The organism is Legionella feeleii (assembly GCF_001467625.1).
Lineage (GTDB): Bacteria > Pseudomonadota > Gammaproteobacteria > Legionellales > Legionellaceae > Tatlockia > Tatlockia feeleii.
In genome coordinates this window covers 1-57671 of sequence record NZ_LNYB01000004.1, presented here as the reverse complement: position 1 = coordinate 57671, position 57671 = coordinate 1, and the positions used below count along the sequence as shown (strand labels likewise).

Here is a 57671-nt window from a genome sequence, read left to right as displayed (position 1 = left end):
AAAAAATTCTTGAAGAGGAACGCTATAGTAGCTGCTAAAACAATGACAAGAAAAAAATGCACGGCAAGTCTTCTCTGTGCTTGAAAAAATAAAAATAGACTGGTCACTATCAGTGCTGGGACAACTATATATTTGTTTCCTAAAATAGAAAGAAAAGTAGCAGCGAGAGTGAGGTCAGATGTTTTTATCGTCTCAACGGTGCGATGCACATACGTATTAAGAAAGAGATAGGGACCGTGCCACGCGACAATTGCGGTTAAGCAAAGAAATAAAAAAAGGCATATAATAATGCCCAACAGATAATAAGACTGTCGGTTCTGGGTATTGCGTATCACAGTAATCCTTAAAAGCCAATTTACATTTATAAATTACATTGTCTGTTAGAACAACTACAAAGATAACAGTAAAAGGTTATTATAAGCTTGTAAATCTTAATTTCTTTCGACTTCGAATTGGACTTCTTACATTACCTGCGTATTTTGTTTCGTGCAGGTGGAACGTTTCGAACGGAGGTTAGCACCGCAATGCAGCAATAGACCAGGATGCCGATTAGCGAATGCGAGCAACATTTAAAATGCAAATTTTAGCGAAGAGCATGCAGTGGATAAAAAATGAAATTAGAGGATGGTTCCTCTTGCTTGGCATTATCGTATTAATACCCTTTGCTGTTCTTTTCCTGCTTACTGAGAATTCCTATTGGTTAGAAATATCGGTCTTAACGATGTCAACGTTAATCGTTGAGGAAAAATTGCAGCTTACTGTCTTGGGTGTATTACTGCATGGGTTGGCAATAATGTTCTTATTTTATTTATTATTTTTTACCCAAGAGCTGCCTATACTTTTTATTTTAAGTAGCACTTTGTCAGCTACAGCGATCGTATGGATAGCCTGCAAAGGTGATAAGTTACGGACACTGGGGAATTGGACATTTATTCCAGCTATCATTCTCTCCATAGAACTCGCTTCTGAAATGAAACCAGTCTTTTCCTTATACAGTCTCACTCATTTAATTCCTTATTTAATAGTGGCCTTGATTCCCACTTTAGCCATTACCTTGTTTAATCAAATAAAATTTTATCAAGAGAGGAGAGGTTATCAATTTTTGCAACTCTCGTATTTATCTGATTTTGGCGCGAAAAAAAATAATGCCGAAAGCATGATCGCAATGGCTTTGGGTGTCGGCGTTTCAGCATTTTTAGTTCAATATATTCCGATGCAAAATGGTCAATGGATGATTTGGGGAGTTGCAAGTGTGATTACGGGAGAAATCAAAACAACGCCTCGTAAGTTCCACCAGCGTCTGACTGGTGTTTTAATTGGTGTTCCAGTAGGTATTCTACTTGGCCAATTTGTTGTTCCTTCTACGCCTTTTAACTTAACGCTTACTACGGTTGCACTGTTTTTAACGCTGGTAGCCTTTCGGCGTTATATTATCGCTTACACGCTACGTTGTGTCTTCGTTGCAACAGTGGTGATGTTGATTACGCACTCAAGAGCAATCGCTTTTGAACGCCTTTCTCACGTGATTATTGGTGGTTTGATAGGACTGGCGTGTGTAATGCTGTGCCATTTTTTAAATAGGACTTACGCAAAACTTCGATCGCTTCGTTAAAATTGCTTTTAATTCGGTCATTTAGTTAGGCTAAAGTCCCCCATTAAAATCAAATGTTACCTTGACCTTCGACGTTTTTCGTAAGTCCTTTGCTATTTAATTTTAAATAGTATTATCTTATTGCAGAAGCGTTTTAAATTTTTCTAGCTCAGTTATGACCTCATTACACTGCAAACCCTGGCAAATATAAGCACACGTTTTTTCCTGTGGCTTTTTTGTAGCAAGGGCTTGGGGAAGATTTAGCGCGTCATTGGGTATGGCAAAGGTATAAGGCTTACGTGGCCGAGCATATTCCCACCAAGATTTAATTTCATCTTGTTTGCCACGAATAATAACCATTTGCGGTGGGGTTAAATAATTGCTTAACCCTTGTAGTAAACTGCAGTGTTCTGCTGGAAACTGCATTAAAGCAGCCCAGGCGGCCTGCAACGTTTTTTCTGCGGCGGTTAAATAGCGTGGTTCACCTAATAAATGACCAAGAGTTAGCAACGCGCTAACGAGAATCCCATTTCCAGCAGGTATTGCTTCATCAGTCATTGTTTTGGGGCGATATAATAATTTTTCATGATTGTCGGCGGTAAAGAAGAATCCTCCAGCCACTGGATCAGAAAAATGTTCTAATACACTATCAGCCAGTTCGATAGCAAATAATAAATGTTCAGTACGCCAAGAGATGGTCAACGAAGTGAGTAGCGCATCAATTAAAAAAGCGTAATCATCCAAATAGGCTTGAAGATAAGCGTCACCATCTTTATAACTGGCTAGTAATTGTTGTTTAGAATAAAGTTTTTCTTTAATGAAGTGAATTGCCCGTTCAGCAGAGTTCAGGTAGTGCTGCTCGGCCAAATAATACCCGGCAAGTAACATACCTTTAATCATTAAGCTATTCCATGAAGTCAAAATTTTTTCATCACGAAAAGGTTTTGGTCGTTGATTACGTTTGGCGAGTAGTTTCTTTTTTGCTGTGGACAGCAGTTTTTTAGTATCTGCCATGGAGAGGCTTAACTGTTTACTGACTTTTTCTAAAGGCTGCGCCACATAGAAATGCCAATATTGTTCAAAATTAGGTGTTTGTTTTAAACCAAAATAATGACTCAGGACAGCATATTCTTTTTCAGTCAGTTCAGCCTGAATCTCTGTTTTGTCCCAACGATAAAACTTTCCTTCTTCCCCTTCAGAGTCTGCATCGAGACTGGAGTAATATCCTCCTTCGGAAGATTGCATTTCCTCAATTACCCACTCGGCGGTTTCAGCAGCAATGTCGTGGAAAAATGCCTCTGCGTAATGTTGGCCGGCAATGGAGTAGAGCGTTAATAATTGTCCATTATCGTAAAGCATTTTTTCAAAATGAGGGATGTTCCATTTTTCGTCAACCGAATAGCGATAAAAGCCCCCTGCTAATTGGTCATAGATACCACCTTTTGCAATATGCGCCAGAGTGGCTGAAGCAAGGGGTGAATGATGGTCTAGTAAATAATCAAGTTTAGGTGCTTGAGGAAATTTGGGAGCGACACCAAATCCACCGTGATTGGCATCATAACTTGCAGTCAGATTATACAGAGCGAGCTCTAAGGGACGATTGGTTAAAACGGAATTGGTCGGGCTATGGTATTGTTGCTGCAAGATTTTTTTTAATTGCTTTGCTTGTTCTTGGATATCCTGTTGTTGATTGTTATAGATCGCCGTAACGAAGTGCAAAATTTTTTTAAAGGCGGGTAATTGATAATGGTCTTCGCGAGGAAAATAAGTCCCACTGAAAAAAGGGGTAAGGTCAGATGCCAAAAAAATTGTCAGAGGCCAGCCACCGTGTTGTTGGCTTAAAAAATAATGGGCTGTTTGGTAAATTTTGTCCAAATCGGGTCGCTCTTCTTTATCTACCTTTATATTAATGAAGCTTTTATTCATCTCTAAGGCGGTTTCTTCGTCTTCAAAAGATTCATGGGCCATAACATGACACCAATGGCAGGCAGCATAACCTATAGAAAGCAGAATCGGCTTATTTTCTTCGCGTGCTTTATCAAAGGCTGCTTTTCCCCAAGGATACCAGTCTACAGGATTATGGGCATGTTGTTGTAGATAAGGGCTTTTTTCGTGAATCAGGTGATTTGCTTTTTGTTCCTTGACCATACTGAAATCCCGAATTAGGGTAAGGGTAAGCATGCCTGGGTAACAAGAAGATGTAAAGGCAGAATCCATTCTTGTCATGTTAGTTTTGATCTGTTTTCTAAAAGGTTTTGAACTTTGCCTGCTTGAGTTTTTAGGGCTTGTTATTCCGCGCATCGCTGCGCAGAATACAAGCCCTGAGAACCCTTGGCCCAACATGCTTCCATGACCAATACACTGTTGGGCGAAGCGCCAACCTGCCTAGAGTGTTTCTACCGTTTTTTTATGGTGTAACAACTTACTCTTGGTTAGTTTTGCCTGAGCTAATTTTTCTTGTTCTTTACTAATAATCTCAGCAGGTGCTTTGTCAGTAAATTTAGGATTACCAAGTTTACCTTCAGCAAGAGCTATATCTTTATCCAGTTTAGCAATTTCTTTTTCTAGACGAGATAATTCTGCTTGTTTGTCAATCAGGCCTGCCATAGGAATAAGTAACTCGAGCTCACCAACAACAGCAGAGGCTGAAACGGATACTGATTCATTCTTATCCATGCAATGGATATGAGTCAGTTTATTTAACGCAATTAATGTTCCATGATATTTTTTAATCCGCTCTTCTATTACCGGTGTTACATTTCTGAAATGTAAGGGAATTAATTTAGCAGGGGAAATAGTCATTTCACTGCGAATTGTACGGACAGATTGAATCACTGACTTTAACCAGGCTAATTCTTCTTCCACGCCAGGATTAATGAAATCCTTGTTCACCTGCGGATAGTGGCTTAGCATGATGGTTTCACCATTTTGGCTGGTAAGTTTGCTGGTACGTTGCCATATTTCTTCAGTGATGAACGGCATAATAGGGTGCAGGAGTTTTAAGATCTGATCAAGCACATGAATCAGAGTACGCCGAGTTCCTCGCTTCATCGCCGCCAAGGCATTATTGTCATAGAGCACGGGTTTTGATAATTCAAGATACCAATCACAATACTCATGCCAGACAAACTCATACAGCGTGTTTGTCAGTAAATCAAAACGGTAGGTTTCAAAATAATGATGGCACTGAGTAATAGTATGTTGCAGACGTGAAAGTATCCATTGATCAGCAGGGCTATACTGAAATGCTCCATCACCAAAATCGATCTGCTCCTCATCAGTATTAAGTAATACATAACGGGAAGCATTCCATAGCTTATTACAAAAATTTCTATAACCTTCAACTCGCCCCATATCGAAACGTACATTACGGCCGGTGGATGCTAATGAACAAAAGGTAAAACGAAGTGCATCAGTACCAAAAGCAGCAATGCCTTCTGGAAATTCTTTGCGGGTGGCTTTTGCTATTTTATCACGTACGGAAGGCAACATTAGATTGGAAGTCCGCTTTTCAATGAGTTTTTCGAGATCAATCCCATCAATAATATCAATAGGATCGAGGACATTCCCTTTGGATTTAGACATTTTTTGCCCTTCGCTATCGCGAATAAGGCCAGTAATGATGACTTCTTTGAAGGGTACTTTACCTGTAAATTTTAGGCCCATCATAATCATGCGGGCGACCCAAAAGAAAATAATATCAAAGCCAGTTACCAAGACTGACGTGGGGTAAAATTGTTCAAGCTCCGGCGTGCGTTCTGGCCAGCCCAAGGTAGAGAAAGGCCAAAGTGCAGAAGAAAACCAGGTATCAAGAACATCTTCATCTTGTTTTAAAGAGACGGATTCATCCAGGGAATATTTAAAGCGAACATCGTTTTCACTGTAGCCAACATAAACATGTCCATGGCTGTCATACCAGGCTGGAATACGATGTCCCCACCATAATTGTCTACTAATACACCAATCTTCAATATTTTCCATCCATTGAAAATACGTTTTAGACCAGTTCTCTGGAATGAAGCGGATTTCACCCTTTTCAACGGCTTCGATAGCTGGTTCAGCCAAAGGTTTAATTTTTACATACCATTGATCAGTTAAAAGCGGCTCAATGATAACATTCGATTTTTCGCCGCGAGGCACTTTTAATTTGTGTGGTTCAATTTTAACTAAGAGATCTGCTTTACCCAGGTCTTGAATAATGAGTTCACGAGCTACAAAGCGATCCATTCCCTGGTAAGGTAAGGGGGCGTTTTTATTGATGGTTGCTTTCTTCGTCAGGATGTTAATTGACGGCAAATTGTGGCGTTTACCAATTTCGTGATCATTAAAATCATGGGCTGGAGTAATTTTGACACAACCACTACCAAATTCCATATCGACATAGTCATCTGCAATAACAGGAATTGTTCTGTCACATAAAGGAAGTTGTAGCTGTTTGCCGATCAAATGTTGATAGCGGGGATCATCTGGATGAACGGCAACCGCTGTATCACCAAGCAAGGTTTCTGGTCGTGTTGTAGCGATAATAATCGATTCGTTTGAATCAACGACAGGGTAACGTATATGCCATAAACATCCATCTTCCTCTTCAGAAATAACCTCCAGATCTGAAACAGCTGTACCTAATTTCGGATCCCAATTTACCAGCCGGGTACCACGATAGATAAGCCCTTCATCGTATAATTGAACGAATACTTTTTGTACAGCAGCCGACAAGCCTTCATCCATGGTAAATCGTTCGCGCGACCAATCGACGGAAGAACCGATGCGACGCATCTGGCTGGTAATCTGATTTCCTGATTCTTCCTTCCAACGCCATACATGCCCTAGAAATTCCTCACGACCCATGTCTTTGCGGGATAATCCTTTGCTATCCAATTGGCGTTCCACAACGAGTTGCGTTGAAATTCCCGCATGATCAGTACCAGGTTGCCAAAGGGTTTTTGCGCCTTGCATACGTTTATACCGAATCAGGGCATCCATTAAAGTATGTTGAAAACCATGTCCCATATGTAAGCTGCCGGTTACATTCGGAGGAGGTAACATAATGCAATAAGCCTTTCCTTCGCCGCGCGGCTCAAAATAATGGTGGCTTTCCCATTTTTCATAGCATGCACGTTCTATCGCCTGGGGGGAGTAAGTCTTATCCATGATTTAACCTGTACTGGTGAAAATCGCGAATTCTAACATATTCAATGGCAATAAATCGATCGCTAAACGACCGATTATTCACCTTGGTATTGTCATTCTCATAACCCTAAACCTAGACTGGCTTATGAGAATCGCTTATTGCTGAAGGGGGAATTGTATTCTCATTATCGTAATCATGTCGGTGGTCAGCTGCAATATAAGTATACATAGTCGGTACAACAAAAAGAGTAAAGCAGGTACCAACGAGCAAACCTGTTGAAATCACCAGACCAATATCAAAACGACTGACAGCCCCAGCCCCTGCTGCGATTAATAGGGGGAGGACGCCAAAGACCATGGCTGCTGTTGTCATTAAGATTGGACGCAAACGAATGGCAGCCGCTTCCTCGACTGCGGCTCGACGATCAAGATTTTTTTCTCGTTGTAATTGATTAGCAAAGTCAACAATTAGAATGCCATGCTTACTGATCAAGCCAATTAAAGTAATTAATCCAACCTGTGTGTAAATATTAATACTTGCTGCTCCCAAATTAAGGGGGATCAATGCTCCACAAATGGACATCGGGACGCTGATTAGTACAATTAATGGGTCTCTGAAACTTTCATACTGGGCTGCAAGCACAAGGAAAATAACAATGATTGCCAGAAAAAAGGCAAAAATAAGCGCAGTACCTTCCTGAATAAATTGCCTTGATTGCCCGCCATAATCATAAGTAAACCCTTTAGGTAATAGCTTATCGGCTTGTTCTTTTAGAAAAGCCAAACCTTGTCCGAGCGTTGTACCTGGCATCATCACTGCCTGAATAGTAGCAGCGTTTAACTGTTGGAAGTGCGTTGCCGCATTAGGTTGTACTTTTTCTTTTGGCGTAACCACAGTCGATAAGGGTACCATGATGCCATTGGCTGAACGCACAAAAATTTGTCCTAATTGCTCGGAATTCAATCGATAACGTCTGTCTAATTGTGGAATTACCTGATAACTACGCCCTTGCAGATTGAAATAATTAACGTAATTGCCGGAAAGAGCAGTGGTTAAACTGCTACCGATCGCCTGCATATCTAATCCAAGATCAGAGGCTTTAGAGCGGTTAATTTGTAATTCAATTTCTGGTTGATTGAATTTAAGGCTGTTATCGATATAAATAAAAAGACCACTCTTGCGTGCCGCATCGATTAATTTATTGGATACTTCAAAGAGTGTTTGAAAATCATTGGTAGTCTTGATTACAAACTGAATAGGAGTACCACTACCGCCGCCAGGGAGAGGCGGGGGAATAACAGCAAATGATTTAAGACCAGCCACGCTGTCCAATTTTTCTTGTAAAGGCTGTTTTAACTGAAATTGGCTGCGTTTTCGTCGATCCCAGGCTTTAAGTACCATACCGGAAATAGGGGCACTCATATTAACTGTAAAATAATGTTCTGTTTCAGGAAAACTCTTATAGATCTCATCAAAAGGTTGAGTATAGGCTTCGAGGTAATTAATCGTCGCATATTGTGGTGCTGTTGATACGACAAAGAAGAATCCTTGATCTTCTTCTGGGGCCGTTTCTTCTGCGGTATGGCTATAGAGATAGGGCAGCATAATTAATACCACTGCAGCGAACAGCAAAATAATGATCCGCGTATCCAATAAGCTATGGAGAGCACGTTGATAACGGATTTTCAGGCGGTTAAATTTATCATCAAGAAAGTGAACAAAACGTCCGTTACTGATGTCTGCCGAGAGTATTTTAGAGCACATCATTGGGGTCAATGTTAATGCAATAATACCAGAGATAATTACGGAACTGGCCAAGGTGAATGCAAATTCCTTAAAGAGAGCACCTGTCAGTCCTCCCATAAATCCGATAGGGGCATACACCGCTGCCAAGGTAATGGTCATGGCAATTACAGGTGTTGCAATTTCACGAGCACCGATAATTGCAGCTTGGAAAGGCGTTTTTCCCTCTTCAATGTGTCGGTGTACGTTTTCAACAACTACAATGGCATCATCAACGACAAGACCAATTGCCAGAACGAAAGCAAGCAAAGTCAGTAAATTGATGGAGTAACCTAAAAATAACATGAAGGTACAGACACCAATCAATGACAAAGGTATTGTGACTACCGGAATAATAACTGAGCGTAAAGAACCTAAAAACAGGAAGATGACGATAATAACAATGATCGCGGCTTCAGCAATGGTTTGAATCACTTCTTCGATAGAGGCGCGAATAAAATCAGTGGCATCGTAGACAATAGTCCCTGATAAAGAAGGGGGAAATTCACGTTGAATAGAGGGCATTATCTTGCGTACATCGGTAATCACGGTCAGCGGGTTAGCGGTTGGTGTGGGTGTAATGGCGAGAAACACAGCCTTTTTACCATTAAACCGTACACTTGAATCATAGTTTTGTGAACCTAATTCTATCTTACCGATGTCACGCAGACGGATAATAGAGTTCTTGTTGCTTCTGACGATTAGTTGACTGAATTCTTCAGCATTATTTAAATCGGTTTTTGCAGTCATATTGATCGCAACATACTCACCTTTAGTATTTCCTGCTGCAGTCAGGAAATTATTACGAGCTAATACACTGGATACATCAGAGGGGGCTACATTCAAAGCAGCCATTTTGACTGGGTCGAGGAAAATCCGCATGGAGTAAGTCGCCCCACCCAAGATATCTGCTTTTGCCACGCCATCAACAGTTTGTAATTGTGGCTGTACAACACGGGTAGCGTAATCGGTAATTTGCTGCGGTGTCATATCAGGACTATCAAGGCTGATATACATCAATGGAGTCGAGGTATCGGAACTTTTAACAATAACCGGTTGTTGTGATTCAGGAGGCAATTGATTTAAGATTTGCTGCACCTTACTCATTACATCGGTAAAGGCAACCTGCGGATTAAAATTCAATTTAATCGTCAAGGTAATTGTACTTAAGCCCTGCGTGCTGGTTGAGGTCATGTAGTCGATCCCTTCCGCACTGGCAACAGCTGCTTCCAGAGGTGTCGTAATGAATCCGGCGATTAAAGCGGCATCAGCACCAGGATAAGCAGTAGTCACTGTGATAACCGTATTATCCATGCGCGGATATTGGCGAATTTGCATGGTTGAGATTGAATTCAGGCCAAACAAAAAGATCAATAAACTAATGACTGTGGCGAGAACCGGGCGTTTAATAAATATATCTGTAAAATTCATGCGTTATCCTGGAAAAACCTTCGTCGTTTTTGACGATATTGATCTCAGCCATGATTAAAATAATCATCGCCTGAAGGCAATCACTTGCCACTAAAAACTGTTATTGGCCTAAATTATCAGGGTCGCTGACATCATTCAGTTGTACACTATTATTAATGACCACAGGGGTACCATTTTGTAATTTCAATTCTCCTGAACTTACAACGAGTTGCCCCGCTTTTATTCCTTTTTTAATCACTGTGTAATTTCCTGCCTGTTCACCTGTAGTGACAAACACACGTTGGACTCGCAAAATATCCTTCCCTTCAGCATCTTTTTTACCGTCTTTATCTTTTTCGATCACAAAAACAGAGTTGCCATACAGACTGTAAGAAATTGCGGTAGAAGGTAAAACGATCATGTCAGGAATTAAGGGTTGTTCCACCGAAACAGAGGCAAACATACCCGGAATAAAGGTGAATTGGGTAATATGGTTTTTGGTGTTGAGCTCTGTGTTGCAATTGATAATTCTTTTTTCGCCAATTTTTTTGCCAAGCTTAATGAGCGTCGAATTCTCTGGATTGTCAGTTGCGGCAGCGGGGCAATTGGGCAGAGTAGCCTGTACCAGGATGTTATGAGTATTCGTATCGACCTTGGAGTTAATGGCGGTGATTTTTCCTTCAAAGATGGCATTAGGAAATTCTTCTACGCTAAATTGAATGCCTTGATTAATATGTAATCTCTTTAGCATCTGTTCAGGTAAATAAAATTCCAGGTAAAGGGGATCGAGTGATTGTAAGGTCACAATCGCGGTTTGCCCAGGTGTGATATATTGCCCTAAGTTAACTTGACGAATACCTAATAATCCTGAAAAAGGGGCGCTAATATGTTTTTGTCTTATTTGTGCTTCGGTTTTTTCGACATTGGCCTTTGATTGTTGCAAATTCGCTGTGGCTTCATCAACACTTGAACTGGGGGTTGCCCCTCGTCTAAATAAATCAGCTTGGCGTTTATAATTGAGTTCTCTTAGAGCCAGCTCTGCCAGATTAAATTTAAGTGTGGCCTGATCAACACTGTCATCAATATCAATCAGAGGTTTATCTTTCTCAAAATATTGGCCTGATTCAAAATGAATTTTCACCACGTTTCCAGATGCTTCAGAATTGACATCAACACCATTAATGGCGACAAAGTTTCCTACTGTTGCAATACGAGGTTCCCAGCTTTTTTGGATGGCTTTGACAGAGGATACACTGACGGCAGGAGGTTCATAGTTCGCAAAGAAGCGCTTAATCATAAAGCTTTTGAAGAGGTTAAACGCAATAATGCCTCCAAATACAACGATTAAAGCAATAATCATGATCTTCATGCGTTTTTTCATCTTCATTCCTCTGAACGGGCTAATGCTTAGGAACTTCCACTAAACCTCTACCTAATTTGGGGCTTAATATACCATAACTACTTGATAGATGAAGTAAGTAACTTCGTGATGTTTTGCAATTTTTCGATTACTGGGAATAGGGGCGAGCCTGGCTTGGCATAAATAATTGAATCGAAGCGCAATCAACAATTGCTAATTTGAACTGTCAAGAGATTGCCTGAAAATAGAGCAAATTATTTTTATCATGGTCACAAAAAAATCCTATTGACTAAAGACAACTCTTTGTTAACAATGGTCTCCACTCTATCTTAGAGTTAATTTGGAGTTCATGATGAAGCTTAAGTCACTGCTTTTTGTTAGTTGTTTAGGTTTGTTAACATCAGTTTATGCCGATAACAACCGGCATGTTCATCCACAGGCAAATGCCGATGCCGCAGAAGCCAAGTCCGTAATGAAAAGAGCCATGATGCCAGGCTATTGTGAAATAGAGGTAGTCAATGATGGCTATGACGATATACGTGTCTATGGCGTGTTCGACGATGGTACTTTACTGGAACCATTTAATATCTATCGTTATGAGCGTCCTCATTATATTAGTCTGCTGTATAGAGATGGGGATGGTGTAATGAGATGCCATGCTGGCATGCGTTTAGACATTAATACCTCTAGTGGATGGCGACTTGTTGCAAGAAGAGCTTATGTAGGTGAGACAGTTTATCCCTTCCGTTTTGGTAGAAAAGCCGAGGTGAAAGCACCACAGTAATTCCAAATTAATTTAAGTAGTAATTTATGAGCTGTAAAATACATAGAAGGCACGATTGTACAATCGTGCCTTTCTTTTTTTAAGTTGTTATACCTAAGAGGTCATTATGAAACGTTTGTTAGCGTTACTGCCTTTATTACCATCACTGGGTTCATGTACATTAGAAAATGACTATTATTACGATCGTTACTATGAGGCTCCTAGACCTTATTACCGCTACCATTCAACCCCATCGCCTTACCACCATTATCATCACCACGAAGACAGCGAGTCGCATTACCACGGGCATAGTTCGGCTATGCCTGAGTCAAGGGTACACGAACACCCTGACAATTATGGTAATGGCTATGTTTATGGCCACGATAGTGTAGAGGAAAGCCATATGCATGGTCATGACTAGTTCACTGTGCTGTGATATTCTTGGATAATTTCATTCCAAGAGAGCGGTATGTTAAGGATAATCAGAAAAATCCTGCTGATTTTTCCACTGCTGATTATGGTTGCTTGCTCTGCTACCCCAACGAGCGAAAGTACGGGACAATATCTTGATAGCGCAGCGGTAACTGCAAAGGTTAAAACGGAATTAGTTGATAAGTTAGGGACAAAAGGGTTTACGATTTCGGTCAGAACCTATAAGGGTGAAGTGCAATTGAGTGGTATTGTAAACAGCCCAATAATCAAGCAGCGCGCTGCTGCGATTGCAGCGAATGTTGATGGAGTCAGGCGAGTACGTAATTCTCTCTTGGTTGAATAACGAGAATTAATGGCTAAAGTAAGTATGAGCTACAAACCTGGCTGAGTAGCTATTATAATTATTTAATTATCGTCTAGATAGGGAATGTCTTTCCTACCTCCGTGCTTTAAGCAATTAGCCGAGGTCATGTGAAGTTACGTTTAATTACCGACAGGGTTAAGGATTGCTAATGTTTGATAAAAATTACACGATTGCAGGGTTTGATGATGCACTGTGGCAAGCAATTGAATCGGAGCGACAGCGCCAGGAAGATCATATCGAGCTTATTGCCTCGGAAAATTATGCCAGTCCACGGGTTCTGGAAGCACAGGGTTCAGTATTAACCAACAAATATGCTGAAGGCTATCCTGGTAAACGCTATTATGGTGGTTGCGAATATGTGGACATTGCAGAAAACCTCGCCATTAGCCGCGCCAAGCAATTGTTTGGTGCTGACTATGTAAATGTACAGCCGCATTCAGGTTCACAAGCCAATGCCGCAGTAATGATGGCGTTGCTTTCGCCTGGCGATGTTATTCTGGGGATGGCTTTACCGCATGGTGGGCATTTGACTCACGGCTCTAAAGTTAATTTTTCCGGAAAACTCTATGAAGCAATAGGCTATGGATTGGATCCTGAGACCGGTCTAATCAATTATGACGCCCTGGAAGAATTGGCAGTGACTCATCGTCCGAAAATGATTATTGCTGGTTTTTCTGCTTATTCTCAGGTGCTTGATTGGGCAAGGTTTCGGGCTATTGCTGATAAAGCAGGCGCTTATTTAATGGCTGATATGGCGCATGTCGCTGGTTTGGTCGCTGTTGGCCTTTATCCTTCGCCGCTGCCTTATGCGGATGTGGTTACGACCACAACTCATAAAACGTTGCGTGGACCGCGTGGTGGATTGATTCTGGCTCGTGCCAATGAAGAAATTGAAAAGAAATTAAATTCGTCAGTATTTCCTGGTATGCAGGGTGGTCCTTTAATGCATGTTATTGCAGCCAAAGCGGTGGCTTTTGCTGAAGCCCTGCAACCCGAATTTAAGGACTATCAACAACAAGTTTTATTGAATGCAAAAGTGATGGCTGAGGTTCTTAAAGGCCGAGGATATCCTATTGTTTCGGGCGGTACAGAAAATCATCTGTTACTGGTTGATTTGATCACTAAAAATATTACCGGCAAAGATGCTGATGCTGCCTTGGGACGGGCTAATATTACGGTCAATAAGAATTCTGTACCTAATGATCCGCGTTCGCCTTTTGTAACGAGTGGTCTTCGTTTAGGCACTCCAGCAATTACAACACGTGGATTTAAAGAAAAAGAGGTGAGTATTTTGAGTAATTGGATAGCAGACGTGCTTGATGATTTGAATAATGAAGCAATGATTGCGCGTGTAAAAATGCAAGTCTTGCAGTTGTGCCATGAATTTCCGGTATATCGTTAATTATGCATTGTCCATTTTGTCATGCAGAAGACACCAAGGTAGTGGATTCACGCCTGGTTGCAGAAGGGGCGCAAGTACGAAGGAGGCGACAATGTCTTCTTTGTCACGAACGTTTTACTACCTTTGAATCAGCCGAATTGATAATGCCCTCGATTATCAAACGAGATGGCCGGCGTGAGCCATTTAATATTAATAACTTGAAAGCTGGTATGTTGCGGGCTTTGGAGAAGAGGCCTGTAAGCGTTGATGCACTTGAAGAAGCGATCGTAACCATTATGCAGGAAATCCGCCGTAGTGGGGAGCGAGAAATCGATTCTCGTGAGGTGGGCGAATTGGTTATGAAGCAATTGTATCGTCTTGATCATGTTGCTTATGTGCGCTTTGCATCGGTTTATAAACGCTTTAAAGATGTTAGTGATTTCAGACAAACTATCGATCAAATGAAAGATGATAGAACTTCATGAGGTAATTGTGGAAAAACAATCAATTAGGGGCAAAAGACGTGCACGAAAACTTGCCCTGCAAGCGCTTTATCAGTGGTTAATGTCCAGCCATGAATTATTCGAAATAGAAGCACAATTTCGTGTTGCAAATAATATGGATAAAGTTGATAGTGAGTATTTCAACCGTTTACTTTATGGTGTTCCAGAGCAGGTGAAGCTCCTGGAAGAAAACCTGATGCCATTTTTGGATAGATCGATTGAGAGTTTAAATCCCATTGAATTAACTGTATTACGTTTAGGGGCCTTTGAGTTGTTGTTCTGCCCTGAGATTCCGTATCGTGTTGTACTGGATGAATCAATATCGCTGGCGAAAGAATTTGGTTCGCAGGACGGCCATCGTTATGTTAATGGCGTACTGAATAATCTGGCGCAACAAGTGAGAAAAATCGAGATCAGCCTTCACAATGAATGAATTTTCATTAATCGATGTTTTTTTTAAAAATCCCGCCAGCACTCGCGCCGATGTCGTATTGGGTATCGGTGATGATGCTGCTTGCCTGAATGTACCTCCTGCACATCAATTGTTAGTGAGCACAGATACTTTAGTGGCTGATGTTCATTTTTTGAGTAGCTGGGATGCGTATGACATTGCCTATAAAGCAGTCATGGTTAATATCAGTGATATAGCTGCAATGGCAGCCAAGCCTTGCTGGATAAGTTTGGCACTTACTATTCCGGAGCTTAATCCTGTTTGGTTGCAGCGTTTTTCCCAAGGATTGCACGCCTCCTTAAAGCAATTTGATATTGCTTTAATTGGTGGTGATACAACGCGGGGTCCTTTAAGCTTAACACTGACTATTCATGGTTTGGTGCCGACTGGAAAAGCGGTTAGGCGCTCTGGTGCTCAACCAGGGGATCACATCTATGTGAGTGGTGAATTAGGTGCTGCTGCTCTTGCAGTGGCATTTTTGCAGCGAAATGATCTTCCTGAATCTGATAAGCGTGACTTGATGTTAAAACTCCAACATCCTCAGCCACGTGTTGATCTGGCCGATATTTTGCAACACAGCGCTTCGGCAGCAATCGATATTTCCGACGGTTTAAGTGCTGATCTTAATCATATTTGTGTTGCTAGTGGAGTTGGGGCTTGCTTATCGTTATCTGCTATTCCTGTTCATTCTTTGGTCCAGGAATATCAAGGGGAAAATGCAGTTAATTTTGCTCTCACTGGAGGGGATGATTATGAGTTATGCTTTACCGTTGCACCACAAAAAGAAGAGCAGTTACTAGCTTTGCTTGCCAAGGCGGGGTTGCGCTGTTATCAAATTGGAGTAATAGAAGAAAAAAATGGTCTGCGTGCCAGGACAGAAGAGGGTGATGTGCTGTCTCTTACACCAAGTGGTTATAGCCATTTTTAAAAGGTATAAACCGGGTTTATTCAAGCAAACTTGATTAAGGAGTGCGAATGAATACAGTAAAATTGTCCAATAAGGTATGGCGGGATCCCACTTATTTTATTGCTTTTGGTTTTGGTAGTGGGTTGATGCCGGTTGCTCCGGGAACTTGGGGTACCCTTGCTGCTATACCTGTTTATTTGTTGCTCGCTGGACAGCCACTCATCATTTATTTGCTAATGACTATTCTCGCCTTTTTATTAGGTGTTTGGGTTAGTGATAAAGTCTCACAAGAAATGGGAGTCCACGACTATTCTGGTATTGTATGGGATGAAATAGTAGGGTATTTGCTTACCATGACAATGGCCCCCGTAGGATGGGGGTGGATGATCATCGGTTTTTTCTTATTCCGTATTTTTGATATCTGGAAACCACAACCGATTCGTAGCATTGATAAACAGGTTCATGGTGGTATAGGAATTATGTTAGATGATGTGTTGGCGGCTATTCCCGCCTGGTTGTTAATGCAATTGCTTGCTTGGGGATTTGCAAAATGAATGAAAACCATAAGGAATTAATCAGTATGGGGTTGACTGTTGGTATAGTGCTGCTCGCCCTATTTATCATTCATCACTTTATTCCGTCTATGATTTGGGCAGCTATTATTGTCATTGCGACTTATCCTTTATATCGCCGTTGGCGAGAATTTTTTGCTAATCATGATAACCTGGCTGCTTTGCTGTTTACTCTGATTTTGAGCTTGATATTTGTATTACCTCTAAGTTGGCTAGTCAGTATTTTGGTGAAAGAATTACAAATATTTATTAATTACTTACAGCTTATAAATCGCGAAGGAGGGCAGGCTCCGGAATTTATAAAACAAGTGCCCATTATAGGTAATGAGCTTGTAACTTACTGGGATGCTAATATTAGCAAACCAGGCAATGTAAGATCGTTCTTATCCAATCTTCATTTGCCATTAATGTCCGCGAGTTATTATATTAAGCAGGTAGGAGTCAATCTTGCTCATCGTGGCTTCCAGCTAGGTTTTACACTCTTAACCTTATTTTTCTTTTATCGCGATGGCGATAAATTATTTCAACAAATCAATCATATTGGTGAATTTTGTTTGGGATCCCGTTGGTTTCGCTATGCTGACCGTTTACCCTCAGCGTTAAGAGCGACAGTCAATGGCACGATTGTGGTAGGTTTAGGGGTTGGTGTGTTAATGGGTTTTTGTTATTTTCTGGTTGATTTTCCTGCGCCAACCCTAACTGGTTTTATAACCGCATTTGCTGCGATGATCCCCTTTGTTGTTCCCTTTGTGTTTGTCGTTGTTGCTTTGATTTTATTATCCTACGGCAGCATGATAGGCGCTATTATTGTCTTGGTATGGGGAACCATCGTGATGTTTGTTGCCGATCATTTTATAAAGCCCGTTTTAATAGGTGGTGCGATCCAACTCCCTTTTCTTGCTGTTTTGTTTGGTATTTTAGGCGGTGTCGAAACGTTGGGATTGCTTGGTTTATTTGTTGGGCCAATTATAATGGTGCTGTTTGTGACGCTTTGGGAAGAGCCGCAAGGCTTTGTAAAGTTGGTAATAAATGAGTAAAAATTGAACAATATATTGAAAAAATAATCAATGTATGGCATGATAAAAACTCGGATTGAGGACTTGTAATTTAATTATTTGACCCAATTTGTTCTGCCGTGAAGTTTTTGAAATGACCCGAAGTCATGAAGTTAGGGGATATTTATGAATAAAAATTGGCCAACAAAAGAGAAAGATATCTATACTGCTCAGCGTATCATGGAGGAGTATGCGAACGAGCAAAATAGTGATTCATTGGGGTTATTCGAATTAGTCGTCAATCAGGAAGAAAAGCGTATGGATTTTCGTTTATCCTCTTGGGTTTTAACGCTGGCAGAGCATTTCAAATCACTCTACGGAGCCAGCCAAGGTGATTTTGTGACTCGCCAAGTGATTAGTCATTGCATCACTAAAGGTGAAACCTTACATTAATCACTACCGTATTTGACTTGTTAAGTGTTCACGGAGCGTGCCATTCTTTGCGAACAGGATAAAGCGCAGTCGTCATTGCGAACAAAGTGATGCAATCCAGTTCAAATCTCAATGTAGTATCTGGACTGCTTCGCAAAGCCCCTGTAAAGACGAAATATCTCCATACCGTGAACGCTTATTTGCATTGTTACATTTGATTGCAAGCAGTCTTTTTTAACCACAAGGCAATAGTTCAATTAAAAATGAGCAATGTATTTCTGATAGTTCAGTTTAAATTCATCACTGTTTTGGTATTGAAGTAACGCTTTATTAAGTACCTGTAATAAATCAGTTTCTCCACGGTTAACAGCAATACCCAAACCAAAACCATAAATAAAAGGTTCGCCGACCACGGTGAGAGACCCTGAAGATTGTGATTGCCAGTATAAGGCTGTAGGCTCATCCATGAGAGCAAAATCTATATCCCCCTCTTCCAAAGCTTCTATCATAGAGTCCAAGCGGTCAAATTTAACTGTCTTTACATTGGCGATCCCCAAGGTTTTTACTACTTCTGGGAAAATGGTTCCCTCTGAAACGCCTACAGTTTGGTCAGTCAACAATTGCAGGCGAAAAGTTTGGCCAACCCATTTTTTAGGGCCTAAGAAGCGCGCATAACTTAATAAATAGGGAAGGGAGAAATTAACTCGTGATGCTCGTTCCGCTCTAATAATAATTGCACTTACTCCAACATCAGCTCTTCTCGTTTCTATGGTGGCAAAAATGTCCTCAAAGGGCACTGGTACAAATTGGCAGGTACGTTCCATAATGCGACAAAGGCTTTGCATCATTGCTATGTCAAAGCCATAAAGTTGATTATTAGCACTTTCCATAACGAAAGGAGGGGCAAACGTATCAACTGCGACTCTAAGGGGTTCGCCTTGGGCATGAAGAGGTGAACTAATACCGATTATCAGGGCTAAAACAAGGCCAATTATTTTCATCAGTTTAATCAGATTACTAATTTATAGTATTTATAGAGTATAGCCTGCCAGCTGATTTTTATATAGGCTTCTTGCCAAACTCTACTGTGACGGGAAATTGCTTCCTTGATAAAGGCTTGAATCCGCATGCCCTTTCGAGTGTCCACTCCGGTTCTGCGTTTCCTCGCGCTTTCTTCGCCACAGCGGTTTGAAAAATGGTTTAAGGGATAGTTTGAATTTCTTTTTTCCTTGATGATTAAGCAACATTTCAAGCAACTTGTATTTTTATCAATTATTCTCCCAAGCTAACCGATGGTAGAAATCATCGCGTATTTGTTTTTTATTTCCAGCTTGGATAGTCTTGGATATTCTTTTTATTATTAACATGTCAAATGCAGCCAGTGGACGAACTTCCAATTCTTTTACAGTCAAGGAATTCCTTTTATCTAAAACATTTTGCAGCCCTTAAACATCCGGTGGCTGAGGCACTGCAAGTGCTTTTGTTGGTCAGTGATTATGCTTGCCGACAGGTAGACATTTTAAAGCAATTGCTGCAACAAGATGATTGCCAACAGCCTTTAACCCGTGAAGATTATTTTATGCAGGTGAATCAACTGAGCGGACAATCATTTATTCTTTTTGCTCGTGCTTTACGCCAATTTCGCCATAGTCATTTTTTGCGTTTGCTACTGCGTGAAATAGCAGGTTTAGCTAATACGGAAGAAACGATGCTGTCCTGGTCTGATTGCGCTGATGCAATTATTAGGCATGGTGTTGCTTTTTGCCAGCAGGAATTGGCAGCGCGCTATGGAGAGCCTTGTGACGAGACTGGCCTTCCAACCCAACTTGATGTACTTGCTATGGGCAAACTTGGCGGCCGGGAGCTTAACTATTCCTCAGATATTGATCTGATTTTTGCTTTTTCTGCTGCTGGTTATACCAATGGCCAGGAGCAATTGAGTAATGAGCAATATTATACGAAGGTAGTACAGCGGTTTATACAGCTCTTACAAAATGTGACTGCTGATGGCTTTGTTTTTCGGGTCGATTTACGTTTACGCCCTAACGGGGAGAGTGGGGCTTTGGTGAGTAGTCTTGCAGCTATGGAAACTTATTACCAGGAACAGGGGCGTGATTGGGAACGGTATGCAATGGTTAAAGCTCGTCTGATTAGTATAAATCCTGATGAGCAATCACGCTGGATTCACCGTTTGATAACCCCCTTTGTTTATAGACGCTATGTGGATTTTAGTGTCATTGAGTCTTTACGCAGTATGAAAGCAATGATCGAACGGGAAGTGCAATTAAATCCTGCTCTAAACGATATCAAACGCGGTTTTGGGGGGATTCGCGAAGTAGAGTTCATTATTCAAAATATCCAGTTAATTCGTGGTGGTAGATTGCCCCATTTACAGCAACAAGGTGCTATGGCCGCCCTTGATGCTTTAAAACAAGAGGGATTATTGGCTCGTACAGCGGCCTTAAAACAAGCTTATCTCTTTTTAAGAAAGTTGGAAAACTGCCTGCAAAGTCAAAATGACCAACAAACCCATTCTTTGCCTGTTGATGCAGTAAAACAAGCGCAAATTGCGTTAGCGATGGGATACAGTAATTGGGATGATTTGTTGACAAGGTTGCATCAATACCAACGAATCATCAGTGCAGCTTTTCATGCAGTACTGCATAAGGTAGATACGGATGAAGATCAACATCGCCTTCTAGCTAACCAGTTAACCAGTTTGTGGCAGGGACATATTGAAAATTCAATGGCTATTAATTTGTTAGCAAGTCTTGGTTTTCAACACGCTGAACGCTGTTATCAAATGATCCATGCCTTTAGGCATGCACCACGTTGTAGACGCTTAACTCAAGCGGCAAGAATGCGGCTTGATCGTTTCATGGTTTTGTTGCTAAGTGAATTAACCGAGGTTGGTGAAACAGATACCGTTTTACTGCAGGTTTTGCACTTATTGGAGAATATTGTTGGCCGTAGTGCATATCTCGCTTTGTTAACTGAAAATCCACAGGTACTAAAAGAATTATTGTATTGGTTTGCCAATAGCCCTTTTATTACCTCTTTATTGGTTGGTCAGCCATTTTTACTTGAAGTACTCTTGGATCCAGAACAGACCTGGCATCCTCCATCACGAAAGCAATTACAGCAGACATTGAGAAATCAGTTAGCACACTGTGGTGATAATGAATTACAGGAAGAAGTTCTACGCCAGTTTAAATTGGTTAATTGGCTAGCTGCGGCGCGTGCCGAAATGGACGGCCGCTATGACGCGGTACGTACCGGTCGTTTTCTAGCAGATGTTGCCGAGGTAATTGTTGTTGAGGTTTTAACAATTGCTTGCCAGCAGTTAAGCAGCCGTTACCCACAAATCAGGCAGGTTAAATCCCGTTTTGCCATTATTGCTTATGGCAAATTAGGTAGTCGAGAAATGAATTACAATTCCGATTTGGATTTGGTTTTTATTCATGCTGCTTATCCTGAAGAAGAGAGTTTGGTGACTCGTTTGACTCAGAAGATTTTGCATATGCTAACAACACGCTCACAAGCAGGTATTTTGTATGAAGTTGATACTCGTTTGCGTCCCTCCGGAGCAGCAGGACTGTTGGTTAGTCCTATTGAAGCGTTTGTCGATTATCAATGTACTCAAGCCTGGACTTGGGAACATCAGGCCTTATTACGGGCTCGGGTATTGTCAGGCAATCAACATATACGTTCGGTATTTAAGCAGCTAAAGATTGATGTATTATTTTTGCCGAGAGTTAAACAAACTATTCGGGATGACGTATTGGCAATGCGTGCAAAAATTCAGAAACATGTTGATGCTGATGAAATTAAGCATGCGGCTGGTGGTCTGCTTGATCTGGAATTTTTAGTGCAGTTTTTAGTACTGACCAATCCTGCTTCAAGTTTGGTACAATATACTCATACTCTAAGTTGGCTAAGAACATTATTTAAGGAAGGTAAATTAAATAAAACACAATTTGGCCAATTAAAGCGAGCATATAAATATTACCATCATTTGCTGCATCAACATGTCCTTCAACCTGGATTAGTAGGTAATAAATCTTATCAGACGGAAGTATCAGCGCTTAGCCAACAATTTTATCTGTAAACGTTATTAGCCGCCGCAGGAGGATTGAAAAAATGATCATCTCCCTTAAGCGCTTCCCGGGATTTTTTATCAATTAATTTAACAATACCTCACCACGTGCCTCTATATTAATATTTCATTAAGCATTGTTGAGTATAATTGTTGACCTAATCGACTAAATGGTAACACAATGACCAATCAAGCCTCTGACAATACAAATAAAAGCACTAGCTATAGCCAATGTGCTTATAACATGACAACTACTGTCGCCGCTATTGCTGGCCCCGCTCTAATTGCGTATTTTGCAGCGCCTTATTTAGCTTTAGCAACCAGAGCAATTTTCCCCGCTGCTTATGCGTTAGTCATTGGGCCGCCTAGCACTATTGGGTATTACTCTACTTACATACCTGCTCGCGAATACGCTTGTACAATGGTATATAATAACTCGCATATTATTGTAGGGACTGCCTCTGCAACTGTACAAGCAGCAAAAAAAGTTGTAAGCAGCATCGCCAATTGCAGTGCGGGATTTTTCGCTTCGTCTAAGTCAGATTCTTCTACCCAAGAACCCTCCATTCAGCACGATATAGAAACTGGTGAATTAAGAGTTTAGATCAATAAGTGTGACCTGGTTGCTTGCAACCAGGGTTACGACATATAGCGCTGGATACTCACATCAATAAAATCAATTTTATCTTTTTATCTAATGATGGTTCACTAACTTCATTAGGCTCTTTATTATCATGTGCCATCATAGCTTTACCCGTTTAAGGTTATTATTACAGCTGCTTTTACTTAAAGGTGACTTTCTCAATTATTGCAGGTTTATTTTTAGGACTGTTATCCGAGGATGCAATAAAAAGGGTTTGATTATCTTGCCCACCAAGGGCACAATCAAATGGGTGAAAACGGGTTTTTATAACCGTTAAGCAATTTCTATTGGAATCAATGCATAGCACCTCCTTTTTTCCTGGCGATGCAATCCATACAGCATTCAGTTTTTCATCAAAGCAAATTCCATCAGGATAATGGCGGTTTAAATTCTCTGGTACGCTATGCTCATCGAAGCTCACTTCAAAACCTAGATTATCGAATTTGATCCATGGCCTTTGATTTATCAAAGTATTATCTTTGTGAATATCAAAAATGGATACAGTAGCTGAAAATGTTTCTGCTACTATCAAATGTTTACCATCCGGCGTTATCAAAATACCATTCGGATAGCCAATATTGGACGCTGCTATTTTAATATCACGTTCTTTTGTGATCATTAGAATATTTGATTTAACTGGTTTTACTTTGTGTTGTGGATAAAAACCTGAGGCACTCACATAAATGATATCATTTTGAGAAACAGTAAAATCATGGCAATAACCTGGCGTGGCTATCTCAAGTGATTTAAAAATAGATAAAAAATTATCTTTATATTGCAACAACTCTCTCTTTTTCAGCGAGGTTATTAACAGACTATTATCCGATAACCAACCTAATCCGGCAGGAGAAGCAACAGAAATTTTTGTGATTAATTGACCTGTTGCAGAAAAACAATATACGGTATTGCCCCCTAAATCACAGAACCATAAATTATTATTATGCCATCTTAAACCTTCAGTAAATTGAAAACCATCGAGAAAAATTTCTGTATTAAATATGTCCATGTTATATCCTAAACAGATTTTACCTGTGAATTAGCCGCGTAAAAAATTGATAATCCACTGGGCGATCAATTCATCATCTGCATCTTGCTGCAATGACTTAAGTCCTTGTTCATAGCATTCCTTGCCTAGAATGCGCTCACGATCTTCGATTAAGGCTTGAGAATAAGCTTTGGTAAATTCCGGATGGCCTTGTATGGTGAAGAGGTTATCGCCAAACTGCAGCATATAAAACGGACAGAAGTCACTGCCGGCAAGTATTTGCGCGTTTAGGGGTAAGGTTACAACCTGATCTTGATGACTGACTAGTAGCTTGAAATTATCACGTTGAGGAATCATCCAGGGTTTTTGTTGGGTCATTTTGTTTTGTGACATACCTACACCCCAGCTCTTCGGGGATTTAATCACTTCTCCACCCAAGACTTTGGCAATGAGCTGATGACCAAAGCAAATGCCAATCACTTTCTTTGCGGCGTTGTTTAATTGCAGTACGAAATCCTCAAGTACTCTTATCCAGGGAAGATCATCGTTGACGCCGTGGCGACTGCCTGTAATCAAGTAAGCATCACAAGTATCAATAGTAATTGGTAATTCACCCTGTCGCACATCGTAAACGACAAACTCCAGGGAAGGATCTGCTTTTTTTAGCAATCTGGCAAACATATCTGGATATCGTCCATGTACTGGAGCAAATTTTTCTTGAACCTCATCACATTGTAATAATCCAAGATTCATGATGGCTCCGGCAGGTAAGCTATTTCCCCGACAATGGCTGCATGCAGAATAGTCTGATACTGCGATACATTGAAGGGAATAGGATTGCTACCGGCTGCGGCATCCTCTGTGGCCATTGCCGCAATTCGTGTTACTTGCGAATCATTAATACCTATTTCAGCTAAAGAATGTTCAATACCCAACTCATGGCGTAATTTTAACACCCAGTCAAAAAAGCCATCAAAGCCTTCACTTATCTGCAGATAAGCCGCGAGGCGTGATATTCTATGCTCTATAGCAGGTCTGTTAGCCTGTAATACATAAGGCATCAGAATAGCATTCAAACGTCCATGATGGGCATCGTAAATAGCCCCTAAGGGATGCGCCAATGCGTGCATTGCACCTAAACCACGTTGAAAAGCAGTAGCGCCCATTGCTGAGGCGACAAGCATCTGCGTACGCGCTTCCAAGTCCCTACCATTTTTAACAGCACGAGGTAAATACTCTTTTACAAGCCGAATACCTTCCATAGCGATTCCTTCTGCCATGGGGTGATAATAGTTAGAACATAAGGCTTCTAAAGAGTGTGACAATGCGTCCATACCAGTAGCTGCGGTGAGCTGTGGTGGTAACTCAATGGTAAGTTCTGGATCCAGAATGACTATTTCAGGTAACATTTTGGGATGAAAGATAATTTTTTTGGTATGTCGCTCACTATCAGTAATAACTGACGCACGTCCTACTTCAGAGCCGGTACCTGCAGTGGTTGGTATGGCAACCACTGGTGCCATACCTGCGATATTGATTCGCTTCCAATTATCGCCGATGTCTTCAAACTCCCAGAGCGGGCGTTCTTGACCTACCATTAAGGCAATTGCCTTGCCTGCATCAAGCCCGGAGCCACCACCAAACGCAATCACACCATCATGTTTGCCAGCATGGTAAGCGTTTACCCCTGCCATGACATTTTCACCGCTCGGATTTGCTTTGATTTGACTGAATACCGCTACGCGCAGATGAGCTTCCCGGCAATGTTGTAATAAATTGGCGACCATAGGCAACCGGGCTAGACCTGGATCGGTTACTAACAAAGGCGCTTTCATGCCTAGTGTGTTACATGCCTGGGCAAGTTCGTTCACTCGTCCGGCTCCTACTCGCACCTGGGTAGGATAGTTCCAGTTAGCCGTCAATGATGGCATGCTCATAGTGCAAACTCCTTTAGCTTACAGTTTTTATATGAAAAGATTTTGGACGGGTGAGTGACTCATAGCCAAGCACAGATAACGTGCAGCCCCGACCAGAATTTTTTACACCAGTCCATGCTAATGCTGGATCAAGATAGTCACAGCGATTAATAAAAAAAGTGCCTGTATGCAATTGCTCGCCAATGGCTGTACCCGCAGGGATATCTTTAGTGCAAACAGTAGCAGTCAAACCATAGTCACTGTCATTCATCAAGGCAACGGCCTCAGCATCACTATTGACTGCCATGATACCTACTACTGGCCCAAAAGATTCTTCCGACATCACCCGCATTTGGTGATTAACCTGAGTTAAAATCTGGGGAGCCATATAAGCGGAACCAGACTTATCCATTGGAAAATCTTGTCTATCAATATGCGCTACAGCACCTTGTGCAACTGCTTCTTTAATTTGAGCGCGCACAAAATCAGCACGGGCAGCGGATACCAAGGGGCCAAGTGTGGTTTCAGGATCATTGGGTCGCCCAAGTTTATATTTTTTAACCAGATCTACGGCTTTCTTAACAAAAAGATCATAGACATGTTGATGCACGTAAATACGCTCTATACCACAGCAGGATTGACCTGAGTTAAAAAAAGCGCCATCAATTAGGGTTGCAACGGCTTGATCAATATCGGCGTCTGCACGTACATAGGCAGGATCTTTACCACCGAGTTCAAGACCAATATTCAGAAAACGTCCAACAGCAGCTTTTTCAATCATTTTCCCGCCGGCAACAGAACCAGTAAATGCAACATAATTAATGGTTGGAGATTGAATGAGTTTTTCTGTGTCTGTATGAGTGAGATGTAAGTACTGGAAAACCCCATCGGGCATACCAGCTTGAACAAATGCTTCCGCTAAACGCTCTGCTACTAGAGGCGTTTGTGCAGAATGTTTCAGCAACACAACATTGCCCGCCATAATGGCTGGAATGATGACGTTCACTGCGGTGAGAAAGGGATAATTCCATGGCGCGATTATTAACACGGCTCCCAGGGGTTCACGTTTGATATAACGGATAAAATCTGGTTTTTCAGGTAATTCAATGGTTGCCAATGCTTTATCGGCATTATTGATCATATAAAGTGCGCGTTCTTCAAAACCGGTTATTTCGCCTGCGGCATAACGAATAGGGCGTCCCATTTGCCAGCAAATCTCTTCGGCAATCGCTGCCTTGTTAGCCACAAGGATTTCAACAGCGGCCAGACAAAGTTTTGCTCTGTTTGCTAACGAAGTAGTACGCCAAGTACTTTTTGCTGCCTCAGCTTTTACCAGAGCTTGGTGGATAATTTCTTGACTGGCAAACTGACGTTCTACATACAGCGAGTTATCAATAGGAGAATACGTTTTTAATGTGTCCTTCATCTTAAAATTCCTTCAGAATCTAGCAGGTTTGACATTTCGCCAGCTTAAGTGCCACGGTTTAGTAGAAATGTCCTAAATAATTTCGAAGTAACGATCCAATTCCCAATCAGTAATATGTCGGCGAAATTCCCGCTCCTCCCATTCGCGTGAGGCTGCGAAATGCTCAACAAATCCCTCACCAAACAGAGAGTAGGCCGCTGCTGAATTTTTCAGGCGTTGTGCTGCTTCCCACAAGGTTGAAGGTAAAGCCAATTCCTTGTTATGAGATTGAGTGTAGGAGTTGCCTCGAATTTCCTCTTCTGGCTCCCACTCATGCTCAATCCCATATAAACCCGAGCCCAATGCCGCAGCGAGGGCAAGATAAGGATTCGCATCGGCAGAACCCAAGCGGTATTCGATTCGTTGTGATTTGTCACTACCTGGAATCAAACGCAAGGCAGTAGTACGATTTTCTACTCCCCAGGTGGCATCAGTGGGAGCCCAAAATCCAGGAATCAGACGAGTATAGCTGTTCACAGTGGGTGAAAACATGGCTAACAATTCGGGCATCAATTTTTGCTGCCCGGCCAGGAAGTGGCGCTGGATCTTACTCATATTATATTTCGTTGAGGGATCATAAAAAGCGGAAGACGAGTTGTTTTTGTTTCGCAACGACATATGAATATGGCCACTTTGCCCTGGGTAATTGGGCGACCATTTAGCCATAAAAGTTGCCATCATATTATTGCGCTGTGCCAATACTTTCATAAAGGTTTTAAACAGCGCTGCTTTGTCGCCAGCAGCATCAGCTTTATCTACTGCTATCGCTGCTTCAAGGACTCCGGGACCTGTTTCTGTGTGGAGAGCTTCAATAGGGAAATCCATAATTTCACCCATATTGAGGATTTGATGATACAACTCCGCATGGACACTATTGCGAATTACTGAATAACCGAAGAAATCGGGGGTCATTGGTTTTAAGTTACGGTACCCTTTGGCTCGTATACTGTCTGGCGTCTCATCAAACATGAAAAATTCATATTCCAAAGCAGCATAGGCATCAAAGCCCATCATCTCTGCTTTTTGAATGACGCGACGTAACACACCCCGGGGGCATAATTCCGCGGCCGCACCGTCAAACTCAGCCATAAATAATAATTGATTGTCTTCAAAGACAAGCTCACGACAACTCTGAGGTAAAATACGAACTAATGCATCTGGATAGCCAGTATGCCAGCCGGTATATTTAACGTTATCAAAAAGCTTGTCTTTGGAATCCCAGCCCAGAATTACATCGCAAAAAGAAAATCCATGTTCTAAGGCCGAGAAAAATTTGCTCCGGCTCATGTACTTGCCAAGCATGACCCCGTCCATATCAATAAGTCCGATTTTTACGTGAGTGAGGTTACGTTCTTCAACGATGCCTTTTGCATCTTCCACTGTTCTAACATCCCTTGGATTTAACATCGTATGTCCTTATTTTTAAGTGAGCAGCCAAGCATTAGACCTCTTTCCAAAATCTACTATGATAGGGAAAAATTCTGTCCGGAAACTACAATAGAGATAATAATTATTTCGAGGTGAGCGAGCGCTATCTATCAAGAGTAGCATGTAAATCATGGAAAAGGATAGCGGAAGGAATTGAATTTACCTTTGCCAAGTAAACGACTTGGCGAAGGTAAAAATTAATAGGCTTTTCGGAAGCTCGCTACAGAACAATCCAAGACACGTGGCCGCAGAACTGGGGTGTTCATGCAGGTGCATCAGGATTCGGTCACGGTAGGCGAAGTCTAGTGACTGGTAGTATCAAAGTCACCATAGAGATCGTAATCATCACTGTCAGTCACTCTAATGTCTGCTAACTCACCGACACGAACATTATCACTCAGTGGCAAAAAGACTAGACCATCTATTTCCGGTGCATCACTTTTACTGCGCGCAATAATTTGTTCTTCGTTAATTTCGTCAATTAAAACAGTTTGGCGTGAACCAATTTTGGCAGCCAGCTTGGCGCGACTGATTTCAGCCTGCACTTGCATAAAACGGTGATATCGTTCTTCTTTGATATTTTCAGGAACCGGGTCTGCCAATTCATTGGCTTTAGCCCCTTCAACTGGTGAATATTGAAAACAACCAACACGATCCAGCTCGGCTTCTTGCAAAAAGTCGAGCAACTCTTCAAATTCGTCTTCAGTTTCACCGGGGAAGCCAACAATAAACGTGGAGCGCAAAGTAATGTCAGGACAAATTTCGCGCCATTGGGCAATACGCGCCAAGGTGTTTTCACTACTGGCTGGGCGTTTCATCGCCTTTAACACACGTGAGCTGGCATGTTGCAGCGGAATATCCAGATAAGGGAGAATTAATCGGTCACGCATTAATGGGATGATCTCATCGACATGTGGATAGGGATAAACATAATGCAGACGAACCCAAATACCTAGCTCGCCGAGTTGCTCACATAAATCATAAAAGCGAGTACTTATTGTTTTACCTTGCCATTCAACGGGTTGATAACGAGTATCAACACCATAGGCGCTGGTATCTTGCGAAATAACCAATAATTCCTGTACACCTGCATCTTTTAAACGTTTTGCTTCACTTAGTATTTGTGGCAGGGGATAACTTTGTAATTTACCGCGCATGGTGGGAATGATGCAAAAGGTACATTTTTGATTGCAACCTTCTGAAATTTTTAAATAGGCATAATGGCGCGGTGTTAATTTAATGCCTTGAGGTGGTACTAATTGAGTGAAGGGATCTATGGGCGGCGGTAAATGCCGATGTACAGCACGGACGACTTCCTCATAAGCATGTGCACCACTGATATGTAATACATCAGGACATGCTTCACGAATAATATCTGCTTTGGCACCGAGGCAACCTGTTACAATAACACGTCCATTTTCGGCCATGGCTTCTTTAATGGTGTCCAAAGATTCTTTGACTGCTGCATCAATAAAGCCACAGGTATTGATTACCACGACACCGGCATCCTGATAACTGGACACCAAATCATAGCCCTGAGCACGCAGTTGAGTAATGATTCGCTCTGAATCCACCAGTGCTTTAGGACAACCCAAACTGACAAAGCCCACTCTATGGTTCATAATTTTCTATCTGTAAAAAAAGTGGGCGAATTATACCGTTTTCAGGGTAAGGTTGTCTAATATCTCGCTGAGATTCATCATTTTTAGCATACCAAGTCCATTTATCTGCTATCTGCCATTCGATACGCCAAGTGCTATGCAGATATTAAACTATATTGAGCTTCTTTCAATTAAATGCTCCCCATGTCACTATCGATACAGAACATCAACAGAATCAGCAACGCCTTTCCAAAATGGCTACCATACAGTGTGAGGTTTATCTCCAGGGTTGTATCAATGCTCTGGCTAAAATTCTTGACTTTTAATTTTACATACAAGTTTTTGGGGCATAGTAACTACTCGCTATCAGAACTTATCTCACCCCGGCCAAGTTGATTGATTTTTAATCCTTATAAGAAATACCCGGAATATAAAGATAAGGAGGTACTGTAAGCTTTTGGCCATGACAGCTTGGTTTTAGAGTAACACTGTTAACGAGAAACCATCTAGTACGATGGCGATAACCTAGCTCGTGAGATGGCCTAAGCTTGAAACACGGTTTTAATAGTTCCATTGGACCTAAAACCCAGCGATGTGGGCCGGCCTCAATCCAGGCAGCAGCTTCTTGTTTCTGCTTTGAACGGCTCATGTGATAGGCAAAATGCCAGATAGGCTGATGAGCAAATAATAGATGCTGCTCTTTAAAACCAAGAATTAGAAGAGGCTCTTTATAAGGGACACGTTCAGCCGTTTTATTCATGATAGCTGCCGGAGTTCGTAAATTGTTTAGCTGCGGATAAAGCAAGAGGGAGTAACACAACCAACAAAGGGTTAGCCCAAGCAATATTCGTAATAATGGAGCCTGGCGCAATAAAAAATTAATGAATAGCAAACCGATGCCTAAAAGAAAGAAAGAGAGGCTCAGTGTTGTACTCAACTCTGCAGTGAGAATAGCCGGTTTGTTACCGGTGAATAACATACATGCAGCGGCAAACACAATCAGCGTCATCAGCCAATTCAAACCTCGCAGCAATCGGGATGGCCAAGTATAACTGACCAGCTCCATTAACCAGGGAGATGCCAACAAAGCGAATGCGGGGGTGGCTGGCGTTAAGTAAACTGCCCGTTTACCAGGAGAAATTGAGAAAAACAAAATAACCAGTAATACATAACCTAATAATAAGAAAACACGCCGATCACCCTGCTTAAGAGCAATTTTCCAACACCTAACCAGCCATGGTAAAAAAAGAGATAAGGGCAACCAAAATAGCGGTATGACTTGGATTAGATAATACCAAGCAGGTTTGATATGAGTCCATGAGTGAGTATAGCGACCCGCTGTCTGATGAAGCAGAATATCAGTGCGATAAGCTTCCAGAAGAGGAGATGAGCTGTGTTGTGTGCTCCAAATCATTGGTATCAACCAAAGACTGATAGTGGCTAGCATGACTAGAGGACCTGCCACAGTTTTTGCAATAGAGAAAAATCTTGCTTGACGGATTACATCAAAATGAGTCCATAGCGCCGGGAGTAAGATGAAAACTGCAAGAATACCAACTCCTTTCGTAATAATTCCAAGACCTGCCGTAAACCAACCAAAATAGTACCAACGCCAACCACCACTTAAGAGCAAAAAACGTAAAAACCCATAAATGCCGAGAGTAACAAACAGAGTGACTAGTGCATCGATCTGTGCGGTTTTAGCTTGGAGTGTAAATTGTACCGTAAAGAGCAACATGAGTGCTGCAAGAAAACCGATTTCCCTATTCCATAATCGACAACCCAGATCCCATGTCAGAATCAATGTCAATAAACTCGCCAACAGCGAAGGCAGCAAAAAAGCTATTTTAAGAGAGTGAGTCAATAAGTATAGGACAACGATTCCCCACATAAAAAGTGGTGGTTTATCAGCATAGAGTTCTCCTCCACGCATAGGAATGAGCCAATGCCCACTCTCTAGCATTTGTTTAGCGATCAAAACAAAACGTGGCTCATCGGCAGGCCAGGGATCACGCAAACCAAGGCCTGCGCCAAGTATCACCAAGGCTAAGAGTATTAGTAGCCAATACCTATTAGTAAAGGTAAGTAGTTGGCGATCGACCAGCATAGAATCACTATCTAATAAAATTATCGATACCGAATCTTACATGATGAAAATCGATAATCAATCTTTTGGGGGGGCTGCACCGCGAGGCAGTGGCGGAGAATGGCCTAATCATAAAACCAAAGTGCGCTCTGGTTTAGACAAGCCAGCTCGTTCGAAGGGGTAGTGAGTTAGGGCTTGAATTTGTATTCAACGATCAAATTCAAGCTCTGATAGGTGTTCTTTTATCCAGCTAGCGACGTATTCCTTTGGGCAGACTTAGCATGCTGTATAGCGCAGGTTGTTTCTTCCTCTGGGGGTGCTGAATAAAAAAATGTACTCGGTGAAGAAGATTGGTTGATTGATTCGAGCTCTACCGAAAATTCCTCCCTTTTCTGTGGGATGACTTCTTGGGATAAATATCCCAAGAAACCGCCCAGTTTTGCTAGGTTTTTACGTAAATAGGCACGACTTGTTTGATCTTTATTTTCCTTGTACATGGCGTAGTAAAAGGCCAGGACATCATTTGCTGACGACTCCTCCCGCGACTTGGGTTTAGAGCTGTCAGAACGAGATAAACGCCATCGTTCATAAGCTGCTTTACCATATTGCTCATGATTTAAAAATTTATTACCCAAGCAATTCCATTCAAATGTGTTTCGGGGATGTAAGCGAAATCCACAATGGTAATGAAATAGCAAGGATTCATAACCTATATCTACTTTGATGTTTCCATTGGTTTGAAATCGTTTGGAAAAACTTAATCTGAATACTAATTCATGGAGGGCAGTTCCAACATTTCTGCATTCCCCATCGGGAGATTTATTATGCAATTGATTGATAATAATATATTTTTTATAAGTCGGTGCTCCTAGGCGCTCTTCAGAAATGTTGACATAACCAAGCTGTTTCCCGTCGCTGTCGATGATTTTATAGGTATGCTGATACCCATCTTCATTGACAACAGAAAATTTTAGAGGATTACCTTCCTTATCGAATAGTTGGGTAGTTAATTTCATCTAATTGTCTCCTGGGAACATGCAGTAATTGGCTAGAAAAGGCATTTATTTTAAGCATTTTAATTATTTGTTGGTCATAATTACAGCGAAAATTAGGAAAGTACGGAGTCCAAAAAGGAATAGATGCATTGAATAAACAGATAGATTTAGTTGCAATAAGAACTAATTATCAGACTGATATCTCCAGAATTTTGGCATGCAGAGACAGCAAAGAGTGACACCTGCAACGCATAAAAAACCACCAGAGACTATAGCAGTGGTAATACCAGCGGCGGAGGCAATAACACCTGCTCTGGTATCCCCTAGTCTGGGGCCGCTTAAATAACTGATCATTTCAATACCCGCTAAACGTCCGCGATAGTCGTGCGGGATCGAATGGTTCCACAGAATACTTCTAAAAATCCCGCTGATTGCGTCAAAAGCACCAGAAAGTGCCAAAAAGACGAAGGCCCAGAACAGCGAGGTCGATAAGCCAAAGCCTACCATGGTGAGACCCCAAAAGGCCGCTGCAATCGCTATGGCTTTACCATCTTGTTTAACTTTAGCTGTCCACCCGCTGACAAAAGAAATCGACAGGGAACCAACAGCAGGTGCTGCATACAGCAAACCCAAGGTTTGTGCACCGCCCAGGGATTGCGCAATTGCTGGGAATAGTGCATTAGGCATTGCAAAAACCATCGCTATAAAATCTACACAGTAACTTCCCAAGAGCTCCTGTCGTTTCCAGGCGAATTGAACCCCTTCTTTTATGGCGGCTAAAGCGGATGTGGAGTTTGCAGCAATCGGTTTGGGTGGATTTTGCATGAGGAATAAACTGGTAATCGAGATAGCAAAAGTGAGTAAGTCAATACAGTAAGTTACCACGACTCCCAAGTGGGCAATAATAAAGCCAGCTATTGCAGGTCCGACAATCATACAAAAACTGTATTTAAAGCTTACTAACACGCCTAAAGCTTTATAATCCCCCGGCAGGACTAATTGCTGGCTCATGCTCTCTAATGCAGGACGATGTAATCCCGTAATAGCAGACATCAATGAAGAAATAACAAAAATGCCAGTGAGACTGGGTTGCGCAATATAAGCATTAAGGGCCAAGAGAGCGCAGCCAATAACAAGACATGCTTCACTAATTATCACCAAGCTGCGGCGATTGTATTTATCCGCAAATACACCACCAAGCAGTGCAGTAATTAATAAAGGAATCAATTGAACCAGACTTAATAATCCTACCATCAGCGATGAGCGGGTTAGTTGATAAATTTGATAAGGTAAGGTGATAGTTGTAATCATTGTTCCGATAAATGATACAAATTGCCCGACATAAAGTAGGGCATAGTTACGGTTTTTTTTAAGAAGTGAAATATCAATAAAAAGGTTCAAAATGAACACCTTGCGCAAGTAGGATTTTCGAGTTTTCCTGCAGTGTAGTAAAAATATATTGGTGTTTTATCTTCGAACGTAAACTGCCGTTCATCACCATTTTGTTAAAAAATAAGCGAGTAGATAGGGTAATTACGCGAAAGGGATAAAGTTGTATTTTATATGAAATACAAAATATATAAATAATTATTTGTCTCTGTGGGGTTAACACCCTACGCCAGACATAAGGGCAGCGGGTACTAGCTGATCTTTTTCTAACGTATAGGTTTTGTTGGGTACCACACTAACCCAGTTAGTCAGCAAATCAGGTTCTCCTACACCTTTTGACCACACTAATATTCTGAAGTGGCTTGCGTTTTTAGGGAGATCTAACTCGCTCTTTCCTGTTTGTGAAATAATTTGTAATGAATCTGAGTTCAGTTTTAGGCCATAGATTAGAGCTTTATTCTCTTTTTGCATCTCTTTAGCAGTGGTTGCCCATTGAACAGCTATCCTTGATTTTTGATCCTTTAGGGGAAAAGTTGTTTTATTGTCGAAAACAATAGTTGCAGCAAACCCTACTGAAGTAACGATTAGCGAGAGAAAACATGTCATGATTTTTTTCATCGTATCACCTGATAATAGTTATAGAACTGTTATTCCTTCCTGAGTCTGACATGGGGCATTTTTATCTATTTGAGGTGTCTTTAGTGGAAAACTTCCTTCAGAGCAAAGTGTGGGCGTTTTGCCAATTCCTTTAAATAGTTCTTTAGGAATATGCACGGTTACATTCTTAATAACGTTGACTGCCTCAACAATTTCGAAATTACCAACCATGCTGAGGAACTGGTAACTCTCCTGCGGGGAGAAGCCTTGAGTGCGTACTAAAAACTCAATAGCATTTTTAGACGCCAGTTGCATGGCTTCCAAAAGATCTTCATTTAAGCCAACAATCATCCATTCAGAAGAATTTTCGATAATAGGCCAAGTAAATAAACTACTTCCGTTTCGTTTGGTTTTATCAAAAACCCCCTCAGCTTTAAGGTCTTTTCTTACAATAAACTGCAGCGTGATCCCTTCATAGGATGTTTCCAGGGCTGTTACATCAATTTCACCATTGCTTTGCATCGCATGCGAATCCCCAGTCCAAACCAAGGCCCCTTTGTGAAATACAGGTAGATAAAGGATAGAGCCTACTCGTAGACTGGGTGCATCCAAATTTCCACCAAAAGGTCCAGGGGGGACGGAGTTAAATTGCCCAGATACGGGTTGTCCCATCTGGGTTTGTAAATTGACAGGCCAGCCGTCTGGCCAGTCAAGCGGAGGGGCTACTGCTATTATTCCCGGGAATGGCTTGAGGTGTAAACACACTCCTTTAGTAAATTCGGTGGTATTATTCTTTTTGTCATATTTAAAGTATTTAATCCTTGGTTTGGTAAACTCCGATAAAATCCCTTGCGTTGGACTTAAGAAGTTATAGCCGAAGTCATTCAATTTAATATCGAGAATGCGAATCTCTAATACATCGCCTGGCTCTGCCCCTTCGACGTAAACAGGGCCGGTCAAGGTATGCATACCACGTCTTTTCTGAATATCATGTTTGACATAAAATTTTGCTACATCAGCAGGTGTTGTTTTATTGAAGACCATTTCATGGAGGCAACTATTCCATGTTTCCAACGAGACTGCATCACCTGAGCGAACTTTTATGACAGGAGGTTTATCGAGTGAAAAAAGACCTAGTGTTGTTGTTTCGGAGGTTGCCGGAACGCGGTATGTTTCACCCATCAGTGAGGAAACGTATAAGGTGCTGAGGATAAATGAGAAAATTTGGAATTTTTTTAGCATTTCTAGTCCTATTAAAAATAGCTAATATCGACTATGTTTATATGCATGTCTGTAAAAAGCAAGTAAATTTTATTATCGGATTTAATGCAGAAATACATCATCCAAAGAAATAAATACGGTGTTATTAATAAACTGGTTTCTTATCAGGAATAAAAATTGGAACTTACTATAAAAAAAATCATCTATCTTTTAGCCCTTACCATTTTATTTTTATCTCTGTTACATGCTTGTGATCTCCATGCCGATTCACCCAAGGCTCCAGCGATAAGTTCACCATCCCTCTCAAACACAATAACTGAAACATCAGCTATTAGCTCAAACCCGGCTGCCGTTAATGTCACTACTGGCTCAGGAATTCTTCAGCAGTTGATACAGCAAAAATTAGGTATAAAGGATAATCATGGTATCGAAATAAAAGGCGCATGGTTCGGGGATACAAATCGATTATTTACGGGAGGGATCCCTGCTGCGAAGAAATCTACGTCGAATAGCGTAGGGTTAGTTGATTTGACCATTGATATGGAGCGATTTAATGGGTGGAAAGGTGGATTATTTAGTGCTCAATTTCTTCAGCAGAATGCGCAAAACACGAATGGGCCGGCTGGCATTACGCAAGGATATAATTCCTTGCCTGATGTTCCGCCTTACAACCGCTCTGAACTTTATGCCCTTTGGTATAGACAGGGTCTTTTCGATGACACCCTTTTCATTCGCCTAGGAAAGACTATCACTACCTTGGATTTTAATAACGTGATAAAACCCGTTCAGCTCGAGCGTGGTGTACCTAATATTCCGGCTGTCACCAGTTTAATTTATACCCCGGTTTTTATTAATCCCGCAGTCGATGGAATCATGCCTGGTTATACCAATTCGGCCTATGGCATATCGGCAACTTATACTCCAGTCAAGGAGTGGTACCTTTCTTATGGCGTTTTTGATGGTAATTTAGCCAGTGGAAAACAAACAGGACTCACAGGGCCGACTTTCAATGGCAATTATTTTCAGGTGGGAGAAACAGGAAGTGCCTGGCTCTTGGGAAGAAAGCCGGGTACTTTAGGGCTCGGATTATGGCATCAAACAGGCCTTATTCGCGAGAACAACCTCACTGAAACGGGGGCAACAGGGGTTTATTTATTTGGTTCCCAACGCCTATGGTATCGCCATCCCGGATACGACATCAGTGGTATCTCAGCGTTTTATCAATATGGCATTAATAACTCGAAAGTATTATCGATGAAGCAATCAGTCGGAGCAGGCTTAACGGCATTTGGCCTTGTTGCTAACCGGAGTTCAGATTCAATGGGTGTAGGGTTCTCGCTGGCTTGGTTGAATCAACGAACGACAAATCGCAAGAGGGAGGTGATGTTTCAATGGTATTACCAAGCCAAGTTAATCACGAACGTCTATTTGGAGCCTGCAATTTCCTATATTCCTAACCCGGGACAAAGCAAAAATTTAAATCCTGCCACAGCAGGAACATTACGGGCGATCGTCTTATTCTAAACAGGCCACTTGTTAAATGGAAAACCAGGTTGATTGATATCAAATGATCCAGCGTTCAGAAGGCCAGAGCTTCCTGTAGTTGTTGTAAAAATTTATTTGCCGATGCTTCACCCACGAGACGTAAATTTTCCTGCTCATCACCATTTTTGTTAAGGAATAAAAAAGTAGGTGGTGCAACGACATTAAATAGGTTAAGAAGTGCCTTATCGTGTTTGTTATTTGCAGTGATATCTACTTTCAATATGACAAAATCTTTCAGGGCCTTTTCCACACGGGGATCTTTAAAAATAGTAGCTTCCATCAGCTTGCAAGAGGAGCACCAATCAGCATAGAAATCAATCATAACTGGTTTACCTCGCGCTTTGGTGATCGCTTGTTGAGCTTCGTCAACTGTCTTAATCACTTCATGCGAACTGCCCAGATGTTTCCCTTCTGCAGCGGCGGTGACTCGCAAGCCAGTTAAAGGTTGCAGCGGATTAGAGCCACCCATGCTTGCTCCTACCAGTACCAGCAAACCATAAACCAGTAACAGAATGCCTAATCCCTGGCCAAATTTAGCTTGCTTGGAATGAGCAGGACTCAGTGCACCACAATAAATCCCTGAAAAAACTAATAAACTTGCCCATAAAGCCATCACCAGGGGAGAGGGAAGAATACGTCCTAATAAATAGATAGCAACAGCAAGCAGCAAAACACCAAAAAACGTTTTGACAGTATTCATCCAATGACCTGCTTTAGGAAGCCATTTGCCGGCTGACATACCGATTAACAAAAGTGGTGTTCCCATTCCTAGCCCGAGGAAAAACAAGGCTATGCTGCCTAAAATAATATTTCCGGTATTAGCGATATAACTTAAGGCGCCGATAAGTGGGGCAGTAACACAAGGTGAGAGGATTAAAGTCGATAAACACCCCATTGCCGCTGCACCAAGGTAATTTCCTCCACCCTGACGTTGACTGGCACCAGCTAGTTTTGCCTGCCAGGAAACCGGTAAGCGCAATTCGTAGTAACCAAACATAGATAGGGCGAGCAAGATAAAAATCAGGCTAAAAAGACTGATTATCCATGGTGATTGCATGGCAATTTGGAGATTAGCACCTAATAAAGCGACGACAGCTCCGACAATAGCGTAAGTGACGGACATACTGAGTACATAGCTCAAAGAAAGAAAAAAAGCTTTGCGAGTAGAGATAGTCGCACCATGACCGACAATAATCCCTGATAGTACGGGTACCATCGGTAAGACACAGGGAGTGAATGATAAAAGGAGACCAAAGCCAAAAAAGCTTAGTATGACCATCATCCAGTTATGGTTGGTGAAGACCGCTTCGATGTCGTTAGTTGGTTGCTGCAATGTTTGTGCTTGTTCTTCAACCGCTTGTGTTTCCATATCTACTTGGCTAAGTGCCAGATTTGTATCGATTGTTAATTTGATCTGACGTGTCTCTGGTGGGTAGCAGAAACCATCATCTGAACAACCCTGGAAATATAAATTTACCAGCGTTTCTCCAGGTTGCTCACCTAGAACCGGTACTGGTAATGACAGTTGCCGACGGTATATATCATAAGTACGACCACGCTTATCGGTCTTTTTTAATGTTTCGGGAAAGCGAAGGGTGCCTAGATGAATATTAGAGCCAGGTTGCTCAGTTAATTTAATACGATCACTATAAAGAAAATAGCCTGGCTTAATTTGCCAATTAAGCGTGAAAGTATTCGGGTCAATTTTTTTGGCCTGTACTTGAAAAACGTCAGCGGCAGGAAGAGGGCTAGCATAATTGATAAAAGAAGCAAAAATAAGTGCCGCGAATGAGAGCCATTTTTTCATAATATGCTTTTGAAAACCTGTAAAATTGTAGAACATTGTAGTCCCAAGATTAAAAAAACCAAAATTTTTTAAATTTTCCCCCTTGAAAATAATCTTTTTGTCTCCATATGGCTGACATCAGCGTTATGTAATATTTAGTATGTGGCGCTAAAAACTCAGAGCTTCCTCTGAAAATTATAGGTGATTAACCAATCAGGAGAAAACAAGTATGAAAATTCGTCCGTTACACGATCGTGTTGTTGTTCGTCGTATGGAAGAAGAACGTACCACAGCTGGTGGTATCGTGATTCCAGATAGTGCTACTGAAAAACCAATGCGAGGGGAAATTATCGCTGTTGGCGCAGGTAAAGTGCTGGATAACGGTGATGTTCGTGCTTTGGCCGTCAAAGTAGGTGATGTAGTCCTGTTTGGCAAGTACTCTGGTACTGAAGTCAAAGTAGCTGGACAAGAACTCGTTGTGATGCGTGAAGACGACATCATGGGTGTGATTGAGAAGTAATCTAACAAGATTAAGGAGATTGTGATAATGGCTAAAGAATTACGTTTTGGTGACGATGCTCGTCAAAAAATGCTTGCTGGTGTAAATGCATTAGCTGATGCAGTAAAAGCAACTATGGGTCCAAGCGGACGTAATGTTGTTTTAGAAAAGTCTTTTGGTGCTCCTACTGTAACAAAAGACGGTGTATCTGTTGCGAAAGAAATCGATTTTGAAGATCGTTTCAAAAACATGGGTGCACAAATGGTTAAAGAAGTTGCTGCTAAAACTTCTGACACAGCCGGTGATGGTACAACGACTGCAACTGTACTTGCTCGTGCGATTCTGGTGGAAGGTCATAAAGCAGTTGCTGCTGGCATGAATCCTATGGATCTGAAGCGTGGTATTGATAAAGCAGTAACAGCAGTAACCAAGCAATTGCAATCAATGTCTAAGCCTTGCAAAGATGGCAAAGCGATTGCACAAGTAGGTACTATTTCTGCTAACTCTGATCAAGCCATCGGTTCTATCATTGCTGAAGCAATGGAAAAAGTAGGTAAAGAAGGCGTGATTACTGTCGAAGATGGTAACAGCCTGGAAAATGAATTATCTGTGGTTGAAGGTATGCAATTTGACCGCGGTTATATTTCTCCGTACTTCATCAACAACCAGCAAAACATGAGTGCTGAGCTTGAACACCCATTCATTCTATTGGTTGACAAGAAAATCTCTAGTATTCGTGATATGTTGTCTGTATTGGAAGCTGTTGCTAAATCTGGCCGTCCTTTACTGATTATCGCTGAAGATGTTGAAGGTGAAGCGTTGGCTACACTGGTTGTTAACAACATGCGCGGCATCGTTAAAGTATGTGCTGTTAAAGCACCTGGTTTCGGTGATCGTCGTAAGGCAATGTTGCAAGATATCGCTATTTTGACTAATGGCCAAGTGATTTCTGAAGAAATTGGCAAGAGCCTTGAAGGTGCTACATTAGAAGATTTAGGTACTGCAAAACGTATCGTTATTACCAAAGAAAACACCACAATTATTGACGGTGAAGGTAAAGAATCTGACATTAATTCACGTATTACTCAAATCCGTGCGCAAATGGAAGAAACTTCTTCTGACTACGACCGTGAGAAATTACAAGAGCGTGTTGCCAAATTAGCTGGCGGTGTTGCCGTTATCAAAGTGGGCGCAGCGACTGAAATTGAAATGAAAGAGAAAAAAGCGCGTGTTGAAGATGCTCTTCATGCTACTCGTGCTGCAGTTGAAGAAGGTATCGTTGCCGGTGGTGGTGTTGCCCTGATTCGTGCACAAAAAGCATTGGATGGTTTGAAAGGCGAAAATGCTGATCAAGACATGGGTATCAACATTCTGCGCCGTGCGATTGAATCTCCTTTACGTCAAATCGTAGCGAATGCTGGTTATGAGTCTTCTGTTATCGTTAACAAAGTAGCTGAAAACAAAGATAACTTTGGTTTCAACGCAGCGACTGGTCAATACGGTGACATGGTTGAGATGGGTATCCTTGATCCAACTAAAGTAACTCGTACTGCATTACAAAACGCAGCTTCTGTTGCTAGCTTAATGCTGACCACTGAGTGCATGGTTGCTGACTTGCCTAAGAAAGATGAAGGTATGGCTGGTGCCGGTGATATGGGCGGTATGGGCGGTATGGGCGGCATGGGCATGATGTAAGCCTTTCCCCCAATTTAAAAACCCGCCAATTGGCGGGTTTTTTATTGCAGGAAAGAATTTGCAACTCAAAAAATGGATTTGCAAATTAAGAATGATATCCCTCGGGAAGAGACATCGCGGCTTCATCCAGTCTCTTTTGTTTTTCATAATGTTTAGGTTTTGGGTAGTCCCATCCTTCATAAGCCATTGGAACTTCAGTATTAAATCGTTGGAAGTCATTTTTTTGAAAGTCTAGCCTTGAGCGTAATACCATCCGATCCTGTGAAATAATTACTCTACTTTTGTCATTATTAGCTTTCGCTAAGACATCACATTTTAAAACAAATTCGTTCTCTGGGACTTTTATTAAATCTTTAATCATTTGATAGACTTGAATTGTATGGTTGCAACCATCTACATCGAATATTGAAAAACTTTCTTCTGCCCAGGAATCACAAATAACGGTATTCGGATTCCATGCTCTTGGATCTGAGCTAAGTGTTGAATCCAGGCGACCGATGACTACGAAAAAATGGTCCGTAACCGGATTATTAAATAATTCAATGGATGGGCGTTGCTCTACAGGAAGCCTGGAAAATTTTTTGTATAAATAAATGTAAGCAACACAGGCTTTCTCACAACAATTTCCCACGCCATATTTTTCTGCCAATACGGCAATTTCATTAATCCACTCCAGGGAATACATTTCGTAAGCGATCTCTATTTCACGCATTTGATTCATTTTTTTAAATGCTTCCTGCGAGCTGGGCAGATCATAATCTTGTTCAGGGATTTGATTAGTCGAGGTTTTAATTTTGGATAGGGTGTAATCGATCGCTTTTTGTGAATAATAACCTTGCAAAGCGCTGTTGTTTGAGAAAAATTTCATACTAATTTTGAGACTCTAAAATCTGAGAGGTGTTTTTCTATCTATTTTATTACTTCTAAATTAATTAAATCTTAAGGATGCCTTTGTTCTATTAGTGGATTGTAATTTTATGTAGGTAGAGCTTCTCGATCTCATTGACTGTACTCTAGCTCTAGCTTAGTATCGCTAACCTGTTGTCCACTAGAGGATGTCGTTGACTCCTCAAAATTGAGAGTAGAAAAAATGAAAAAAATAATAAAATGCCTGGCAGGCATAATGATAATGATCCCTTTCGTTTCATTTGCGACTGTAATCCCTTTTAACAAATCAGATTGTGCCGCTTTAGCAATGCCTAAAACAGTGATCCTGGTACATGCTTCCTGGTGTTCACATTGTAGAAGTTTCATGCCTACTTACCAAAAAGTTTCTGATCTTAAAAAATATAGCGATTGGACTTTTTATGCGCTTGAAAATGATAAATTTGAAAAGGTTTGTGGTACTTCAATTCAGGGTGTTCCTGCAACATTTAAAAATAATATGAGAAGTGTTTTGTTAGGGAACAAATCTCAAGCAATGTTAGAAAATTTTTTGAATAACTAATATCGCTATTCGAATGACGCGTATAAAGCTAAGAGAGCCCAAAAAATTGTTCACAGATAACTTCTCATCCTTGGGTTTCCGCGCATAAAGTTTGAACGATTCTGTCAAATTCGCTGCAGACCGATGGTAAGCAAAACCAAGATCTGCAGCTTGTTATTGAAAACACTGATAACAAACTAGTTTCGTCTAGCGTAAATTCCAATAGAAAATATTACCAGGCTCATTCCTAAACACTGCATCTTTGTTAATTGCTCTCCTAATAGTAACCAGGCCAAAATTACCGTAGCGAGTGGCATGATCGCTGTAGAAAGAGAAGCTAAGAGCCCATCAACGCGTTGGGAGCCAAAAGACCAAAAGACATAAAACAAGCCTGAACTTAAACCCAGACACAATAAAATGACCCAATCCCAGCTGGTGAGCTGTGCAGGACTCCAGGGAAAAAAGAAAAGCAGAGGAAATAAGATCAGAGCATTAAGACCATTCAGAAAGGCTGAAATTAAAAATACGGGTAAACGGTTTGAATGCAGTTTACATAAAATATAGTAAGTAGCTTCAGGTAAAAGGGAAAGCAAAATAATAGCGTCACCAAAAAACGAATGATTTAAGCCAACTCCTTTGAATTTATTGCTGGCAATAATTACAAGCCCTAAGGTAGCAAAGAGTATGCAGAGACTTGTCTTAGCAGATATTTTTTCGCCAAGTATCAGCCAGGACATTAGCGCAATCGTCGCAGGAAGCGCGCTGGTAATAATACCTGCCATATTAGCATCTGTGTAATGCAATCCCAGTAACATAAGACAGTTAAACAAAACGCCAGCAGAGAGTGCTTGCGCTAAAATAAAAAGCCAATCCCTTTTCTTTAGTGTTGAAAAATGGTGTTTTATAGTAAATCGCCTGGCAGGCGTTAACCAATGTAAAGGCAAGAGAATAAAGGCTGCTAAGGAGAATCGCAGTGTTAGCATAAATAAAATGGGTATTGATGAAACCAAATATTTTGATGAAACAATATTCAGTCCTACCATGGTTTGAGCTAGAACAAGGTAGAAGAGACCCTGGAAATAATCATTATTTTTTGCCATAAAGAACCCCTTTTTAACAGCCTCCTGGTGCAGTACCAAGAATGAAATGGGAGTTTAGCAAGTTAATCAAATCCATGTATTATTCTAAGCACGCATAGTTTTTGCAGTCAGCATCATTTCACGCCACTGGGAAGGCGTCATATCAAACGTTTGGCTAAAGCGACGGCTAAACGCCGGTAAATTTTCATAACCAATCTCATAGGCAATAGCCTCAATTGACAGATGTTCGCTCACAAGGAGTTGTTGTGCTTTTAACATTCTTTTATGGCGCCAATACTCTGCAAGCCCCTGGCCTGTGCTACGTTTAAAACGCCGTTGCAGTTGGCTGCTACTTAAGTTGCATAATTGTGACAGTTTGTTGATATCAATGGGCATGGCAAGATGTTGTTCGATCCAGGATTTGGCTTTTGACACATAAGGATCCTCAATACTCGCAACAGTTTGGCCCAGCAATTTAAATAATAAATTCTCAACCAGATAATCAAAAAAAGCATCATGCTCTTCTAGCATTAGATAACTTTGAGCAAAAGAGAGAAATTTTTTAGTTGTTGGTGTCAGACTAAGAAAAGAAGATATCAGTGTGGCATGCGACAGTAGAGTGGGCGTTTTTATATCAACCACTAAAAAAAGATTCTCCTTACTGGCAGCAAAACAATGTTCTTCATAAGGTGCAATAAAAGCGGCTGTATTAGCACTGACCATTCCTGTGCGACAACCCGTCTGAAGTTCTAAGGTACCACTAATAGGCAATACAAGCTGAGCAAAATCATGGCTGTGGTTTGCAATTTCAGTTTGATAAGAACGCAGAGAAAGGTAAGAGGATAGGGTTTGAGAAGAGGCCATGATTAAATCCCAGATATATTTACAACTTGCTATGAATAGGTACTATTGTGGTACAACTATACTATGCAATGACAAGTAAAGCACATGGTTGTTGGTGCTGATCTTCCGTGTGGAGCGTATTCCATGATGAAATTGATCCTGGTTTTGGCAAGTATACTTGGCTTGTCTTCGGTAATGCTTGGTGCGCTGGAAAGCCATGTATTTGGTGCGATGTTAACCTTAAAAAATGCTCAACGTTTCGGTATCGCCCTCCATTGTCAGCAATTATATAGTATTTTATTGGTTGCACTCAGTTTGTATGGTTTGCAGCGCAACCCTCCCAAATTATTACATCTTGTTTGCGTTATTTTCCTCTTAGGTGTTTTCATATTTAGTGGTAGTCTTTACGCATTGATTTTTCTTGCCAAACCTATTTTTCGCTATGGGACTCCTTGTGGCGGGGCATTGCTCATGTTAGGTTGGATCCTGCTCTTATTATTTAGTATGTTTTATAAACCGCAAAATGGACGATAAAGAGGAAAGAGTCTGGCCCAAAAAGTCAATAAACTATACATGCAGCAAGATTAAAAAGGATAACCCGTCTCAGTGAAATTAATCTCGACACCAATACGTAAAAATAGGGCTTCAGTAAGCTGTGAAAATAGGGCCTGTTTATAAATAACTCCTTTCTTCTTAATAAACCACAATATCCTGGCTCGGTATACTGCCTTCTACTGTGTTCACAGGAATGAATCTATATCCTACTCCGGTAAGTAGCTTTTGGCTCGTCTATAGTGTTTTCCCAGCTACACCCAGTTAATATTACAGAAAATAGGGTAATAGAAAATGCTGTATAGATTAGTTTTTTCATGATGACTCCTTAACAAACATTTTTATTTATTACCTGACCCATAAAATATAGTACAGATTTGAATTCCGCCCCTAATTAAGAGGTTGACAGCCTGATTTGTATTAAAAAACAGGTGGTCAGTGCTTTGCAGGTTTTTTATCACTCGATTTGAGCAATCTGGATGTTGTAGGCGAAAAACAAACTTCATGCTGATAGGATCTAATCAACACGGGGCTTTTCTTATTTTTGTTGGTTTAGCCAGTCTTTAATACTTTGTTGAGTAGTTTCTATGACCTCAAGTAAATGATGATATAAGGTATTGAAGTTTGTTGTATCGCCTGCTTTTTGATTAATCTGCAGATATTGACAGGCGTATTGGAGTCTGGCTGTGCCGCAATAGATAGCGCTACTTCTCATTCTAAGTATGGTGTCTCCCAGAGATTCCCAGGCACTTGCTTCATACGCCTGCTGAATTTTGATTTTTTCCAGGGGGAGCTCACTCATCATTAACTCGAGTGATTCTTTTAATAGCTCAATACTACCTAAATTATTAATTCCTTGATTACTATCAAGTAGGGAAAATTGCTCTAAAGCAAGAAATATTTCCTTAGAGAACTTGTCTTTTGTTTCGATGACTTTTGACTGCTGATTTTCCTTTGTTGTAGTAACTAATTCGGAAAGAATACCAGTTAGAATCGTTGGGGTCATAGGCTTGGTAAATACCTGACTCATGCCAGCTTCTATGCATTCATAAGCTGAGCTTGCTAAACAGTGAGCCGTTAAGCCTACAATAGGGGTTGCTTTTTGATTATTATCTTTTTCCCAGTCACGAATATAGATAGCTAATTCAATTCCCGACATACCTGGTAAACCAATATCTGTAATGATTAAATCGAATTTAGATTTTTTGATAAGATCGAAGCCATTTTCTGCATTCATCGTGGAAGTAAATTCGCATCCTGCCTGTTTTAGAAGTGTTTCAAGTAATCTTAATGCGATAGCATTATCTTCGACGAGTAAGACATGGGGAAAATGCTGCGATGTTGTCTTATCATCAGTTTCCTGCTTAATTATAAATCCTTTCGCATTACGTTGGCTCATATAGTCCTGTCTAATGAAATTTATACTTGGCTTATTGTCTTATTTAGGCTGGGGATGTTCAATGTTTCTGGAAAAATTAAGCTGAATGGAATGCGATCAGCGTAAGAACGCAGTTTAGTACCCCAGTGGCTACTAATACGCTACTCTGCTCGAAAGTACCTAGCATGATAGATATTATTCCAATCACTGAACCCAGAATGCACATCTACTATTTCCCAAAAATATCTATTATTGCACTTTTTGATTAACGAATTATTAAGGGCGAAATTATCGATGTAAAAATATCATTATTTTTCATAGAGAAAAATTTACTAAAGGAGGGCCATTGTACTGATAACACCCTTTGAAATTTTTTGAGGAGTTTAGGCATGTTGGATCAAGTTATTTATTGAAATATTAGAGCGTAGTAAGGTAGGAATTATCTGGCCCGTACTATCACAAGCAAGTTTTTTCTTAATATTTTCGAAGTGTTTATCGACAGTGCGTTTTGATATTTCTAGAATATCAGCAATACGATTGGCATTAAAACCAAAATAATAGAGATAAATAATTTCTTTTTCTTTTAATGTTATATTTTTTGCCGACAAGAAGTTAAAGGGCAGCTTATTTAAATCGAACACAGTGCCTTTTACCATTTCGTGAATTTTAGATGCCTGTTCTTTTTTTCCTAAAATTATTTCCTTTAAATTTAAAGAGCCTGGTGGTTGGCGCGATTCCGCCAGTGAATTCATCTTAATGATAAAATCTTTCGGTAAAGTCAGTGTGTTTCCATTAATTAACCGTCTGCAACGCTCTGCAAGATCCTGAGAAACTATTTTTAAAGTATCTATATTGTTAAGGATAAAGTTATTTGAGTGAGCTACATCGGAACGCGTCGCAAATGTATAAATTTCTGTGAAGGTTTTATGATCATGAACAATATCAAAAAAATAAGTATACTTTTGATCAACTAAAGTTTCTTTAATTGAAACTGGTAACACCTTGTCCTTTTCAATATCTGAACTATAAAAATCATGCAGGGGCGCAGTAATATGATTGATAATCTGAGTAGTCCATAAATCATTCTTAATAAAAACATCCAGAAGTGAGTTATCTGACATCAACTGCAAGCATCGTCCACTCAGATCGAAGTAAAAATAGCCCCAGCTATAAATCAGGGTATTTTCAAAAATAGACTGGTAACGACTTTCTAAGTAAGGTGTATACATTTTCATGTTACTAAAAGCTTTCATAACGTCATTTCCAAGACAAGACTCTTTAAAAGCCTATTATTTAGTACAGTGTAGTTTATTTTTAATATAGACAAAGTGAAGTTTACTAGAACTTAAAAATTCAAATTAAAAATATTTCTTCTAGAAAATAGAGAACATAATGGACTGCCAAAGAAATATTAAAAGCCGCTTGACCCTATTGTTGCTATATACCTTATCTTTTGATTGGAGGAGGTAATACGATGACTCAATGGTTCGTAAAAGACTTAAGCAAATTAACCGGTGTCTCGGTGCAAACACTGCATCACTATGACCGTATAGGGTTACTCAAGCCTTCATTACGACTTGTTAATGGGTATCGTGTTTACTCCGAAAAGGATTTATTGAAATTACAACAGATTATTGCTTTGAAGTTTTTCGGTTTTGAGTTATCACAAATCAAAACCTTACTCTCTGAAGAATGTGAAGCGCTCCCGCATTTTAACAGTCAAGCACAAGTGTTGGAGCAGAAAGCAGCTGCTTTACTTGAGGGGGCTAAAACCCTGAGAAGCATTATTGATTCTGTTGATGACGATCAATCCATTCCTTGGGAAACCATTATTCAATTTATTGAGGTATACAGAATGACAGAACATCTTGAACATAGTTGGGTTAAAGAAATATTCACCCCTGATGAACTCAAGCAGTATGTAGAGTTTGAAAAAGAAATGAAAGCCAATCAGCAAAAAATTGTTTTTGAAAAACGTTGGCAACAATTGGCAGAGGAGTTGAAAACTAACCTCAAAAACGATCCTTATTCAAAAGAAGGTATTCGCTTAGGAAAAAAATATATGGACTGGGTGAATGGAATCTATGGCAAAAAATACGCCCATCTTAGGACCAAAAAGTGGGAGAAAGGGTTTGGAGAAGGAAAAGGTCTTGAAGAGATTGGATTAACCCCAGAGCTTATATCGTGGATAGAAAAAGCCACCGATGCCTATTGGCGAGATCGAATTTATGGGTTTCTTAACAAAATCGGCATAATTCCTTCTTCTACTGCATTAACACTTTGGAATGAAATACTCGATGACATGTACGGCGAAGAAGAGGCTCGCAAAATTACAATTTACGAAATGGCATTAAAAGATGATAGGGTAAGCCAAAAGGCAAAAGAATGGCTTAGAAGTCTTTTAAATACAAAGTAAAATCTAAAATAGTCGGATCAATTTTTTCTGATCCGACTACAAAATCAATCGAGTCTAATCGATTTTTGACGCTTTTGATTTGCCTGATTGTTGGGTTCTCTAACGATCAGACTTGCATATTAACCTTCGAGAGAAGGGGATGGAAAGGAAGAAGACTCATAATCGGCTTTCGTTTCATCTGCTAGTGTTGTTTCGTGATCTATCGTGCCAGTAGCTACACTGTCCTTAGAAAAGAAATCGAAATATTGGCCTGTTCTGGCACGCTTGTAATCTGGTAGTAGGCTACCTTTGGTTGTTTGCCGACTGGTCATTGTTTTTCTTTTACTTAATTCTTCCACTCCTACATTTAACTTGTCTTCTTCAGGAACGCGGCGAGAATTACATAAAAAAGGAAACAATTCTGCGATGGAAGGTAAAATACGCGACTCGGCTCTGGTGTTATTAGTTGTCAAGTCAGACGGTGTCTCAGAGGATTGCTCAAGGGATGCTGTTCTCTGTGGCGGTGAAAATTGCCATATATCGACAACATCCGGTGGTTGTGCCGCTGTATTTTCGGATGTGGTTGGCTCCTCATCTACTGCAGTAAGTGGTACTAACGCATCTTCCTCCAAATCGGTTTCTTCACCCTCTAACTCAGACTCGCTGTCTGTTTCTACTGGACTGGGTTGAGGAGTAACTATGCTGCGCTCATCCCCCTCTTGCCTTTCGATAGTTTGTTGCATTGTTTTACTTGAGCTGGTTTGCGGTATTTCAGCGAAGGTATTTATGATTTGCTGCGCCAATTCTAAGGTTTGAGTATAGAGTTGCTCCGTTTCGCTTAAGTGGCTGCTTCCTCCTGACGCCCTTGTTTCTTCGAGCGCCCTTAATCCTTTCCTGGCTTTGGTAATTAATCTTTCGGCATTTAAGCGTAGATTTCTATTGAGCTCTTCCAGTACTGAGGGTGAAACCAAGTTTTGAGAAAAATAAACGGTCATAATTTTGGGTGCTTTTTTTCTGCCGGCCGAAGCAAGGTAAGAGTACTTATTTAATCCATCAATGATACTTGTCAAATTGGTTGACTTCTGTTCAATGTTATCTCCATAGGTGAGAAGAAAAGGTATTTGCCGTGCTTGTAATTGCCTAATCGAAGTAGAAAGATCATTAACGCTTATCTTTTGGAGATAAAATTTAGCATCATCGTGTTCATGAGGAGGTGTCAGAAAGCAAATATCACCAGGGTTTGTTTGATGAAGAGTCTCATGCATATCCATTTGCTGAAATTCAATATTTCCTTTATCGATTAATTTCTTGCTGTGATGAAGTAATTTTAATGTGGTCTCGAGTTTTGTGCTTCTTTCTTGTAATAAGTAGGCGCGGCGTATTTGAGTCCCTGCAAATTCTACATTAACAAAAGAATTATTTTGAATGAAAAGAAGTAACGAATAATCTTTCGGTAAGGGTTGTTCATTGTATTCAACAATCATTTGGTTAAAAATAGTATTGCGCTGACTTGCTGGGCTGTTATGACAACGTGAATGATGTTCTCGGTAGGATTTTTCTATATCTTCCCAACGATTTTCTTTAATGTAATTTAATAAATTGATTAATTCCCCATTGATGTCACTGGCAATGTATTTTTTTTCTGGATATTTTTGGGCTAAATAGAACGTTAGCGCACAGCTTCCACAAGTCACATCTTTAACGACACTAGCTTGAGCAAACTCAGGCGAGCGCTCAATGATCTTTTCTATGCTCTCTAAATAATTTAACGAATTACCAAAATAGCGAAAAGCTCGGGGGGATGTCATAAATGTCTTCTTTGGCTCTTTTCTTTGTACGTTACCTTGTCGCTCACGGCGCCAGACAGCAAAATTTCCACGGAATGATTCGGAATGCGTATAAGCTTCAAAAGCTTGGGGGTTGTCTATTAAACTCGGTTGGCTTTTAACGTGATGAGCCAATTTTGCCTGGCTTCTTTCAGATAATGGATGCGCTGTGATTTGAAATACATGTGGAGGTATTCCTAAAGCAAGACTTTCGGCCATTAATAATTTGCAATGCTCTTCTTTAATTAAGGTAAAATTAGCTATTTTGAATACCGGAAAAGCTACCTTTCCTTTAACATAAGTACCTTTTAATCTTTCCCAGGCTAATCGGTAGGCCAAAGTTTTTTGATAGGGTCTCAGTTTGTCTCCAGTACCAGAAAATTCGTGTACAAGATAACCTGGCAACCATGAAACTCGATGCCAAACTCTTTCTAATTCGATAGGCCCCCGAGTACTTTTGCGTGCATGCCCCGTTATTTTTTTTAGTGCGGTTAGATCATTAGGACTTAAAGTGGTAAATTGCCTATCGAGAGAATCAGATTTAGATCGTTTTCTCAGTATTGGTAATAATTCTGAACGTAGCTCATTGCTTTTTTGTGGCGTAAGAGGGACCTGGATGTATTTTTGCCAACTGGAAGATGTCCGCTGATCATGAGTTGGTGTTTCTCTCGGTGCATAATAAAGTTCATTGTGTTCAGTGAAAATATAGAGATCTTTCGATTCACCGGGCAAATTTTGCAAATCGGTTTCACCTTTAAATGTGTTCATCAAGATAAATAAACAGCTTTTTGAGATTATTTTCTCTTTTCTTAACGCTGTTTTACTTTTTGGGGAGGGAGAAAATTTCTCACGCATATCAGATCCTGGCAAATTAAAAAATGGAAATGATTTTCACATCATGCTAAATGGCGGGTCAAAAGAAAAAAATTACGGGGGGAGATTCCAGAATGGAATGGCTAAAGATCGATAGGGAAGAAGTCGGTAATAGGCTGTAATTAGGTAATCGGGTAAAAAATAGTGTTACCTATAAAAAAGATTAAATTGTTAATGCAGGTTTCGGCAACGATTATTTTGGTTTGTTTGATTTACTCTGTGATCTTGACGAAGCCTTGTTGAACGAGCTGTATTGTTCTTGCCATAGCATCAGTAGTAACTTTGATATTGGGAAGTAGATTAGCATTTCCCCAGTTGTGTGCTTTCGCTGTGGCGCCACACAATTCAATTTGTACACCGCTCTTTATCAGCTGGGCTACAAGCGCTTTGTAGGGGTTACCTGCCACGATGTTTCGATCAGTATTATAAGCGTTGTCATTCAACGTTACATGTCCTGCATTGGTGTGAAAGACTGCGATTACTTGTGATTTGGCACCCCAATCAGAGATGTCATTCTTGATAAGCTGAATATGAAAAAGCGATGCAGGCAGATCACCTTCAAACGATAAGGAGCCAATGCTGAATACTGCTTTTACTTCTGCAAGTTTTACCGGTATCTCAATCTGAAGTGATTTTTCTGAATTAGACATGTTGGATTCCTTTCAAGAGCCGCATTAGTATATATCCATTGATTTTGTTATCTACCCCGGCGAGTTCAATAGAGGCGTTTTATGCCTATAATGCGCATCACAGTATAGATTAGGCATTTTGTTTGTGCAAATATAATTCAATTTAAGTCAAGCTGGTTTTCACCTGACTGCTATTATTTTTATCGCTATAATCATAGTTAATTGGCTCCATCTAAGGTTTACTTTTGTTCGTTCCAACGAGTTATAGAGAAGCAAATAATGGCTACTGATCCTGTGCACGGAAATGAAAATTTGAATAAAGAAATTATTCAATGGGGTTATAACTATCTTGCATCGCACCGCTATAGATTAAAAAGCATTCAGCCAGAGAATGTACAACATACACCTTGGTCTTATGTGGTCCGCTTTATAACATCGGATGGCTATATTTATTTGAAGCATACACCACCACTGCTTGCCTTAGAGCCTGTCATCACCAATATGTTGCATGATCAATTCCATGCCTCCGTTCCGGAAGTGATTGCAGTCAATGCAGAATTAAATTGCTTTTTAATGAAAGATGCAGGCAGGCCATTGCGAGAAGTTTTGAAAAAGCAATTCGACCCCATATTGCTTTGTAGGGCTATTGAACAATTTACGTTTATCCAGTTGGCTGTTGCTTCTAATGTCGATAATTTTCTTGATATTGGCGTCCCCGACTGGCGATTAGATAAATTACCAGTCTTATACCAGCAATTACTTTCGCAAAAAGACCTATTGATGGAGGATGGATTATCAGAAATAGAAAGGAATGAATTAGAGAGTCTCCTTCCAACGATCTTTAATTTATGCAAAAAATTATCCGATGTTTCTATCAAACAAACGCTTGTGCAGTGTGATTTTCATGACAATAACATCCTTATAAGTGATATATCACAAATTATTACCTTTATTGATTTGGGTGAAATAGTCATTTCTCATCCGTTTTTTTCCTTAGTCGGCTGTTTGCGACAAGCAACGTTCCATCACGCGTTGACAAAGGAAGATGATGCCTATTTACAGCTTGTGGATGTTTGTCTAAAAAATTATCTGGCTTTTGAGTCTAAAAGCCATTTATTCGATGCTTTTGTTATAGCGCAGCTCTTGTGGTTTGTTTATGAGGCATTAGCTCAATACAGACTGAGAATAGCCTGTGATGAAGCGAGATTTTTGTCATTTCAAAGACATGGGAAACTCAGCGGTCGATTGAAAGAATTGCTGGCCGCATGTCGGGCAAGTGACTAGGAATCAATGGCGATGCTTTCGCTTCCATTGATTCCGAGTGGCTTATCACCAGCTTAGTTACTAGGAACCGAATGCTGCACGGGCTGCTTCCTCACCCAGTTGTATTGAATTTAATGCCAATTGAATCTGATTACTATCAATCAGATTACTATCTACAAGGGTATCCAAAACGAGCCCCACAACATATTTATAGAGTTCGCTATCCGAATCTCTTCCACCCTCTCTTTGCGATTTTAAAAGGATGTATTGCTTTAAGTCAGACTTGGTATGCTGTTTTTGAAGAGTAGGGGAGATTGCGCGGCCCAAGACAGGCAATAGATGGGCAGCCATTGTCATCATGACAACGAGCAAACAATACCAACGGTTATCTAAATCTTGAGCATAATTAACGGTTGTTCTTAACATGCCTGCGGTATCATCATGCAATGATGATAAAACAAGCGAAGCCATATAAAGCAAAAGTATATTGCCAAAATAAACCTTGACGGAATTCTTCGCTATTTTCCCAGTCTCAGCGGCAATTAAATCTGCACCACTCCTAATCAATGGCTCAAGCAATTCTAAAATTTTCGCCGAAGCATGTTTAATAAATTCTTCTTCGGCTATGCCTAAGGCAAAATTTGAAATACTATCAGCGATGCTGCTTTTAGACGCTTCTTCAGACAAAAAACTCAAGCCGTATTGGACCACAGAGGACACCACAGTGTGACTTATTGAATGGACATAATAAGATTTCACTGCGCTACGCACTGATCGTTGTATAGTAAAACGAAAGGCTGCTGAAACGAGTGGTTTGGCAATCACTTGTATTGGGAGTTCGACGCCTTTAGCAAATAGTTTTAAACCTTGATTGACTGGTGGAACATTTCGTTCAATCGCATCGATAACGGCTTTCCCTGAAGCAACATTCGCTACCTGCTTCATAGTGCCTGTAAGCGTAGTACTTTGCTGAGCCCCTTTATAGCCCTCTCTTGCTGTCTCTAAGCCAGCATTAATGTATTTTGCTCTCACAATAAAACCCTTAAAAAAATCGGGAATGCTAACATACTGCTCTTTGTATGAAAAGTATAAATTTTTACCAATCCGACATATAAAGAGGCTTTTGGGTCTATTTTAACCTGTCACATTATTAAAAAGACATCTCTATTTTATCGTTACAATTCAATCTTTTTTGCAAAAAATTAAACCACTATGTTTGAGCATGAGGTGTTATGATGGCTTCTAGTATTGGGTTGATGACAGAATCAAATTTCCCAACTACGGGGGAGTTTGTGTGGCACTCGCGCCAGGACACTTAACACAGATCCTAATATGCTTTCCAATACCACAACAAACCATTCCATTAATGAAATAAATTCTTCATTGCATGGAAAGCTTGATTAGTGCAAGGATTAAGGGCAATATCCGCCTCCTTGAATAAAATGACAATCCGGGTAGTAAAAATTCTTGATAAATCATCGATATAGTAAAAAGGATTAGACATGCCAAAAAGAAAAATGGAGGAGATGGTTCCCCCAAGCGGAGGCAATCAACAAACAACTGATAATTATTTTATCGGCTTACCTGATGATCTACTTTCACTTATTTTGTTTCATCTTGCTTCGGATAGAGCTAAAGAAAATGAGAAGAGGGAGCAAAATAAAAAAGGTGAGGGAAACTCCCTAAGCAGGTTGGCATTGGTTTCACATCGATTTCACCCCATAACCAGAAATTTTCATTATACGCTCAAACTAATCGATTTCATCATCGCAGTGAAACGAAAAGAGATTCAAGCATTGTTAGGCAACCATCCGGGCTTGGCTGCGGAAATTGTTCCTATAACGGGTGGTGCAGGGCAGACATTTAACTGTTCTCCCTTCCAATATGCACTCTGGATTTTGGATATGGCCAGCTGCAATCTTATGCTGGATTCCCTTCCTGCGAGTTCGGAAGGCGAAGCAATCAGACAAAAACTGTATGCACAGGCTCAATTAGTTAAAGATTATGGATTGGAATATGAGGTAAAAGGGAAACGCTATAGAGAAAAACATCTTAATTTTGAATTAATTGCAGCTGCAGTTAATTTGTTGCTCGCTAATCATCAGGACTGGAGTAGGGAAGAATTAGAACATTACTGGGATAACATAGCGGGGCAGGCTCAACTACTTGTTCCCTTGCATATGTCGTTAACCTTAAGAGCCGGTTTTGCCCATGACAGGTTCTCATCTCGGACTGCTGATGCAATTGGGGTTGGTAATTTCATTGCTTCCATACAACCTTTAGTGAAAGACTATTCTCTCGGTTTATGTAAAGCACTCGATGCCGCAGAAAAACGCAATGATAAGGCTCGCTACCAGGAGTTAAAAGATATAGCAGCAGCCGATATATCTGCCCTCTGGGCTTTTGAAATGGCCAGGTCAAAATTTAACCTGCCTGAGCTTTTGGGCAGGTTAGCGCCACAGGGCAGTGTCAAAGCTCAAAGTGCGCCTTGAGGGGGATCTAACCCAAACGATAACCTTATGAAAAGCGAATTGCTCAGAACGATTTCAGACGTGTAAATTACTGTTATTTGAATAAACTTGAAGAATTGCTTGCTTTTAGGAACCATTGAGAACCGTTAACAACCTGTCTCAATGGTACCGAGGGTGGGACTCGAACAAACATGTAACATATTGATTTAATTAATTTAAAATAGGAAAGACTCGAAAATTACCCAAAATCATACCCAACACTGTATATGATAGCTGATTAGAACGATTACGAAAAGATAAGAAATATTAAACTAAATTTTTTAAATTTTAGGCCGATAAATTAATACTGGAAACTATAAGTGGCCTTTCATGCAAGACGAGCGTAATGGATATACTGAAAAAATTACTCAATCGACGGCTTCGTATAAAGTAATAGTTGCTGGAGCGGGAACGGGTAAAAGTTTCACTATGTTGAAACTCTTGGAAGCGGACTTAAATAAGAATTACCTTGTTTTAACTCTAACTAATGAGTTAATTAATGCATTGGATGCGGATCTAGGTGAGCATGCAAGTTGTTGGACCTTACATAAATTGATTTTAGATATTTATAAAACTGACCTTCAAGGAGCTAAAACAGTTTATCCCCAATTTCCTGATGTTTTAAAAAAGGATGAAAAAATTTTGGGTTTAGGGATTAATTTAATGAACGGCGTACAAACTGCTAAAGACTCTAATCATGAGGATGTTAAAGCTTATTTCAACCGCTCAGATTATTATAATGCTATATGTTTTGATGGAATGACATACTTGGTTTGGCAGTATTTCGCCAGAGTTATTGTCAATTCTGGTGTATGAGCAAAATATCATCAAGCGGCCTTCCAGTCCGATTGTTCAACAACCTGCACTCCGTCTTCA

General features: G+C 40.6%; 50 protein-coding genes (1 of these 50 running past the window's edge). 23 read left to right on the top strand and 27 right to left on the bottom strand.

Going from position 1 to position 57671, the window contains the following annotated elements; all coding sequences use genetic code 11:
• A protein-coding gene (locus Lfee_RS00370; RefSeq protein WP_058443293.1) for a phosphatase PAP2 family protein crosses the window boundary here: on the bottom strand, nucleotides 1-335 show its beginning. 376 nt of this gene lie to the left of the window's left edge; the window shows 335 of its 711 coding nt (coding positions 1-335); it begins with the start codon at nucleotides 333-335; its stop codon lies off the left edge, out of view.
• A 221-nt stretch (nucleotides 336-556) separates the two neighbouring features.
• Here Lfee_RS00370 and Lfee_RS00365 point away from each other — a divergent pair, with 221 nt between their 5' ends.
• Nucleotides 557-1612, top strand: a complete 1056-nt coding sequence (locus tag Lfee_RS00365; RefSeq protein ID WP_238584834.1) for an FUSC family protein — start codon at nucleotides 557-559, stop codon at nucleotides 1610-1612.
• Nucleotides 1613-1729: 117 nt separating this feature from the next.
• Here Lfee_RS00365 and Lfee_RS17530 read toward each other — a convergent pair whose 3' ends face one another.
• The 4 genes from Lfee_RS17530 to Lfee_RS00345 all read right to left on the bottom strand — a co-directional run bounded on the left by Lfee_RS17530 (nucleotide 1730) and on the right by Lfee_RS00345 (nucleotide 11295).
• Entirely contained in the window at nucleotides 1730-3739 is a 2010-nt protein-coding gene (locus Lfee_RS17530; RefSeq protein ID WP_058443311.1) for a thioredoxin domain-containing protein, read from the bottom strand.
• A gap of 237 nt (nucleotides 3740-3976) precedes the next feature.
• Nucleotides 3977-6742 carry a valine--tRNA ligase gene (locus tag Lfee_RS00355; protein ID WP_058443292.1) on the bottom strand — a complete coding sequence of 922 codons (2766 nt, stop codon included), beginning with the start codon at nucleotides 6740-6742 and terminating at the stop codon, nucleotides 3977-3979.
• A gap of 112 nt (nucleotides 6743-6854) precedes the next feature.
• Nucleotides 6855-9935 (bottom strand): efflux RND transporter permease subunit, encoded by a 3081-nt coding sequence (locus Lfee_RS00350; protein ID WP_058443291.1) that lies wholly within the window; start codon nucleotides 9933-9935, stop codon nucleotides 6855-6857.
• A gap of 100 nt (nucleotides 9936-10035) precedes the next feature.
• The gene (locus Lfee_RS00345) at nucleotides 10036-11295 is read right to left on the bottom strand and encodes an efflux RND transporter periplasmic adaptor subunit (protein ID WP_112854853.1); all 1260 of its coding nucleotides are present in this window, start codon (nucleotides 11293-11295) and stop codon (nucleotides 10036-10038) included.
• 328 nt (nucleotides 11296-11623) lie between these two features.
• Between Lfee_RS00345 and Lfee_RS00340 the strand changes: the two genes are divergently transcribed.
• The 10 genes from Lfee_RS00340 to Lfee_RS00300 all read left to right on the top strand — a co-directional run bounded on the left by Lfee_RS00340 (nucleotide 11624) and on the right by Lfee_RS00300 (nucleotide 18095).
• A complete protein-coding gene (locus tag Lfee_RS00340) occupies nucleotides 11624-12058 on the top strand; it encodes a hypothetical protein (protein ID WP_238584833.1) in 435 nt (144 codons plus the stop codon).
• Nucleotides 12059-12164: 106 nt separating this feature from the next.
• Complete coding sequence (locus Lfee_RS16855; RefSeq protein ID WP_112854854.1) at nucleotides 12165-12458, top strand: hypothetical protein; 294 nt, start codon at nucleotides 12165-12167, stop codon at nucleotides 12456-12458.
• Between the two features lie 48 nt (nucleotides 12459-12506).
• Entirely contained in the window at nucleotides 12507-12812 is a 306-nt protein-coding gene (locus tag Lfee_RS00335) for a BON domain-containing protein (protein WP_058443288.1), read from the top strand.
• Nucleotides 12813-12981: 169 nt separating this feature from the next.
• Entirely contained in the window at nucleotides 12982-14235 is a 1254-nt protein-coding gene (gene glyA / locus Lfee_RS00330) for a serine hydroxymethyltransferase (protein WP_058443287.1), read from the top strand.
• Between the two features lie 2 nt (nucleotides 14236-14237).
• Nucleotides 14238-14699, top strand: a complete 462-nt coding sequence (nrdR, locus tag Lfee_RS00325; RefSeq protein ID WP_058443286.1) for a transcriptional regulator NrdR — start codon at nucleotides 14238-14240, stop codon at nucleotides 14697-14699.
• Between the two features lie 7 nt (nucleotides 14700-14706).
• On the top strand, nucleotides 14707-15150 hold the full coding sequence (gene nusB / locus Lfee_RS00320; RefSeq protein ID WP_058443310.1) for a transcription antitermination factor NusB: 444 nt from the start codon (nucleotides 14707-14709) through the stop codon (nucleotides 15148-15150).
• Nucleotides 15143-16096 (top strand): thiamine-phosphate kinase, encoded by a 954-nt coding sequence (gene thiL / locus Lfee_RS00315; RefSeq protein ID WP_058443285.1) that lies wholly within the window; start codon nucleotides 15143-15145, stop codon nucleotides 16094-16096. The genes nusB and thiL overlap by 8 nt, the downstream gene beginning before the upstream one ends.
• A gap of 47 nt (nucleotides 16097-16143) precedes the next feature.
• Complete coding sequence (locus Lfee_RS00310; RefSeq protein WP_058443284.1) at nucleotides 16144-16629, top strand: phosphatidylglycerophosphatase A family protein; 486 nt, start codon at nucleotides 16144-16146, stop codon at nucleotides 16627-16629.
• Nucleotides 16626-17684 (top strand): AI-2E family transporter, encoded by a 1059-nt coding sequence (locus Lfee_RS00305; protein WP_058443283.1) that lies wholly within the window; start codon nucleotides 16626-16628, stop codon nucleotides 17682-17684. The genes Lfee_RS00310 and Lfee_RS00305 overlap by 4 nt, the downstream gene beginning before the upstream one ends.
• Nucleotides 17685-17828: 144 nt before the next feature.
• Nucleotides 17829-18095, top strand: a complete 267-nt coding sequence (locus Lfee_RS00300) for a hypothetical protein (RefSeq protein ID WP_058443282.1) — start codon at nucleotides 17829-17831, stop codon at nucleotides 18093-18095.
• A 236-nt stretch (nucleotides 18096-18331) separates the two neighbouring features.
• On the opposite strand, the gene Lfee_RS00295 is transcribed toward Lfee_RS00300, so the two are convergent.
• Nucleotides 18332-19075 carry a transporter substrate-binding domain-containing protein gene (locus Lfee_RS00295; RefSeq protein WP_058443281.1) on the bottom strand — a complete coding sequence of 248 codons (744 nt, stop codon included), beginning with the start codon at nucleotides 19073-19075 and terminating at the stop codon, nucleotides 18332-18334.
• A gap of 371 nt (nucleotides 19076-19446) precedes the next feature.
• On the opposite strand from Lfee_RS00295, the gene glnE reads away from it, so the two are divergent.
• Together glnE and Lfee_RS00285 are read left to right on the top strand one after the other, a co-directional pair.
• On the top strand, nucleotides 19447-22182 hold the full coding sequence (gene glnE / locus Lfee_RS00290; protein WP_058443280.1) for a bifunctional [glutamate--ammonia ligase]-adenylyl-L-tyrosine phosphorylase/[glutamate--ammonia-ligase] adenylyltransferase: 2736 nt from the start codon (nucleotides 19447-19449) through the stop codon (nucleotides 22180-22182).
• 169 nt (nucleotides 22183-22351) lie between these two features.
• The gene (locus tag Lfee_RS00285) at nucleotides 22352-22774 is read left to right on the top strand and encodes a hypothetical protein (RefSeq protein WP_058443279.1); all 423 of its coding nucleotides are present in this window, start codon (nucleotides 22352-22354) and stop codon (nucleotides 22772-22774) included.
• A gap of 178 nt (nucleotides 22775-22952) precedes the next feature.
• On the opposite strand, the gene Lfee_RS00280 is transcribed toward Lfee_RS00285, so the two are convergent.
• The 7 genes from Lfee_RS00280 to Lfee_RS00250 all read right to left on the bottom strand — a co-directional run bounded on the left by Lfee_RS00280 (nucleotide 22953) and on the right by Lfee_RS00250 (nucleotide 32315).
• The gene (locus tag Lfee_RS00280; RefSeq protein ID WP_058443278.1) at nucleotides 22953-23819 is read right to left on the bottom strand and encodes an SMP-30/gluconolactonase/LRE family protein; all 867 of its coding nucleotides are present in this window, start codon (nucleotides 23817-23819) and stop codon (nucleotides 22953-22955) included.
• Between the two features lie 30 nt (nucleotides 23820-23849).
• Nucleotides 23850-24551: a glutamine amidotransferase-related protein gene (locus tag Lfee_RS00275; protein WP_058443277.1), complete on the bottom strand. Its 702-nt coding sequence runs from the start codon at nucleotides 24549-24551 to the stop codon at nucleotides 23850-23852.
• On the bottom strand, nucleotides 24548-25735 hold the full coding sequence (locus Lfee_RS00270; RefSeq protein WP_058443276.1) for an iron-containing alcohol dehydrogenase: 1188 nt from the start codon (nucleotides 25733-25735) through the stop codon (nucleotides 24548-24550). Before Lfee_RS00270 ends, Lfee_RS00275 begins: the two co-directional genes overlap by 4 nt.
• A gap of 13 nt (nucleotides 25736-25748) precedes the next feature.
• On the bottom strand, nucleotides 25749-27140 hold the full coding sequence (locus tag Lfee_RS00265) for an aldehyde dehydrogenase family protein (protein WP_058443275.1): 1392 nt from the start codon (nucleotides 27138-27140) through the stop codon (nucleotides 25749-25751).
• A gap of 72 nt (nucleotides 27141-27212) precedes the next feature.
• The gene (locus tag Lfee_RS00260; RefSeq protein ID WP_058443274.1) at nucleotides 27213-28586 is read right to left on the bottom strand and encodes a glutamine synthetase family protein; all 1374 of its coding nucleotides are present in this window, start codon (nucleotides 28584-28586) and stop codon (nucleotides 27213-27215) included.
• A 323-nt stretch (nucleotides 28587-28909) separates the two neighbouring features.
• Nucleotides 28910-30229, bottom strand: a complete 1320-nt coding sequence (gene rimO, locus Lfee_RS00255; protein WP_058443273.1) for a 30S ribosomal protein S12 methylthiotransferase RimO — start codon at nucleotides 30227-30229, stop codon at nucleotides 28910-28912.
• Between the two features lie 382 nt (nucleotides 30230-30611).
• Nucleotides 30612-32315, bottom strand: coding sequence for an ArnT family glycosyltransferase (locus tag Lfee_RS00250; protein WP_058443272.1), 1704 nt, complete (start codon nucleotides 32313-32315; stop codon nucleotides 30612-30614).
• A 40-nt stretch (nucleotides 32316-32355) separates the two neighbouring features.
• Between Lfee_RS00250 and Lfee_RS17750 the strand changes: the two genes are divergently transcribed.
• Nucleotides 32356-32478, top strand: coding sequence for a hypothetical protein (locus Lfee_RS17750; RefSeq protein ID WP_256593832.1), 123 nt, complete (start codon nucleotides 32356-32358; stop codon nucleotides 32476-32478).
• Between the two features lie 58 nt (nucleotides 32479-32536).
• Here Lfee_RS17750 and Lfee_RS00245 read toward each other — a convergent pair whose 3' ends face one another.
• The 4 genes from Lfee_RS00245 to Lfee_RS00230 all read right to left on the bottom strand — a co-directional run bounded on the left by Lfee_RS00245 (nucleotide 32537) and on the right by Lfee_RS00230 (nucleotide 36517).
• Complete coding sequence (locus Lfee_RS00245; protein ID WP_058443271.1) at nucleotides 32537-33310, bottom strand: hypothetical protein; 774 nt, start codon at nucleotides 33308-33310, stop codon at nucleotides 32537-32539.
• Nucleotides 33311-33472: 162 nt separating this feature from the next.
• Nucleotides 33473-34690 (bottom strand): MFS transporter, encoded by a 1218-nt coding sequence (locus Lfee_RS00240; RefSeq protein WP_058443270.1) that lies wholly within the window; start codon nucleotides 34688-34690, stop codon nucleotides 33473-33475.
• Nucleotides 34691-34894: 204 nt separating this feature from the next.
• A complete protein-coding gene (locus tag Lfee_RS00235) occupies nucleotides 34895-35296 on the bottom strand; it encodes a hypothetical protein (RefSeq protein ID WP_058443269.1) in 402 nt (133 codons plus the stop codon).
• An 18-nt stretch (nucleotides 35297-35314) separates the two neighbouring features.
• On the bottom strand, nucleotides 35315-36517 hold the full coding sequence (locus tag Lfee_RS00230; protein WP_058443268.1) for an acetamidase/formamidase family protein: 1203 nt from the start codon (nucleotides 36515-36517) through the stop codon (nucleotides 35315-35317).
• A gap of 156 nt (nucleotides 36518-36673) precedes the next feature.
• On the opposite strand from Lfee_RS00230, the gene Lfee_RS00225 reads away from it, so the two are divergent.
• Nucleotides 36674-38020 (top strand): carbohydrate porin, encoded by a 1347-nt coding sequence (locus Lfee_RS00225; RefSeq protein WP_238584832.1) that lies wholly within the window; start codon nucleotides 36674-36676, stop codon nucleotides 38018-38020.
• 55 nt (nucleotides 38021-38075) lie between these two features.
• Here Lfee_RS00225 and dsbD read toward each other — a convergent pair whose 3' ends face one another.
• Complete coding sequence (dsbD, locus tag Lfee_RS00220) at nucleotides 38076-39848, bottom strand: protein-disulfide reductase DsbD (protein WP_058443308.1); 1773 nt, start codon at nucleotides 39846-39848, stop codon at nucleotides 38076-38078.
• A 208-nt stretch (nucleotides 39849-40056) separates the two neighbouring features.
• Here dsbD and groES point away from each other — a divergent pair, with 208 nt between their 5' ends.
• Nucleotides 40057-40347 (top strand): co-chaperone GroES, encoded by a 291-nt coding sequence (gene groES / locus Lfee_RS00215; RefSeq protein WP_026069347.1) that lies wholly within the window; start codon nucleotides 40057-40059, stop codon nucleotides 40345-40347.
• A gap of 27 nt (nucleotides 40348-40374) precedes the next feature.
• Nucleotides 40375-42021, top strand: a complete 1647-nt coding sequence (gene groL / locus Lfee_RS00210) for a chaperonin GroEL (protein WP_058443267.1) — start codon at nucleotides 40375-40377, stop codon at nucleotides 42019-42021.
• An 85-nt stretch (nucleotides 42022-42106) separates the two neighbouring features.
• Here groL and Lfee_RS00205 read toward each other — a convergent pair whose 3' ends face one another.
• Both Lfee_RS00205 and Lfee_RS17525 read right to left on the bottom strand, forming a co-directional pair.
• A complete protein-coding gene (locus tag Lfee_RS00205) occupies nucleotides 42107-42889 on the bottom strand; it encodes a hypothetical protein (RefSeq protein ID WP_058443266.1) in 783 nt (260 codons plus the stop codon).
• A gap of 131 nt (nucleotides 42890-43020) precedes the next feature.
• Entirely contained in the window at nucleotides 43021-43275 is a 255-nt protein-coding gene (locus Lfee_RS17525) for a hypothetical protein (protein ID WP_058443265.1), read from the bottom strand.
• Here Lfee_RS17525 and Lfee_RS17520 point away from each other — a divergent pair.
• Nucleotides 43274-43468, top strand: a complete 195-nt coding sequence (locus Lfee_RS17520) for a hypothetical protein (RefSeq protein WP_058443264.1) — start codon at nucleotides 43274-43276, stop codon at nucleotides 43466-43468. The two genes, Lfee_RS17525 and Lfee_RS17520, sit on opposite strands and share 2 nt — an antisense overlap.
• A gap of 176 nt (nucleotides 43469-43644) precedes the next feature.
• Here Lfee_RS17520 and Lfee_RS00190 read toward each other — a convergent pair whose 3' ends face one another.
• On the bottom strand, nucleotides 43645-44547 hold the full coding sequence (locus Lfee_RS00190; protein ID WP_058443263.1) for a DMT family transporter: 903 nt from the start codon (nucleotides 44545-44547) through the stop codon (nucleotides 43645-43647).
• Nucleotides 44548-44631: 84 nt separating this feature from the next.
• Nucleotides 44632-45390, bottom strand: coding sequence for a helix-turn-helix domain-containing protein (locus tag Lfee_RS00185; protein WP_058443262.1), 759 nt, complete (start codon nucleotides 45388-45390; stop codon nucleotides 44632-44634).
• Between the two features lie 123 nt (nucleotides 45391-45513).
• Here Lfee_RS00185 and Lfee_RS00180 point away from each other — a divergent pair, with 123 nt between their 5' ends.
• Complete coding sequence (locus Lfee_RS00180) at nucleotides 45514-45903, top strand: DUF423 domain-containing protein (RefSeq protein ID WP_058443261.1); 390 nt, start codon at nucleotides 45514-45516, stop codon at nucleotides 45901-45903.
• Nucleotides 45904-46459: 556 nt separating this feature from the next.
• Here Lfee_RS00180 and Lfee_RS00175 read toward each other — a convergent pair.
• Entirely contained in the window at nucleotides 46460-47320 is an 861-nt protein-coding gene (locus Lfee_RS00175) for a response regulator (protein WP_058443260.1), read from the bottom strand.
• 362 nt (nucleotides 47321-47682) lie between these two features.
• Nucleotides 47683-48552: a helix-turn-helix transcriptional regulator gene (locus Lfee_RS00170; protein ID WP_058443259.1), complete on the bottom strand. Its 870-nt coding sequence runs from the start codon at nucleotides 48550-48552 to the stop codon at nucleotides 47683-47685.
• Nucleotides 48553-48773: 221 nt separating this feature from the next.
• Here Lfee_RS00170 and Lfee_RS00165 point away from each other — a divergent pair, with 221 nt between their 5' ends.
• Complete coding sequence (locus tag Lfee_RS00165; protein WP_058443258.1) at nucleotides 48774-49715, top strand: MerR family transcriptional regulator; 942 nt, start codon at nucleotides 48774-48776, stop codon at nucleotides 49713-49715.
• Nucleotides 49716-49834: 119 nt separating this feature from the next.
• Here Lfee_RS00165 and Lfee_RS00160 read toward each other — a convergent pair whose 3' ends face one another.
• On the bottom strand, nucleotides 49835-52375 hold the full coding sequence (locus Lfee_RS00160; protein ID WP_058443257.1) for a DNA adenine methylase: 2541 nt from the start codon (nucleotides 52373-52375) through the stop codon (nucleotides 49835-49837).
• A 230-nt stretch (nucleotides 52376-52605) separates the two neighbouring features.
• Nucleotides 52606-53043: a DsrE family protein gene (locus Lfee_RS00155; protein WP_058443256.1), complete on the bottom strand. Its 438-nt coding sequence runs from the start codon at nucleotides 53041-53043 to the stop codon at nucleotides 52606-52608.
• A 258-nt stretch (nucleotides 53044-53301) separates the two neighbouring features.
• On the opposite strand from Lfee_RS00155, the gene Lfee_RS00150 reads away from it, so the two are divergent.
• Nucleotides 53302-54306 (top strand): phosphotransferase, encoded by a 1005-nt coding sequence (locus Lfee_RS00150; protein ID WP_058443255.1) that lies wholly within the window; start codon nucleotides 53302-53304, stop codon nucleotides 54304-54306.
• Nucleotides 54307-54366: 60 nt separating this feature from the next.
• Here the strand turns inward: Lfee_RS00150 and Lfee_RS00145 are convergent, their stop codons facing one another.
• A complete protein-coding gene (locus Lfee_RS00145; RefSeq protein WP_058443254.1) occupies nucleotides 54367-55317 on the bottom strand; it encodes a hypothetical protein in 951 nt (316 codons plus the stop codon).
• Nucleotides 55318-55787: 470 nt separating this feature from the next.
• On the opposite strand from Lfee_RS00145, the gene Lfee_RS00140 reads away from it, so the two are divergent.
• Entirely contained in the window at nucleotides 55788-56777 is a 990-nt protein-coding gene (locus tag Lfee_RS00140; protein ID WP_058443253.1) for a hypothetical protein, read from the top strand.
• Between the two features lie 348 nt (nucleotides 56778-57125).
• Nucleotides 57126-57611, top strand: a complete 486-nt coding sequence (locus Lfee_RS00135) for an AAA family ATPase (protein ID WP_058443252.1) — start codon at nucleotides 57126-57128, stop codon at nucleotides 57609-57611.
• Nucleotides 57612-57671 lie beyond the last annotated feature (60 nt).

What these genes read in the sequence shown, in the direction of transcription:
- Lfee_RS00180 (WP_058443261.1), top strand. Translation starts at nt 45,514, where the DNA reads ATGATGAAATTGATCCTGGTTTTGGCAAGTATACTTGGCTTGTCTTCG.
- Lfee_RS00160 (WP_058443257.1), bottom strand. Translation starts at nt 52,375, where the DNA reads ATGCGTGAGAAATTTTCTCCCTCCCCAAAAAGTAAAACAGCGTTAAGA.
- Lfee_RS00260 (WP_058443274.1), bottom strand. Translation starts at nt 28,586, where the DNA reads ATGTTAAATCCAAGGGATGTTAGAACAGTGGAAGATGCAAAAGGCATC.
- Lfee_RS00150 (WP_058443255.1), top strand. Translation starts at nt 53,302, where the DNA reads ATGGCTACTGATCCTGTGCACGGAAATGAAAATTTGAATAAAGAAATT.
- thiL (WP_058443285.1), top strand. Translation starts at nt 15,143, where the DNA reads ATGAATGAATTTTCATTAATCGATGTTTTTTTTAAAAATCCCGCCAGC.
- Lfee_RS00140 (WP_058443253.1), top strand. Translation starts at nt 55,788, where the DNA reads ATGCCAAAAAGAAAAATGGAGGAGATGGTTCCCCCAAGCGGAGGCAAT.
- Lfee_RS00165 (WP_058443258.1), top strand. Translation starts at nt 48,774, where the DNA reads ATGACTCAATGGTTCGTAAAAGACTTAAGCAAATTAACCGGTGTCTCG.
- Lfee_RS00205 (WP_058443266.1), bottom strand. Translation starts at nt 42,889, where the DNA reads ATGAAATTTTTCTCAAACAACAGCGCTTTGCAAGGTTATTATTCACAA.
- Lfee_RS00190 (WP_058443263.1), bottom strand. Translation starts at nt 44,547, where the DNA reads ATGGCAAAAAATAATGATTATTTCCAGGGTCTCTTCTACCTTGTTCTA.
- Lfee_RS00280 (WP_058443278.1), bottom strand. Translation starts at nt 23,819, where the DNA reads ATGGACATATTTAATACAGAAATTTTTCTCGATGGTTTTCAATTTACT.
- glyA (WP_058443287.1), top strand. Translation starts at nt 12,982, where the DNA reads ATGTTTGATAAAAATTACACGATTGCAGGGTTTGATGATGCACTGTGG.
- Lfee_RS00235 (WP_058443269.1), bottom strand. Translation starts at nt 35,296, where the DNA reads ATGAAAAAAATCATGACATGTTTTCTCTCGCTAATCGTTACTTCAGTA.
- rimO (WP_058443273.1), bottom strand. Translation starts at nt 30,229, where the DNA reads ATGAACCATAGAGTGGGCTTTGTCAGTTTGGGTTGTCCTAAAGCACTG.
- Lfee_RS17530 (WP_058443311.1), bottom strand. Translation starts at nt 3,739, where the DNA reads ATGGTCAAGGAACAAAAAGCAAATCACCTGATTCACGAAAAAAGCCCT.
- Lfee_RS00285 (WP_058443279.1), top strand. Translation starts at nt 22,352, where the DNA reads ATGACCAATCAAGCCTCTGACAATACAAATAAAAGCACTAGCTATAGC.
- Lfee_RS00245 (WP_058443271.1), bottom strand. Translation starts at nt 33,310, where the DNA reads ATGAAATTAACTACCCAACTATTCGATAAGGAAGGTAATCCTCTAAAA.
- Lfee_RS17750 (WP_256593832.1), top strand. Translation starts at nt 32,356, where the DNA reads ATGATGAAAATCGATAATCAATCTTTTGGGGGGGCTGCACCGCGAGGC.
- Lfee_RS00365 (WP_238584834.1), top strand. Translation starts at nt 557, where the DNA reads ATGCGAGCAACATTTAAAATGCAAATTTTAGCGAAGAGCATGCAGTGG.
- nrdR (WP_058443286.1), top strand. Translation starts at nt 14,238, where the DNA reads ATGCATTGTCCATTTTGTCATGCAGAAGACACCAAGGTAGTGGATTCA.
- Lfee_RS00155 (WP_058443256.1), bottom strand. Translation starts at nt 53,043, where the DNA reads ATGTCTAATTCAGAAAAATCACTTCAGATTGAGATACCGGTAAAACTT.
- Lfee_RS00170 (WP_058443259.1), bottom strand. Translation starts at nt 48,552, where the DNA reads ATGAAAGCTTTTAGTAACATGAAAATGTATACACCTTACTTAGAAAGT.
- Lfee_RS17520 (WP_058443264.1), top strand. Translation starts at nt 43,274, where the DNA reads ATGCCTACTTACCAAAAAGTTTCTGATCTTAAAAAATATAGCGATTGG.
- Lfee_RS00350 (WP_058443291.1), bottom strand. Translation starts at nt 9,935, where the DNA reads ATGAATTTTACAGATATATTTATTAAACGCCCGGTTCTCGCCACAGTC.
- Lfee_RS00355 (WP_058443292.1), bottom strand. Translation starts at nt 6,742, where the DNA reads ATGGATAAGACTTACTCCCCCCAGGCGATAGAACGTGCATGCTATGAA.
- Lfee_RS00340 (WP_238584833.1), top strand. Translation starts at nt 11,624, where the DNA reads ATGATGAAGCTTAAGTCACTGCTTTTTGTTAGTTGTTTAGGTTTGTTA.
- dsbD (WP_058443308.1), bottom strand. Translation starts at nt 39,848, where the DNA reads ATGAAAAAATGGCTCTCATTCGCGGCACTTATTTTTGCTTCTTTTATC.
- Lfee_RS00275 (WP_058443277.1), bottom strand. Translation starts at nt 24,551, where the DNA reads ATGAATCTTGGATTATTACAATGTGATGAGGTTCAAGAAAAATTTGCT.
- groL (WP_058443267.1), top strand. Translation starts at nt 40,375, where the DNA reads ATGGCTAAAGAATTACGTTTTGGTGACGATGCTCGTCAAAAAATGCTT.
- Lfee_RS00305 (WP_058443283.1), top strand. Translation starts at nt 16,626, where the DNA reads ATGAATGAAAACCATAAGGAATTAATCAGTATGGGGTTGACTGTTGGT.
- Lfee_RS00310 (WP_058443284.1), top strand. Translation starts at nt 16,144, where the DNA reads ATGAATACAGTAAAATTGTCCAATAAGGTATGGCGGGATCCCACTTAT.
- Lfee_RS00185 (WP_058443262.1), bottom strand. Translation starts at nt 45,390, where the DNA reads ATGGCCTCTTCTCAAACCCTATCCTCTTACCTTTCTCTGCGTTCTTAT.
- Lfee_RS17525 (WP_058443265.1), bottom strand. Translation starts at nt 43,275, where the DNA reads ATGAAACTTCTACAATGTGAACACCAGGAAGCATGTACCAGGATCACT.
- Lfee_RS00135 (WP_058443252.1), top strand. Translation starts at nt 57,126, where the DNA reads ATGCAAGACGAGCGTAATGGATATACTGAAAAAATTACTCAATCGACG.
- Lfee_RS00295 (WP_058443281.1), bottom strand. Translation starts at nt 19,075, where the DNA reads ATGAAAATAATTGGCCTTGTTTTAGCCCTGATAATCGGTATTAGTTCA.
- glnE (WP_058443280.1), top strand. Translation starts at nt 19,447, where the DNA reads ATGCAGCCAGTGGACGAACTTCCAATTCTTTTACAGTCAAGGAATTCC.
- Lfee_RS00175 (WP_058443260.1), bottom strand. Translation starts at nt 47,320, where the DNA reads ATGAGCCAACGTAATGCGAAAGGATTTATAATTAAGCAGGAAACTGAT.
- Lfee_RS16855 (WP_112854854.1), top strand. Translation starts at nt 12,165, where the DNA reads ATGAAACGTTTGTTAGCGTTACTGCCTTTATTACCATCACTGGGTTCA.
- Lfee_RS00300 (WP_058443282.1), top strand. Translation starts at nt 17,829, where the DNA reads ATGAATAAAAATTGGCCAACAAAAGAGAAAGATATCTATACTGCTCAG.
- Lfee_RS00345 (WP_112854853.1), bottom strand. Translation starts at nt 11,295, where the DNA reads ATGAAAAAACGCATGAAGATCATGATTATTGCTTTAATCGTTGTATTT.
- Lfee_RS00230 (WP_058443268.1), bottom strand. Translation starts at nt 36,517, where the DNA reads ATGCTAAAAAAATTCCAAATTTTCTCATTTATCCTCAGCACCTTATAC.
- Lfee_RS00270 (WP_058443276.1), bottom strand. Translation starts at nt 25,735, where the DNA reads ATGAGCATGCCATCATTGACGGCTAACTGGAACTATCCTACCCAGGTG.
- groES (WP_026069347.1), top strand. Translation starts at nt 40,057, where the DNA reads ATGAAAATTCGTCCGTTACACGATCGTGTTGTTGTTCGTCGTATGGAA.
- Lfee_RS00335 (WP_058443288.1), top strand. Translation starts at nt 12,507, where the DNA reads ATGTTAAGGATAATCAGAAAAATCCTGCTGATTTTTCCACTGCTGATT.
- Lfee_RS00250 (WP_058443272.1), bottom strand. Translation starts at nt 32,315, where the DNA reads ATGCTGGTCGATCGCCAACTACTTACCTTTACTAATAGGTATTGGCTA.
- Lfee_RS00265 (WP_058443275.1), bottom strand. Translation starts at nt 27,140, where the DNA reads ATGAAGGACACATTAAAAACGTATTCTCCTATTGATAACTCGCTGTAT.